General features: G+C 59.8%; 57 protein-coding genes and 1 pseudogene (1 of these 58 running past the window's edge). 10 read left to right on the top strand and 48 right to left on the bottom strand.

The annotated features are described in order from the left end of the window. A protein-coding gene (gene mltG / locus G442_RS0100300) for an endolytic transglycosylase MltG (protein WP_084440268.1) crosses the window boundary here: on the top strand, positions 1–903 show its 3' portion. 114 nt of this gene lie to the left of the window's left edge; the window shows 903 of its 1,017 coding nt (coding positions 115–1,017); its start codon lies off the left edge, out of view; its stop codon occupies positions 901–903. 29 nt (positions 904–932) lie between these two features. Here the strand turns inward: mltG and G442_RS0100295 are convergent, their stop codons facing one another. Both G442_RS0100295 and G442_RS0100290 read right to left on the bottom strand, forming a co-directional pair. Continuing rightward, complete coding sequence (locus G442_RS0100295; RefSeq protein WP_026396368.1) at positions 933–1,775, bottom strand: lipid-binding SYLF domain-containing protein; 843 nt, start codon at positions 1,773–1,775, stop codon at positions 933–935. A 126-nt stretch (positions 1,776–1,901) separates the two neighbouring features. Next, complete coding sequence (locus tag G442_RS0100290) at positions 1,902–2,813, bottom strand: hypothetical protein (protein ID WP_026396367.1); 912 nt, start codon at positions 2,811–2,813, stop codon at positions 1,902–1,904. Between the two features lie 178 nt (positions 2,814–2,991). Here G442_RS0100290 and G442_RS0100285 point away from each other — a divergent pair, with 178 nt between their 5' ends. Then, positions 2,992–3,969 carry a bile acid:sodium symporter family protein gene (locus tag G442_RS0100285; RefSeq protein WP_026396366.1) on the top strand — a complete coding sequence of 326 codons (978 nt, stop codon included), beginning with the start codon at positions 2,992–2,994 and terminating at the stop codon, positions 3,967–3,969. Between the two features lie 161 nt (positions 3,970–4,130). Here the strand turns inward: G442_RS0100285 and G442_RS20145 are convergent, their stop codons facing one another. From G442_RS20145 to G442_RS0100270, 3 genes are all read right to left on the bottom strand, one after another. Next, positions 4,131–4,850: a DsbA family oxidoreductase gene (locus G442_RS20145; RefSeq protein ID WP_051291758.1), complete on the bottom strand. Its 720-nt coding sequence runs from the start codon at positions 4,848–4,850 to the stop codon at positions 4,131–4,133. A gap of 84 nt (positions 4,851–4,934) precedes the next feature. After that, complete coding sequence (locus G442_RS0100275) at positions 4,935–5,981, bottom strand: alpha-E domain-containing protein (RefSeq protein WP_246789270.1); 1,047 nt, start codon at positions 5,979–5,981, stop codon at positions 4,935–4,937. Continuing rightward, the gene (locus G442_RS0100270; RefSeq protein ID WP_026396364.1) at positions 5,978–7,486 is read right to left on the bottom strand and encodes a circularly permuted type 2 ATP-grasp protein; all 1,509 of its coding nucleotides are present in this window, start codon (positions 7,484–7,486) and stop codon (positions 5,978–5,980) included. Before G442_RS0100270 ends, G442_RS0100275 begins: the two co-directional genes overlap by 4 nt. A 304-nt stretch (positions 7,487–7,790) precedes the next feature. Between G442_RS0100270 and G442_RS0100265 the strand changes: the two genes are divergently transcribed. After that, positions 7,791–8,648 (top strand): DUF1217 domain-containing protein, encoded by an 858-nt coding sequence (locus tag G442_RS0100265; protein WP_026396363.1) that lies wholly within the window; start codon positions 7,791–7,793, stop codon positions 8,646–8,648. 119 nt (positions 8,649–8,767) lie between these two features. Here the strand turns inward: G442_RS0100265 and G442_RS0100260 are convergent, their stop codons facing one another. Next, positions 8,768–9,553 carry an alpha/beta fold hydrolase gene (locus G442_RS0100260; RefSeq protein ID WP_026396362.1) on the bottom strand — a complete coding sequence of 262 codons (786 nt, stop codon included), beginning with the start codon at positions 9,551–9,553 and terminating at the stop codon, positions 8,768–8,770. 292 nt (positions 9,554–9,845) lie between these two features. On the opposite strand from G442_RS0100260, the gene G442_RS0100255 reads away from it, so the two are divergent. Continuing rightward, positions 9,846–11,327 (top strand): pyridoxal phosphate-dependent decarboxylase family protein, encoded by a 1,482-nt coding sequence (locus G442_RS0100255; protein WP_051291757.1) that lies wholly within the window; start codon positions 9,846–9,848, stop codon positions 11,325–11,327. On the opposite strand, the gene cobT is transcribed toward G442_RS0100255, so the two are convergent. From cobT to G442_RS0100240, 3 genes are all read right to left on the bottom strand, one after another. Continuing rightward, entirely contained in the window at positions 11,313–13,205 is a 1,893-nt protein-coding gene (gene cobT, locus G442_RS0100250) for a cobaltochelatase subunit CobT (RefSeq protein ID WP_026396360.1), read from the bottom strand. The two genes, G442_RS0100255 and cobT, sit on opposite strands and share 15 nt — an antisense overlap. A gap of 377 nt (positions 13,206–13,582) precedes the next feature. Then, positions 13,583–14,575, bottom strand: a complete 993-nt coding sequence (cobS, locus tag G442_RS0100245; protein ID WP_026396359.1) for a cobaltochelatase subunit CobS — start codon at positions 14,573–14,575, stop codon at positions 13,583–13,585. Positions 14,576–14,615: 40 nt separating this feature from the next. Then, positions 14,616–15,221, bottom strand: a complete 606-nt coding sequence (locus tag G442_RS0100240; protein ID WP_026396358.1) for a J domain-containing protein — start codon at positions 15,219–15,221, stop codon at positions 14,616–14,618. A 129-nt stretch (positions 15,222–15,350) separates the two neighbouring features. Here G442_RS0100240 and G442_RS0100235 point away from each other — a divergent pair, with 129 nt between their 5' ends. From G442_RS0100235 to G442_RS0100220, 4 genes are read left to right on the top strand one after another with little or no spacing between them, the layout of a single operon-like run. Then, positions 15,351–15,686 carry a BolA family protein gene (locus tag G442_RS0100235; RefSeq protein WP_026396357.1) on the top strand — a complete coding sequence of 112 codons (336 nt, stop codon included), beginning with the start codon at positions 15,351–15,353 and terminating at the stop codon, positions 15,684–15,686. Next, on the top strand, positions 15,683–16,261 hold the full coding sequence (locus G442_RS0100230; protein WP_026396356.1) for a LolA family protein: 579 nt from the start codon (positions 15,683–15,685) through the stop codon (positions 16,259–16,261). Before G442_RS0100235 ends, G442_RS0100230 begins: the two co-directional genes overlap by 4 nt. Before the next feature lie 27 nt (positions 16,262–16,288). Then, positions 16,289–17,437, top strand: a complete 1,149-nt coding sequence (locus G442_RS0100225) for a DNA cytosine methyltransferase (RefSeq protein WP_026396355.1) — start codon at positions 16,289–16,291, stop codon at positions 17,435–17,437. Next, positions 17,434–17,835 carry a very short patch repair endonuclease gene (locus G442_RS0100220; protein ID WP_026396354.1) on the top strand — a complete coding sequence of 134 codons (402 nt, stop codon included), beginning with the start codon at positions 17,434–17,436 and terminating at the stop codon, positions 17,833–17,835. Before G442_RS0100225 ends, G442_RS0100220 begins: the two co-directional genes overlap by 4 nt. Before the next feature lie 113 nt (positions 17,836–17,948). Here the strand turns inward: G442_RS0100220 and G442_RS20140 are convergent, their stop codons facing one another. After that, positions 17,949–19,421 (bottom strand): Hint domain-containing protein, encoded by a 1,473-nt coding sequence (locus G442_RS20140; protein WP_154660329.1) that lies wholly within the window; start codon positions 19,419–19,421, stop codon positions 17,949–17,951. Between the two features lie 1,855 nt (positions 19,422–21,276). Here G442_RS20140 and G442_RS24195 point away from each other — a divergent pair. After that, the gene (locus G442_RS24195; RefSeq protein ID WP_084440267.1) at positions 21,277–22,902 is read left to right on the top strand and encodes a Hint domain-containing protein; all 1,626 of its coding nucleotides are present in this window, start codon (positions 21,277–21,279) and stop codon (positions 22,900–22,902) included. Between the two features lie 823 nt (positions 22,903–23,725). Here the strand turns inward: G442_RS24195 and G442_RS0100200 are convergent. From G442_RS0100200 to G442_RS0100180, 4 genes are all read right to left on the bottom strand, one after another. Further along, complete coding sequence (locus G442_RS0100200) at positions 23,726–24,481, bottom strand: C1 family peptidase (RefSeq protein ID WP_026396352.1); 756 nt, start codon at positions 24,479–24,481, stop codon at positions 23,726–23,728. 687 nt (positions 24,482–25,168) lie between these two features. Beyond that, complete coding sequence (locus G442_RS0100195) at positions 25,169–25,657, bottom strand: hypothetical protein (RefSeq protein WP_146882048.1); 489 nt, start codon at positions 25,655–25,657, stop codon at positions 25,169–25,171. A 69-nt stretch (positions 25,658–25,726) separates the two neighbouring features. Further along, the gene (locus G442_RS0100185) at positions 25,727–26,278 is read right to left on the bottom strand and encodes a hypothetical protein (protein WP_026396350.1); all 552 of its coding nucleotides are present in this window, start codon (positions 26,276–26,278) and stop codon (positions 25,727–25,729) included. Then, complete coding sequence (locus tag G442_RS0100180) at positions 26,271–26,534, bottom strand: hypothetical protein (RefSeq protein ID WP_026396349.1); 264 nt, start codon at positions 26,532–26,534, stop codon at positions 26,271–26,273. Before G442_RS0100180 ends, G442_RS0100185 begins: the two co-directional genes overlap by 8 nt. A gap of 144 nt (positions 26,535–26,678) precedes the next feature. Between G442_RS0100180 and G442_RS24775 the strand changes: the two genes are divergently transcribed. Further along, positions 26,679–27,041, top strand: a complete 363-nt coding sequence (locus G442_RS24775; RefSeq protein WP_146882046.1) for a hypothetical protein — start codon at positions 26,679–26,681, stop codon at positions 27,039–27,041. 104 nt (positions 27,042–27,145) lie between these two features. Here the strand turns inward: G442_RS24775 and G442_RS20130 are convergent, their stop codons facing one another. From G442_RS20130 to G442_RS25495, 34 genes and pseudogenes are all read right to left on the bottom strand, one after another. Further along, positions 27,146–27,364: a hypothetical protein gene (locus G442_RS20130; protein ID WP_051291754.1), complete on the bottom strand. Its 219-nt coding sequence runs from the start codon at positions 27,362–27,364 to the stop codon at positions 27,146–27,148. 46 nt (positions 27,365–27,410) lie between these two features. Continuing rightward, a complete protein-coding gene (locus tag G442_RS0100165) occupies positions 27,411–29,438 on the bottom strand; it encodes a hypothetical protein (protein WP_146882044.1) in 2,028 nt (675 codons plus the stop codon). A 336-nt stretch (positions 29,439–29,774) separates the two neighbouring features. Then, complete coding sequence (locus G442_RS25680; protein ID WP_035375984.1) at positions 29,775–32,588, bottom strand: hypothetical protein; 2,814 nt, start codon at positions 32,586–32,588, stop codon at positions 29,775–29,777. A 2-nt stretch (positions 32,589–32,590) separates the two neighbouring features. Beyond that, a complete protein-coding gene (locus G442_RS0100155) occupies positions 32,591–32,992 on the bottom strand; it encodes a hypothetical protein (protein WP_026396345.1) in 402 nt (133 codons plus the stop codon). Between the two features lies 1 nt (position 32,993). Continuing rightward, positions 32,994–33,449 (bottom strand): hypothetical protein, encoded by a 456-nt coding sequence (locus G442_RS0100150; protein ID WP_026396344.1) that lies wholly within the window; start codon positions 33,447–33,449, stop codon positions 32,994–32,996. After that, positions 33,446–33,886 carry a cell wall hydrolase gene (locus G442_RS0100145; protein ID WP_026396343.1) on the bottom strand — a complete coding sequence of 147 codons (441 nt, stop codon included), beginning with the start codon at positions 33,884–33,886 and terminating at the stop codon, positions 33,446–33,448. The genes G442_RS0100150 and G442_RS0100145 overlap by 4 nt, the downstream gene beginning before the upstream one ends. Further along, complete coding sequence (locus G442_RS0100140) at positions 33,883–34,200, bottom strand: hypothetical protein (protein WP_026396342.1); 318 nt, start codon at positions 34,198–34,200, stop codon at positions 33,883–33,885. The genes G442_RS0100145 and G442_RS0100140 overlap by 4 nt, the downstream gene beginning before the upstream one ends. 1 nt (position 34,201) lies before the next feature. After that, positions 34,202–34,618 (bottom strand): hypothetical protein, encoded by a 417-nt coding sequence (locus G442_RS0100135; RefSeq protein WP_026396341.1) that lies wholly within the window; start codon positions 34,616–34,618, stop codon positions 34,202–34,204. A 60-nt stretch (positions 34,619–34,678) separates the two neighbouring features. Continuing rightward, positions 34,679–34,861: a hypothetical protein gene (locus tag G442_RS20125; RefSeq protein WP_146882042.1), complete on the bottom strand. Its 183-nt coding sequence runs from the start codon at positions 34,859–34,861 to the stop codon at positions 34,679–34,681. Then, on the bottom strand, positions 34,858–35,832 hold the full coding sequence (locus tag G442_RS25840) for a glycine-rich domain-containing protein (RefSeq protein ID WP_051291753.1): 975 nt from the start codon (positions 35,830–35,832) through the stop codon (positions 34,858–34,860). Before G442_RS25840 ends, G442_RS20125 begins: the two co-directional genes overlap by 4 nt. Positions 35,833–35,835: 3 nt before the next feature. Next, entirely contained in the window at positions 35,836–36,429 is a 594-nt protein-coding gene (locus G442_RS0100120; RefSeq protein WP_026396340.1) for a YmfQ family protein, read from the bottom strand. Further along, positions 36,426–37,538: a baseplate J/gp47 family protein gene (locus G442_RS0100115; RefSeq protein ID WP_026396339.1), complete on the bottom strand. Its 1,113-nt coding sequence runs from the start codon at positions 37,536–37,538 to the stop codon at positions 36,426–36,428. The genes G442_RS0100120 and G442_RS0100115 overlap by 4 nt, the downstream gene beginning before the upstream one ends. Continuing rightward, positions 37,538–38,041, bottom strand: a complete 504-nt coding sequence (locus G442_RS0100110; protein ID WP_026396338.1) for a phage GP46 family protein — start codon at positions 38,039–38,041, stop codon at positions 37,538–37,540. The genes G442_RS0100115 and G442_RS0100110 overlap by 1 nt, the downstream gene beginning before the upstream one ends. A 5-nt stretch (positions 38,042–38,046) precedes the next feature. Next, complete coding sequence (locus G442_RS0100105; protein WP_026396337.1) at positions 38,047–38,556, bottom strand: phage baseplate assembly protein V; 510 nt, start codon at positions 38,554–38,556, stop codon at positions 38,047–38,049. Between the two features lies 1 nt (position 38,557). Further along, complete coding sequence (locus G442_RS0100100) at positions 38,558–39,706, bottom strand: phage baseplate assembly protein (protein WP_026396336.1); 1,149 nt, start codon at positions 39,704–39,706, stop codon at positions 38,558–38,560. Then, on the bottom strand, positions 39,703–41,001 hold the full coding sequence (locus G442_RS0100095) for a DNA circularization protein (protein WP_026396335.1): 1,299 nt from the start codon (positions 40,999–41,001) through the stop codon (positions 39,703–39,705). Before G442_RS0100095 ends, G442_RS0100100 begins: the two co-directional genes overlap by 4 nt. Before the next feature lies 1 nt (position 41,002). Further along, positions 41,003–43,015, bottom strand: a complete 2,013-nt coding sequence (locus G442_RS23730; protein ID WP_026396334.1) for a phage tail tip lysozyme — start codon at positions 43,013–43,015, stop codon at positions 41,003–41,005. 120 nt (positions 43,016–43,135) lie between these two features. Continuing rightward, positions 43,136–43,801, bottom strand: coding sequence for a phage tail assembly protein (locus G442_RS0100085; RefSeq protein WP_026396333.1), 666 nt, complete (start codon positions 43,799–43,801; stop codon positions 43,136–43,138). Then, positions 43,801–44,187, bottom strand: a complete 387-nt coding sequence (locus G442_RS0100080) for a phage tail tube protein (RefSeq protein WP_026396332.1) — start codon at positions 44,185–44,187, stop codon at positions 43,801–43,803. The genes G442_RS0100085 and G442_RS0100080 overlap by 1 nt, the downstream gene beginning before the upstream one ends. 9 nt (positions 44,188–44,196) lie before the next feature. Then, the gene (locus G442_RS0100075; protein ID WP_026396331.1) at positions 44,197–45,681 is read right to left on the bottom strand and encodes a phage tail sheath subtilisin-like domain-containing protein; all 1,485 of its coding nucleotides are present in this window, start codon (positions 45,679–45,681) and stop codon (positions 44,197–44,199) included. Next, positions 45,678–45,893 carry a DUF2635 domain-containing protein gene (locus G442_RS20110; RefSeq protein WP_035375982.1) on the bottom strand — a complete coding sequence of 72 codons (216 nt, stop codon included), beginning with the start codon at positions 45,891–45,893 and terminating at the stop codon, positions 45,678–45,680. The genes G442_RS0100075 and G442_RS20110 overlap by 4 nt, the downstream gene beginning before the upstream one ends. Positions 45,894–45,908: 15 nt before the next feature. Further along, the gene (locus tag G442_RS0100065) at positions 45,909–46,427 is read right to left on the bottom strand and encodes a hypothetical protein (protein ID WP_026396330.1); all 519 of its coding nucleotides are present in this window, start codon (positions 46,425–46,427) and stop codon (positions 45,909–45,911) included. Continuing rightward, the gene (locus G442_RS20105; protein WP_051291752.1) at positions 46,408–46,767 is read right to left on the bottom strand and encodes a head-tail joining protein; all 360 of its coding nucleotides are present in this window, start codon (positions 46,765–46,767) and stop codon (positions 46,408–46,410) included. The genes G442_RS0100065 and G442_RS20105 overlap by 20 nt, the downstream gene beginning before the upstream one ends. Beyond that, positions 46,767–47,801, bottom strand: a complete 1,035-nt coding sequence (locus G442_RS0100055) for a major capsid protein (RefSeq protein WP_026396329.1) — start codon at positions 47,799–47,801, stop codon at positions 46,767–46,769. The genes G442_RS20105 and G442_RS0100055 overlap by 1 nt, the downstream gene beginning before the upstream one ends. 98 nt (positions 47,802–47,899) lie before the next feature. Further along, positions 47,900–48,559 (bottom strand): head decoration protein, encoded by a 660-nt coding sequence (locus G442_RS20100; RefSeq protein WP_051291751.1) that lies wholly within the window; start codon positions 48,557–48,559, stop codon positions 47,900–47,902. Positions 48,560–48,569: 10 nt separating this feature from the next. Further along, entirely contained in the window at positions 48,570–49,187 is a 618-nt protein-coding gene (locus G442_RS20095) for a hypothetical protein (RefSeq protein WP_051291750.1), read from the bottom strand. Positions 49,188–49,210: 23 nt separating this feature from the next. Continuing rightward, positions 49,211–50,077, bottom strand: a complete 867-nt coding sequence (locus G442_RS0100040; protein WP_026396328.1) for a S49 family peptidase — start codon at positions 50,075–50,077, stop codon at positions 49,211–49,213. After that, the gene (locus tag G442_RS20090; protein WP_211229105.1) at positions 50,074–51,717 is read right to left on the bottom strand and encodes a phage portal protein; all 1,644 of its coding nucleotides are present in this window, start codon (positions 51,715–51,717) and stop codon (positions 50,074–50,076) included. The genes G442_RS0100040 and G442_RS20090 overlap by 4 nt, the downstream gene beginning before the upstream one ends. Continuing rightward, a complete protein-coding gene (gpW, locus tag G442_RS0100030) occupies positions 51,714–51,986 on the bottom strand; it encodes a gpW family head-tail joining protein (RefSeq protein WP_035375981.1) in 273 nt (90 codons plus the stop codon). Before gpW ends, G442_RS20090 begins: the two co-directional genes overlap by 4 nt. A gap of 36 nt (positions 51,987–52,022) precedes the next feature. Beyond that, positions 52,023–52,736, bottom strand: coding sequence for a hypothetical protein (locus G442_RS0100025; RefSeq protein ID WP_246789267.1), 714 nt, complete (start codon positions 52,734–52,736; stop codon positions 52,023–52,025). Between the two features lie 81 nt (positions 52,737–52,817). Continuing rightward, positions 52,818–54,947, bottom strand: a complete 2,130-nt coding sequence (locus G442_RS20085) for a phage terminase large subunit family protein (RefSeq protein ID WP_084440266.1) — start codon at positions 54,945–54,947, stop codon at positions 52,818–52,820. After that, entirely contained in the window at positions 54,922–55,515 is a 594-nt protein-coding gene (locus G442_RS0100015) for a DNA packaging protein (RefSeq protein WP_154660328.1), read from the bottom strand. The genes G442_RS20085 and G442_RS0100015 overlap by 26 nt, the downstream gene beginning before the upstream one ends. A gap of 320 nt (positions 55,516–55,835) precedes the next feature. Then, entirely contained in the window at positions 55,836–56,345 is a 510-nt protein-coding gene (locus G442_RS0100010; protein WP_026396324.1) for a DUF6362 family protein, read from the bottom strand. Beyond that, positions 56,342–56,849 (bottom strand): annotated as a pseudogene (locus G442_RS25495) (hypothetical protein); the annotation flags it as partial. The gene G442_RS0100010 and the pseudogene G442_RS25495, both read right to left, overlap by 4 nt.

The following is a 56,849-nucleotide window of genomic DNA, read 5'->3' as shown; positions in this document are numbered from 1 at the left end:
GGCCCTTTGCCTGCGCAGGTCGCGATCGTCATTCCGCATGGCGGTTACGCCAGCACGATCCGCGCGTTGCAGGACCAGAGCGCATTGCCCGTCGGGTGGCTCGATACGCAGTTGTTCCGACTGGCGATCATCGCGACGCGGCATGATGGCCAGTTGCATGCGGCCGAACTGGAGTTTCCAGCCGCCGCTTCGATGGAGCAGATCTTGCAGGTGCTCCGTCACGGTCTGCCCGTTCGACATTGGTTGACGATACCCGAGGGACTGACCGCCCGGCAGATTGCAGCGCTTGTGAACGGCGCGCCGTTTCTCCTGGGGACGGTCCCCGTTCCGGTGGAAGGCGATACTGCTCCGCAGACTTACGATTATCCAAGGGGCGTTGAGCGGTCGGCGCTTGTCGGCCGTATGCGAGCGGCGATGCGCCGGGACGTCGCGGAGGTCTGGGCGGCACGCGCCCCGGAGCTTCCTCTGAAGACGCCGGAAGAACTGGTAACGCTGGCGTCCATCGTCGAAAAGGAGACGGGTGTGCCGGATGAGAGGCCGCACATCGCGCGCATCTTCCTGAATCGCTTGCGTCTCGGGATGAAGTTGCAATCGGATCCGACGACAATATACGCCATTAACGACGGCGCCGGGCCTCTGAGGCGCCCGTTGACTCATGCCGATATGGCGTTTCCGAGTCCCTACAATACCTATGTGTCCTCAGGTCTGCCGCCAGGTCCGATCTGTTCGCCGGGGTTGGCCTCTCTGCAGGCGGTCGCTCACCCCGCGTCCGGGGACGATCTGTATTTCGTTGCGTCGGGTAAGGGCGGGCATCGTTTCGCGGCGTCTTTGGAAGAGCACAACCGCAATATCGCAATCTTGCGTGGAAATACGGCCGAGATGAGGGCCACTCCCCAACCCTGAGAACATCAGGGTTGGGGGTATGGATTTTCTCAGTGATGCGTCGGCGCCGCCAGAGACTCGCTCGTCACGCCGCCAGTCGCAGGCGGTGTATAAGGCGTCAACGCAGTGGGTTGCGTGTTGTCGACGGCGCTGGCCGCTGCTCCTGCTGATGGCGCGGGAAGTGGAGCCGCGGCTGTCTGCGCGCCGTAGCGTGTCAGAATTTCGCGCAAGGGATCGGCGCCGGGATTGTTGACCCGCATGGCGATCACGATGTCTTCCGGCCCGACGGGCTGGTTGTAATAGGACCGATTGGCGCCGCTGTTGGTCGTGAGTTTCGAACCGCCCAACGCGGCGCCAGCGAACAGCCCTTTGGATTTCTGGACGGCCATGATGTCGGTGTTGGAACGCCCCGTGGTGCCGCTTTCGATACCGCTTCCCATCGTGGCGAAGGAGGCTGAGGCGTCGGCGCCGAACTTGAACTGGCTGTCGAGCAATGCCTGCAGACCACGATCGGTCATGACGAAAAACATCGCTTCGGAATCCTGCACGCCGAGCTGGATGCCTACGGACCCTGAACTGAGCGTATAGAACGCCGGATCGGACCATGAACCACGTGCGTCGCGGGCCAGCAGAAGGCAACCGCCGCCAGACCCGCCAATGCCGATCGACATGCGGAAGATCGACGGACAGACGAGAACTGCGCGCGCCTGCGTCAGGTAACGCTGGATCTTGCTGGTGGGCGTGGCGCCCACGAACATGTCCTGAACGGCCAGAGTGGCTTTATCGACCAGAGTTTGCTGCGACGCCGCAGCGCTGGCGACGCCGGGGGCGCTGGCGAGGCTGAGCGTGGCCGTCACCGATAAAAGTAGCCGGGAGGCGAGGCTAAGCCGCATGCGATGTCTCCTGTGGACGGCAGATAGAACGTTTATCCTCAGGCGAATCGCCTGAGTTTGTGGCGCGAGCATGGCTGAGACCGGGCGAGCGGGCAATTTCCGGCGAAACGACGGCAGAGCGCCCGATTATTTCAGCGGAAGGGGCACGCCGTTGACGGTGAGCACGCCGCCTTCCCAGGTCGTGTCCCACGCGCTGACGTCTCCGTCGCGATGGCTGACCAGTCGCGCCAGCACGAGCGCCGCGGCGACCCGCATCTGAGAGTCCTGTCGCGCGAGGTCTATGAGATCCTTGATATGTCGCACCTCGAGATGGCCGGACGCCGACGTGTGGTTGACGTCGCCCGTCAGAGTCGCGACGCCATGTCCGGTGAACTGAATCTGGTCACGACGTGCGGTCAGCGAATTGATCGTGACATGCACTGCGGGCATGGACGACGGCTTGCCGCCCGTCGCCGCCATCAACGTCGCGACGTCCTTGAGCGGCAACGAGAAGGCGGCGGCAGCGGATTGCGGCGCGAGGGAGGGAGCGGAGACGCCCGTTATGGTCACACCGGACATACTCAGATTCGCGTTGGCCTGCGTTCCGTCGATGCTCACCGAAAGCCGCGCGTCGCCTAGTCCAAGTTGCAACTCATGGCGCTTGATATGCGCGCCGCTCCAGCCCACGCTCAGCTTCTGTTTGTCGGCCAAATCCGCTTCGGCCTGCTTGCCCTCGGCTTCAAGCCACGCCGAGCACGCCGATTTATGCAGCCCGATGAACGCGGAAAGAAGCAGAACTGACGCCGCGTCTGCGACGCCATCGTCGGATCCTGTATAAGTTTCGCGCGTGGCGTCGAGCGTTGCGGCTCCGTCGTCCATGGATACATGGACGTGGGTCATCGCGCCGCCTGAGCCACCGTCGTGGCTGATGCGCGCGCATCCGGCTGGCGGCGGCGCAGCCAGGGCGGGAGCGAACGTTCCGCACAGCAGAACAAGCGCGAACGCGCTGCGCGCGCGGAATCCGGTTTTCCCGGCGGAGGTGTGGCTCAACATGGTCATGTGACGCCGACCCTGACCGAAAGCCGCGCGGTTCGCAATGGCGTCATGGCACGCCACGGCACCTGTAATCTGGACGAGCCAGCGTGGGTGTGGTCTTGAAGTTTGAGAGGCATGACGTCCATTCTTGCCTTCAACAACAAAAATAACACGCGCTTCGTCGCGCAGACTGGATGTTGCGATGCTGTTTAAACCGGACCCGTTCCTGCTGTGCCTGATTGCGACGCTGATCGTCGCAACGTTTATCCCCTGTCATGGCGCTGCTGTGCCCGTGTTCAACGGGCTGGCTGTCGCAGTTATCGCCATTATGTTTTTTCTGCAGGGCGCACGCCTCTCGCGAGAAGCCGTGGTGCAGGGACTGACTCACTGGCGGCTGCATCTGACGATCCTGTGCGCGACCTTCGTCCTGTTCCCCGCTCTGGGCCTGCTGCTGCACGCAGTGGCGCCGGGGCTACTGCTCGGCGACGTTTGGATGGGCATGCTGTTCCTGTGCTGTCTGCCGTCGACAGTGCAGTCGTCCATCGCTTTCACGTCGATCGGCCGCGGCAATGTGCCTGCGGCGGTGTGCGCGGCGACCGCGTCCAATATCGTTGGCATATTCATCACGCCGCTTCTGGTGGGTCTGGTGCTGGCCCGTCACGGGGCGCAATCCGGCGGCGTGCTGAATATCGTGCTGCAACTGCTGCTGCCGTTCGTGCTGGGGCAATTGCTGCAGCCGTGGATCGGCGGCTGGGCGCACCGGAACAAAAAACTTCTGTCGATGACTGATCGCGGTTCTATCCTGATCGTCGTCTACACGGCGTTCAGCGAAGCCGTGACGCAAGGGCTGTGGACGCGCCTTCCGCTTGAGCAGATTGGCATGATCGCGGCTCTCGACACCGTTTTGCTGTTCCTCGTTCTCTTCGTGACCGGCTTTGGCAGCAGGTTGGCCGGATTTTCGCGCGAAGATGAAGTCGCCATCGTGTTTTGCGGTTCGAAAAAGACCTTGGCGTCCGGGGTGCCTATGGCGAACGTACTGTTCGCTCCGGCCACAGTTGGCCTCGTGGTGCTGCCTCTAATGATTTACCATCAGATTCAGCTTTTCGTTTGCGCAGTGCTGGCGCGTCGTTTCGCCAAACGGGCGGAGCAGGAGGACGCCAGAATCGTTCAGGCGGGCTGAGCCGCAACGCGCGTGCAACTCCCGCGATCGCCGGGAGACTGTGTCCCGTCTTCGTCCGTTATTTGAGTTTGCGCACGGACGAAACGGCGGCGCCCAGCGCAATAGCGAAATTACGATTGTAGTCTGGCAAAGCAGTCACCTGTCCAACACGCAGGTCTTCGTCACGCGCCGCCCGACCATTCGAACAACGTGTGGGAGAACGCGTCGCCGGTCTTCTGGTCCATGTTCCGCTGTGGGCACGCCGCGTCGAAAATCTTGTCGAACACCCGGGCGTCATGAACGCCGGTCAGCCCGAGGCCGCCGATTACTACTGACGGAACGCCGTTGATCCCGGATTTTTGCGCTGCGACGTGGTCTGCGATGACTGTTCCGGTCAGGGTCTGTCCGGCGAGGAACTGCAAGGCGATTTCCCGGTCGAACCCTTGCGCTGCGGCAAGGTCCGCGAGCGTCAAGTGGTCGGCGATATCGGCGCCGTCCCGGAAATACGCCGCAAAAATCGCACGAGCGAGATTGAGGCAATCGCCTCTGGCTCCGGCCCATACGAGCAGTCGATGCGCGTCGATGGTTGGCCTGACGCGTGCGATCCTTTCGAAGCGTATGTCCAGCCCGGCCTCGTGCGCCTGAACAGCTATCAGGCTACAAATGCGTGCAGCACGCTCGTCGGATCCGTGACGAGACCGGAGGTAATCGACGAAGCTCACTCCAACGCCGGGAAGAGAGGGGTTCAGCAGGAATGGCCGCCACCGCAGGCTGCAGTCCACGTCGTCGCGTTGCGCAAGCGCCGAAACGAGTTGCTCGATCCCGATGTAACACCAGGCGCAAACGAAATCGAAGACGATTTCGACCTCTACCTTGGCGTTAACGGGGGCGAGCATGTTCATGGCGCGATCATAGGGAGATCGCGCCCCTTTTGCCCACCAAAAAAGCCTCTTTGACGCAGTCTGAAAAACGCGCGGCGTGTGCGGTCAGGACTGCGACTGGGTTTGCCCCGACATTTCGATCGTAACAGGATCAGGAGCGGAGACAGGCCGGGGAGGCGGCCAGAAAGCCTGCGCCACCTCGGTCTGCACATCCTGCAACTGTCGCTGCACCCAATCGAGGAATTCGTGGAGACCGCGCGTGATGATCTGGCCCACAGTTTGGTCATCCAGCCCGGCTCTGAGGAACTCGATCCTCTCGACGATGCCGCCTGCGTCTCTCAGGCGGTAATCGCTGCGTAACCGGCTGACGTTATTGTGCAAGTGCCGAAGGCTGCACACGAGAGAGCGGGGAAAGGCCTCGCTCTTCAGCAGGAAGCCGACGACGCTCGATGGCCGGAGGTCGCCCGCCATCACACGGCGATAGGCGTGATAGCCCGCCGCTGAACGCAGGACGGAGGTCCACTGGCTGATGTCGACTTCCGATCCGACACCAGCGGCGACAGGCAGCAGTGTGTGGTACTTAATGTCGATCAGGCGGGTGATCTGGTCGGCACGCTCCAGCTGGCGTCCCGCGTTGTAGAACAGGCTCGCCTGATCGCGGTAAAACGTGCCTTCGGTGATGCCCGTATGAGTCTGGCACTCCTGCTTGATGCGTGCGCAAAGCTGCGAAATCTCGCTTGGGCGGATGTCCTCGGCGCGCAGGCCGCGCAGGAACTGCGTGAAGATGTTGAGCTGGCTCCACATCTCGGTCGAAATCAGCGGACGCAGCGCGCGCGCGTTTTCACGGGCGGCGAGGGCGAGCGACGTGATCGAGGTCGGATTTTCCGCGTCGATCACGTAAAAGGCGATGACCCGGTCGGCTGTCGCTTTCGAATGCGAGGCGTAAAATCGCTCCTCGTCGGCGTTGATTTGTACGATCGCCCGCCAGCCGTCGGATGCGCCTGAGCGGACGAACGTTTCGGTTACGTCGATGATGCGCGCCAAATTTTCGATACGCTCCATATACCGCGCCAGCCACATTGAGCATTCGGCGTATCGGGAGAGGAGTGGGTGGGGCGATAGCGTTGCTACAGGATCGAGTGACATGCTCATGACGCCAGCACCCACGTATCTTTAGAGCCGCCGCCCTGCGACGAATTGACAACCAGAGACCCGCGTTTGAGCGCGACCCGCGACAAGCCGCCGGGAAGAACCCATGTGGACCGTCCAGTCACGGCGAACGGACGAAGATCCACATGGCGCGGCTCAAGGCCCGTTTCACAAAGCGTCGGAGAGACAGAGAGCCTGACGACTGGCTGACTGATGTAATTGGCGGGATCCGCTCGAAGTTTTGTACGGAATTCCGCCAGCTCCTCGCGCGTGGCGTGGGGACCGATGATCAGGCCATAGCCGCCGGATTCGCCGACCGGTTTGGCCACCAGATTTTCCAGATTGGCGAGCGTGTAGGCGAGCCCTTCAGGCTCCGCGCAGATATGCGTCTCCACGTTCTTCAGGATCGGTTCTTCCGACAGGTAATATCGGATGATGCGCGGCAAATAGGCGTACACCGCCTTATCGTCTGCGACGCCGGTTCCAAGAGCGTTGGCTATCGTGATGTTGCCTTTCCGGTAGGCGGAGACCAGCCCGGGGACGCCAAGCATGCTCGAGGGATTGAAGGCGTCGGGATCAAGGAATTCATCATTCAGGCGGCGATAGATGGAGTGCACTGGCCGAAGGCCAGCGGTGGTGCGCATGTAGACCTTGTCGTTCTCGATGGTCAGGTCCTGCCCCTCGACCAGCGGCACGCCCATTTCACGGGCAAGAAATACATGCTCGAAATATGCTGAGTTATAGATGCCGGGGGAGAGCAGAACCACCTGCGGGTCGTCCACGCCCTCCGGCGCGACTTCCGCCAGCGCTTTCTGCAGTTGCACCCCGTAATCGTCGACTGGCAAAAGGTCTATGCCAGCAGCGACGTCCGGCATCACACGAAGCATCGTGTGTCGGTTCTCGATTACGTAGGAGACGCCCGAAGGCGTCCGCGCGTTGTCCTCAAGCACCAGAAACGTCCCGTCGTCATCGCGCACCAGATCGGTGCCGCTGACGTGGACATAGGTTTTGCCGGGCACGTCGAGGCCGATCATCTGCGGGCAGTAATTCGCGTTCCCGACGACGAGTTCCCGCGGCACGACGTCATCCTTCAGGATCGCCTGATCGTGGTAGATGTCCCACAGGAACATGTTCAGGGCCGTCACGCGCTGGCGCACGCCCGCTTCGACATGACGCCATTCGGGGTTTGTCAGCACGCGCGGCACCAGATCGAACGGAAGGATGCGGTCGATCGAGTTGCGCTCGGAATAGACGGTGAAGGTGATTCCGAGATTGTAGAGCTCGCGCTCGGCGTTGGCTGCGCGGTTGCGAAGATCTCCAAGCTCCAGAGCGCCGAGCCGTTCGCGGAGTTGCAAGATACGGGGATCCGGTGGACCGCCGCTGTTAGTCAATTCGCAGAAGAAAGCGTCGTTGAGATAGCCCGAGAAAAGACCTTCCCGATGTTGAGGCGGTGACGCCGCGTTCTGCGTCCCGTGGTGTGTGACGGATTCGTCTGCGCTATCGCCCATTCGCGTCCCTTGTGCCTGACCGCCGATGGCGTTCTTGCCAAGGCGGATTGTTGCAGCCAAGCAAGAATTGAGACGTTCGCCAAGTGATTTCGCCGCCTCACGCCTTCCATGACTTTAAGTCGGCGTTAACGATTGGGTTTCATCTTGCCTTCGGAGTTTTTGGTTCGCGCGCGTCCTGTCAGCCGACCTGTCGTCAATCGGGTTGCGCAACGAAGTGATTGAACATCAGCGTCTACTATCTCGCGGGCCACAGTGTGACATCCCTCAGGCGCGGGAGAGGTGTCGTGGCGAAGGAGCGGAGAGCATGAGCGGAACGGTCTCGGGGCTGTCGCCTGTAGCGACATATCTTCAGGCGATGACTGACGAGTCCGAGTCAGCGGCGACATACGCGAAGACCGACGGCGTCGAGCAGAACTATATCTCGACCTTCGAAAAGGACGCGGTCAACATTACGTCCGCTTCCAGCTTGATGAGCAATTACAAAGCGTTGGCGGTCGTTCTTGGCGCATACGGCTTGAGCTCGATCCAGAACGAAACAGCGCTGGTGAAAGACCTGCTCACGCAGGATCCAAGCTCCACGAGTTCCGTCGCCGCAAAGTCGGCCAATCCGGCATGGCAAAAATTCGCAGCCGCGTTTTCAGTCTGGAATCAGGCCAGTTCGTCGTCGAGCGCCTCGTCGTCCTCACCCTTCAGTGACGCCTCATCAATTTCGTCCATCGTCACAAGTTACGAGGAGTCGAAATACGAGTCTCACCTGAACGACGCCAGTAACGGGTCCGGGATCGGGAACGCGCTTTATTTTACGCGCGCCATGACGACCGATATGACCCTGTCGCAGATCATGTCAGATTCGACGCTACTCAAAGTCGTTGAGACGGTGTCCGGCTACGACCCGACTGAATTTGGCGCACTGGATTACGATCAGCAGGTCCAGATGCTCAAGAAAAGCGTTAACCTTTCAGATTTTTCGAGCACAGAAAAAATTCAGAAATACGCTGAACGTTATCTCGCAATGTTACAGATCACCCCCCAGACGTCCTCGCAACCTGCGACGCTTCTTTCCCTCTACGGATCGGACGGAAGCAACACGAATGTCGCGCTCAGTGTGTTTGGAATTTCTTCCGCCAGCACATCATCACTGATCACAGCGCTGTTCGGGTGAAACGCCTGAGTGCTGGAGCGTTCATGTTGCGTGAGTCGGTCATGATCTGGCCGCCTGTTTCACGCGAAGCCATGACCGCTCCACCATCCGCGCGTGCTCGAAGGGTGCTCTGGTCGCCTTTAAGGCAGTGTAGAGAGGAACCCTTCGAAAGCTTTACAGACTTCGCCCGGCGCTTCTTCCGTAAGGAAAAAACTGGCGTCGAGCGCGTGGCCAGACACATGTCCGTGGGCGATTTCCCGCCATAGGGTCGGCGGATCATACCACCCGCCAATACGCCCCGACTTACCCCAGAGAACCAATAGAGGGCATTGAAGCGAGAGCTCGCCCTGAGGCCAGTAACTCGACGTCGATTGGGGCCACAGCGCCATATGGGTGTAATCTGCGACGGCCTCTGGCGCGAATATACCAGCCTGCTCGTCAGGCGCGCGTTGCCATTCCGGCGGGGTCTGAACCGCGCCCGCTTCCGGCTTTGGATGCAACTGACCGAACCAACAACTCTCATACTGGGCGAGAGAATACGCCATATCGTCTCGACCGGTATGGTTCATGCCGGGCAGAGCTTCCAGAGCGATTACGCCAGCGACCCGTTCCGGCGCCAGGGCGGCAATCTGGCAGGCGATCTGCGCTCCGGCGTCCTGTCCCGCCAGAATAAGCCGATCATGTCCCATGGCGGTCGCCAGCGCGAGAAGGTCCTCGGCCTGCCGTTGCGGTGGGAGTTCAGGATGGAGATCAGGACAGATAACGGAGTATCTATTCGTAAATGCGGGCGCGACCGCGTGCCAGGCGACATGCGTTTCCGGACGACCATGAAGCAGCATGAGCGCGGGTCCTGCGCCGCCGGAGCGTAGGCGCCACGGGATGTCGTTCACCTTCAGCGTCGTGAGAGTGAATCCACTGAAGAACATGACTATTGGCTCATCCTCGAGGCTGCTGACGCGCCACAATCGCGGAACGTCGATACCGTACTGACTCTACAGCGCTTGCGACGCCTTTTCAAAACGCCGTCTCGCATGCCGTTGCGGCGAGTGGCCTTGTCGCCCTGTTTTCGCACGTCGGTTGAATACATCTGGCTATCTTGAAGATGGCGCCGGGCGCCTATCGAAGGCGCACTTGCCTCGGCATGGTTGCGCGGGCAGGGCGAGAGGTTCACATCGGCGTGGGCCGATACACAGACCGCCATTGTGGAGATAGAGACGCATGAACGAGCCGCCGACCTCGACGCCCGGGCATTCGCTGGATCCGCAGAGCGAGCAGGAATGGACCGAGTTCCGCTCTCAGGCGCATCTCATGCTGGATGACATGATCAACGACCTGGCGGCGCTTCGCGACGGGCCGGTCTGGCGGCCTCTTCCTGATGAGCGTCGCTCTGCTTTCCGTGCAGCGCAGGTTCCAAGCGGGGCCGGTTCGCTTGAAGCATGGCGGCGCTCCTTCCGGGAGGATGTGCTTCCTTACGCCACGGGCAACCGGCATCCCGGTTTCATGGGGTGGGTTCACGGCGGCGGCACGCCGGTCGGCATGGCGGCGGATATGCTGGCGGCGGGACTGAACGCCAATCTCGGGGGACGCGACCACGCGCCGGTGGAGGTCGAGCGTATGGTCATCCGCTGGGCCGCAACGCTGATGGGCCTGCCGGAGGACGCGAGCGGGCTGCTGGTGACAGGCTCTTCCATGGCGAATTTCATCGCCGTGATCGTGGCGAGCCGTGCCGCGCCGGGTGGTCTGTCGCTCCGGACTGCTGGCCTGCAGAGCAGACGCCTCGTGGGATACGCGGGCAAGACCGTGCATGGTTGCGTCAGTCGCGCGTTCGATATGGCCGGACTTGGGTCAGAGGCGTTGCGGCTTGTCGACGTCGACCAGGAGTTCAGAATGGACGTGGCGGCGCTGCGGCGAATGATCGAGGCGGACCGTGCCGCCGGACTGGAGCCCTTTCTCGTCGTCGGCACAGCTGGATCCGTCGATACGGGAGCGATCGATCCTCTCGATGGGATTGCGGGCGTCGCTAAAGGCGAAGGGCTGTGGTTCCACGTCGACGGCGCGTTCGGGGCGACGGCTGTTCTGTCCGAGACGATCCGCCCCCGTCTGGTCGGGCTGGAGCGGGCTGACAGCGTCGCCTTCGACTTTCACAAATGGGCGCAGGCTCCCTATGACGCCGGATGCGTTCTGGTACGTGATCCAGAGCGCCACGCGACGGCTTTCGCGCAAAGTCTGTCCTATCTGTCGCGCGAAGACCGGGGGCTTGCGGCCGGCGCGCCGTGGTTCTGTGACCTTGGCCCCGATCTGTCGCGCGGCTTTCGGGCGCTCAAGGTTTGGGCGACGCTTTCGGTGTACGGCACGCGCCGCCTGGGAGAGATGGTTGATCGGTGCTGTGCTGTGGCGCGCCGTCTGGGGCAGCTGGTGGAGGCGGAGCCTATGCTCGAACTCATGGCGCCGATTTCGCTCAATATTGTCTGTTTCAGGGTTTGCGCGCGGGAATGCGACGACGTCGAGAACGACATCCTGAATGGTGAAATCGTCAAGGACTTGCAGGAAAGCGGTATAGCTGCGCCGTCAACTACGGTGATCAACGGACGCAAGGTCATTCGCGCCGCCATCGTGAACCATCGAACGGAGTACGCCGACGTCGAGCGTCTTGTTGACGCAGTTCTGGCTTGTGCCTCCTCCCGCTCAGGCGGCGCGTGAGCGGGAAGGGCCTCGGTCCTCGTCGAACAATTCCGACAACTTCTTCATCATCGTGCCGCCGAGCTGCTCGGCGTCCGTAATGGTGACGGCGCGACGGTAATAGCGCGTCACGTCATGGCCGATGCCGATGGCGATCAGTTCGACCCCGCTGCGTCCTTCGATCATGGCGATCGTCTCGCGCAGGTGGTCTTCAAGATAGGAGCCCGCGTTCACCGACAGCGTGCTGTCGTCGACCGGGGCGCCGTCAGAGATCACCATCAGGATTTTCCGCTGCTCGGGCCGCACCTTCAACCGGCGCCAGGCCCAGAACAGCGCTTCTCCGTCGATGTTTTCCTTCAGCAGCCCCTCGCGCAGCATAAGCCCGAGATTACGACGCGCACGGCGCCATGGCATGTCGGCGGCCTTATAGATGATGTGCCGCAGATCGTTCAGGCGTCCGGGATTTTTCGGTTTTCCTTCGGCGGTCCATTTCTCTCGGCTCTGTCCGCCTTTCCAGGCGCGGGTGGTGAAGCCGAGAATCTCGACCTTCACGCCGCACCGCTCCAGCGTTCTGGCCATAATGTCGCCGCACATGGCTGCGACCGAAATCGGGCGGCCGCGCATGGATCCGGAGTTGTCGATCAGAAGCGTTACCGTGGTGTCGCGAAATTCGGTTTCCCGCTCGCGCTTGTAGGAGAGGGAAAGCATCGGGTTGACCACGATGCGCGAGAGGCGGCCCGCATCGAGGATTCCTTCCTCCAGATCGAACTCCCACGCACGGGTCTGCTGGGCCATCAGCTTGCGTTGCAATTTGTTGGCCAGACGCGAAATAACGCCATGAAGGCTGGCAAGCTGAAGGTCGAGTTGCTGGCGCAGGCGTCCTAACTCTTCGCCGTCACAGAGGTCTTCCGCTGCGATTTCCTCATCGAATTGGGTCGTGAAGGCGTGGTAGCCGCGCGCAGTGTCGCCGGGGGGCGTGTTCGTCGGCTCGCTGGGGCCCGCAGGATCTCCGGCGCCGTCTGCGTCGCCGGCTTCTCCTTCGGAAGTCTCGTCGGGCTCTCCGGCTTCCCCCGTGCCCTCCATGAGCTGGGGCTCCAGACCGCCTTGCTCTTCGATATCGGAAGGGGTGGGCTCGTCCTCGGGCGCAGGAGGCGGCTCTTCGGCCTCGTCCTGCGTTCCGCTCTCGTCGCCGTCCGGGTCGTTGCTGATTTCCGGAGTTTCGGCGTCAGCCTCAATCAGGGAGCAGGCTGCCATCAACTGCCGTGACGCCCTGGCGTAAGCCTCCTGATCCTCCTGCACAGCCGCCAATCCATCGAGCGCCTGTCGCGCGACGTCGGGCAGGGATTCACGCCAGGCGTCGACCAGATCGCGCGCTGACGCCGGGACGGGCTGGCCGCTCAATTTCTCGCGGGCGAGCAGGCCGAGCGCCAGAGAGGGAGGCATATCGTCTTTCGACGCCATCCGCTCCACGCCCGCGTCGCGCAGTTCCTGATCCATGCGAACGGCGAGGTTCGCCGCTACGCCGAGCATGTGCCGTGAACCCAGCGTCTCCACGCGGGCCTGTTCAAGCGCGTCATAGACAGAGCGGGCGGATTGTTCCTGCGGCTGCCGGGAAAGGTGCAATTCGGCGTCATGATGACGCAGGCGCAGAGCCTGCGCGTCCGCCATCCCGCGAATGCGCGCGGCTTCGTCCCGGTCGAAGTGCCGTGAGGGCATGGGCAGCCGTACTGGCGCTTCCTGATCCAGGCCGCCAATGGGGATCGCGCCGCTGTGGAAGCTCACTTCGGTGTTGGCGCGCCCGCCGATGGCGCGCAACGCGCCGACCGTAGCGCGACGGAACGTCTCGACGTGATCGTTGGCGTCGGGCGTCGAATTTCGCGGCGGGCGCTGCTCGGCCATTGTGATCTCCGTCCTGCGCTAGAGCATAGTCCCTTTAAGCATAGCCGACGAAAAGGGATATGTGTCTGAAGCGCGCCGCAGATTCGACCTGTCGCAACGCGTTTCAACGAGTTGTTTCAAAAACGTGTTCGGATGTGGAGGAATGCCCCCCTCTTCACACGTACACGTTGCCATAGGCGCTCAAAAAATGGCGGCTAGCGCTTCGCGGAAAGCAGCTTTTCGGAGGAACGGCATTTTTCATCCGGCGCCTTCAATATCTGCTTCTAAACGAACGCGTGGTCACGCTATCAAAAATGTGGCGCGCGCCGCTCCAGGAGGGGATCAGTTGTCCGCCTCGCCGAAGCGACAAGACTGACTGATCGGCAAACGTGCGCACTTTAGCGCGGCCGCTTGCCCATAGGATCCGCATTGAAGCATCGCTGGTAGTATTCGGAGACGATGTCGCGTTCGGCCTCGTCGCATTTGTTGAGAAACGTCAGGCGGAAGGCAAAGGCGAGATCCTTGAAGATGCGCTCATTCTCAGCCCAGGCGATGACGGTGCGCGGCGACATGACGGTGGAAAGATCACCGGCCATGAAGCCCGACCGGGTCAGCCCGGCGAGCGCCACCATGTTGTCGATCGTCTGGCGTTCTTTCTTGTCGTCAGGGGAGATGCCGAGCTTGGATGTCACGATCGCAACTTCCTGCTCATGCGGCAGGTAGTTGAGCGAGGTTACGATGTTCCAGCGATCCATCTGCCCCTGATTGATCTGCTGCGTTCCGTGATACAGGCCGGTCGTGTCGCCAAGCCCCACCGTGTTTGACGTGGCGAACAGACGGAAAAAAGGGTTTGGGCGGATCACGCGATTCTGATCCAGCAGGGTCAGGTTGCCGTCGACCTCAAGCACGCGCTGAATCACGAACATCACGTCCGGGCGTCCGGCGTCATATTCGTCGAATACCAGCGCACAGGGGTGCTGGAGGCACCACGGCAGCAATCCTTCGCGGAATTCCGTGATCTGCTTACCATCTTTCAGGACGATCGCGTCCTTGCCCACCAGATCGATGCGCGAGATATGGCTGTCGAGGTTGATGCGCACGCACGGCCAGTTGAGGCGCGCCGAGACCTGCTCCACATGCGACGACTTGCCTGTGCCGTGGAAACCCTGAACCAGCACACGTCGGTTGAACGCAAATCCTGCGAGAATCGCGAGCGTGGTGTCGTGGTCGAAACGATAGGACGAATCGATTGGCGGCACGTGCTCGGTACGATTCGAGAACGCCGGAACCATCAGGTCGCTGTCGATGCCGAAAACTTCGCGGGCGGAAACCTGAATGTCAGGCACGGCGAAGGCGGAAGTAGGGGCGAGTTCGGCAGTCGTTGCGGTCATTTCGTTTCCGTCCATCAGTATCCGGGAAAGTGTGGCACGGTCAGGCGGTCTTTTCGAGACCGCTATCCACATTAGAAGCAAGATGCGTGCGCAGGGTGGAATACGCCACGTTGATCGTCTTGAGGCGTTCTTCCGCGCCCCGATCGCCGTTGTTGGCGTCCGGGTGGTGCTTCTTGGCTAGCGCCTTGTAACGGGCTTTCACCTCGTCGAGTGAAACCGGCCATCTGAGACCCATCGTATCCAGTGGTTCTCGCAACGGATCCGGGACCCGTGGCGCGGCGCTCTCCCGACGACGGCGAGCCCGCTCGGCCCGCGACGCGCCCAGCACGTCCAGAGGATCGAGGACATCTTCCTCGTTAAACGGTTGCCTGCCGATGGAGCCCAGCTTCCAGGACGGTCGATCCCAGGAGACGTCGGCTTTGAGTTGCGCCTCGATTTGCGCAGCGCTCATGCCCTTATAGTAATCCCACCGTGCGTTATACTCGCGCACGTGCTCGAGGCAGAACCAGAAATATTCATTCAGGCTGGTTCGCGACCGTGGAGCCCTGTACCCCGCCGACTGCGTACAGCCTGGCGCGTCGCAACACCGCCCCGGCGCGTCCGGGTCGGGATCGAAAGCCCGGTGGCGTGTGTTCCGTTTGATCATGGGCCCTGTTATGTGTGTCTGCGGTCCCAAGGCGCAAGAGGCATCTTGGCCCGGGCGGATATGAATGCGGTGCGTCAGAAGCCTGCCTTGGCGCGACGCCGATGGCGGAAACCGGGAGGAAACTTGATCATGGCCAAAGAAGCGACAGGTCCCCGGGCGCAGCGGATCTCGGAGTTGCTGGAGAAGGAACTCGCTCCGGTTCGCTTTGAACTGATCGACGACAGTCATCGCCACGCCGGACATATCGGACGGCCCCGTGGTCCGGGAGAAGGTGTTGAAGAGACCCATTTTCGCCTTCTGATCGTCAGCGAGGCGTTTCGCGGCGTCAATCGCGTCGCAAGATCGCGTCTCGTGCATACCCTGCTTCAGAGCGAGTTCGATGCTGGATTGCACGCTCTGTCATTGACCCTCGACACGCCGGTGGACGCTTCGGTCGGTAAGGTGGCGGTGGAGCCGTCGGCGTGAGCGCATCGCAGTTTTTGGGACGTCGCGCAGCCCTGTTACTCTCCCTGTCTACCGCTGCTGCGGTCGCCGCCTGCGCCGGAAGCGGTTCGACGGCGCTGTCTCCTGCTGACCAGACCGATGTCGCGAGGGTGGAAGCCTACCTTAACGGGTTATCCAAATTTTCGGTCGGTTTCTCGCAGGTGTGGCCCGACGGCGGGGTGGGCGAGGGGATTCTGACCTACTCACCAGGCGACCTGAAGCTCGACTACACCTATCCGCACGGCCTCAGCATGAAGGCTGCGAACGGTCATCTGGTCCTGCGCGATGATCGCAACGGTTCCGTGACACGTATGGGCCTGTCGCATAACCCGCTCGGTCTGCTCCTTGCGACGCCGATCCGGCTGAGCGGTCCGATCACCGTCACATCCGTTCTGAGAGGACCGGAGTTCCTTCAGGTGTCGCTGGCCCGAACGGCGATGCCATCGGACGGTCTGCTGACGTTGCAGTTTCGCGATCATGGCGGCTCGCTGGTGCTACAGGGATTGAGGCTGGTCGATGATCGGCGTCGAACGACGACGTTTCGTATTCAGGGGTAGTGACGTTCGTCTGAAGAGATTTTCATAATGCCATGTTTTTATGAATTTTTCGCAGGCGGCGGCATGGTCCGGGCGGGACTTGGGGCCAACTGGTCATGCCTGTTCGCCAATGATTTCGACGCTCGAAAGGCCGCTTCCTACACCAGAAACTGGGGCGACACGGGAGAATTCAGACTCGGCGACGTTGCGGAACTGGTCGCCGACGATCTGCCGGGCATGGCGGACCTCGCATGGGGGTCGTTCCCGTGTCAGGATCTCTCCCTGGCTGGCGCGGGCGCCGGGCTTGGCGGATCGCGGTCGGGCACGTTTTACCCGTTCTGGGACGTCATTTCCGGACTGATCGCACAGGGGCGCGCTCCGCGACTTGTCGCGGTCGAGAATGTCTGTGGCGCGCTGACCTCGCATGCGGGACGTGATTTTCAGGCCATCTGTCAGATGTTCGCCAAAAACGGATACCGCTTCGGGGCCGTAGTCGTGGACGCCGCGCTGTTCCTGCCTCAATCGCGACCCAGACTTTTCGTGATCGGCATCCGTAAGGGCATGCCGACGCCCGCGGCTTTGCTGTCGGACGGCCCGCAGGCGCCATTTCACACTGAAGGGCTTCGCTCCGCCGTAGCGAAACTGCCGGATACGTTGAAAACTGACTGGATCTGGTGGCGGCTGCCTGAACCGCCCCGGCGGCGAAGTGGTTTCAGCGACCTGATCGAGGCGGAGCCTGAGAGTGTCAGATGGCGCACGGCTGCTGAAACGGAGGCGCTGATTCGATTGATGTCCCCGTTGCATCTGGGCAGGCTGCAGGACGCCAAACGCTCAGGCAGGACGGTCGTCGGATGCGTTTATCGCCGTACGCGCAATGACGCGCAGGGGGCGAAAGTCCAACGTGCGGAAGTCAGGTTCGACGATATGGCGGGGTGTCTGCGTACGCCGTCCGGCGGCTCCAGCAGGCAGACGGTTCTGATCGTGGAGGGCGAGCATGTTCGCTCCCGCCTGATCTCTTCACGCGAAGCGGCCCGGCTGATGGGGCTGCCAGATAATTATGTCCTGCCTTCTGTCTATAACGAGGCTTACCATCTTCTCGGGGACGGGGTCGCGGCGCCCGTCGCACGACATCTGGCGGAGCACTTGTTCGAGCCGATCCTTGCCGGCGCCATGGGCGAGGGCAGGCGGGCGGCGTGATCACGCCCGACGCGAACCGTTCGCGCATCATGCGTGCCGTGAAGTCCGCCAATACAGCGCCGGAGCTTGCCGTCAGAAGACTGCTTTTCTCGTTGGGTTATCGATATCGGTTACACCGCAAGGACCTGCCCGGTTCTCCAGACATCGTCTTCGCGGGACGCCGGAAAGTAATTTTTGTGCATGGATGTTTTTGGCATGGCCACGACTGCAAGCGTGGCGCGCGGGCGCCCAAAACCAACGCCGAATATTGGCGGAGCAAGATTACACGAAATATCGAACGGGATCGACGCAATGCCGCGGCGTTACGCGATCAGGGATGGCGCAGCCTGACCCTATGGGAGTGTGAAATCGGGGACCGAGAGAAGCTGGTGACTATGCTTCGCGATTTTCTTGAGTAAATAGCGCGCTTCTGGCTCGCCTCTAACGGAGCGACGACCAGTATCATTGGCCCGCCAGGTGGGCGGGCCAACACTATATGTACAGCGCATGCCAATCAGAATGCGCCCGAAAATCAAGCAGCTTGATTGGCTCGCGTTCCCTGTAGATCTTTCAGAATATACTGCGCCGTGGTCAGCACCTGCACGCTCAGCATTGCGGGACCTTTTACCTTGCGCTCCGGCAGCGTGATGAGGCCTTCACCCGAAGTCCAGCGAGCTTCAGAAGATTCCAGACCGTTCCACCCGTTCAGTTCCACCTGCGTCAGGTGCTCGGTCATTTCTGCTTCGACGGAGCCTTCAAAGAAGCTGATTTTCCCGACCAGTACGCCAAATTTCCGGCGGTCGTCGACAAACGGTCCCACCATGTCGCTCGGCCGACTGAAACGGGACACGAGTTGCACGCTTTCCAGACCCGAAGGGAGGATGAAGACGACGCGGTCTCCCTCTTCACGGATCGGGCGGATGATCTGGCCATTGCCGGTAAGCAGGCGCACGTCCGCATCGGTGGTCACAACACGTTTTGACGTGACGGGCTCGACGAGATTCATCTGCGCGGCGCGGGCATTGAGACTGTGGAAAATCGGTTCGACGAAGCTCCGCTCAGTGCAAAGAGGCGCTCCGCCATGGTCTTCCCAATTCAAGGCCCGGGCGGCGCCGAATTGCACGACCTGACCATGCTGGACGAAGGAGCCGCGGTTTCCAGTGTCGAGGTAACTTTCGGTGTAGACACCGTCAGCCACGATGACCGAATGGTCCGCCGTCTCGATATGGTAGTAATCGTACGACGTGAAGGATTTATCGTAAGAAATCGAACGCCCGTTTACAAGCATGCGCGCGGGCACGAACTTCCCTTCGAAAAACAGGCAATGCTCCGCCGTGATCAACATGTCCTTGTGGGGAACGCCCGCCGCGATCGCGTCCTTGGCGATACGGACGGGATATCCTGCCTCATCATCCGGCAGGCCCGGCTTGACCACAGCGCGAGCCTTTCCAACCCAGACTACGTTGCGCATGACGTTCTCGCCGCGACGCCAGTCAAAAGCGACAAGGCTGTCGCCAATCCGAACATCCTGAACAGCGACCTCGCCGTTGGCTGTCGCGATCATGCTGTCTGCGAGAAAGCAGATAACAGCTTCGCCGTTCACCGCCTTCACCGTCTGGGTCCCTGTGGGCACGTCAGACGCAAATTTGATGCCTGAATAAGTAACGCTCGAACCGTCGCTTGTGTTTAGGGTTATTGTGCCAGAGCCGTTCGTGTTTGTGTACGTTGCGCTTGTCACAGTCTTGCCAGCGACGCCGATCTTGTCCGTCAGCTCCACGCCGGAAATATTCAGATTATTGTTCGCGGCGCTCCCTGAGAGAATAAGCGTATTTCCCGAACCGGTCCCCATGACGACAGAAGCGCCGCCGTTGTAATTGCCGGTCAATGTGAGCGTTGAACCGCCGTTGACAGTGACGGTCGCCGACAGATTGCTTACACTAATGCTTGAATTGTTATTTAATACTATAGAGCTTCCATTGTTGAAGTTTCCGCTGAAGCTGGACATTGTCGTATTGTCCAGCTCAAGCACTGCGCCGTTGTTGAAATTCGCGTTTGACAGGGAATAGTTAGATAAACCGCTCAACTCAATGGTGCTACCCGTTCCCGCGGCGCTAATATTCGTAAATGTATCACGTGTGCTCTCGATAACCGCTTTACCTGACGATGTTACCGACAGGCTTACGTTGGATGACAATGATCCGGGTCCAAATGTAATGGTTCCGCCATAAGCGTGAACATTCTGCAAGCCAGTGACCGACCCGACTATAGTCGCGGAAGAACCTGAATCGACTTCTATTGTGTTAGCGGAAGCGCCGTTGGGCACCGAGACGGTGGCGTTTGCAGTGCCGCTCGCCGAACCGATTACTGCCTGAGAATTCCCGTCAGGAACGTTCCCGGCGCTCCAATTGCCAGCAGTGCTCCACGCGCCACCAGTAGCTGCGCCAATCCATGAGTCTGTCGACACTTTAACTTCCTAATTTCGCTTCGCGTTTTGAAATGTTTGTGTTTTTTTAACACGATGGCGCTTTTAGATGTTGCAGCAACAATTGGCCAGAAGTTTCACGAATTATTATAGAATTTATAATATTCGCAACGCGAATAAATTGCGCCATTTAGAAGCGTCAATTTTGTTCATATGTATTTGAAATTTTTGAAAGCTGGGCCGAGTTTTTCGGCTTGAATTGGCGCGCCCTACTGGATTCGAACCAGTGACCCACAGCTTAGAAGGATTGTGGTTTTTATTATAAATCAGTTGTGTGTTTTGACGCATCATGGGGGCGTAGAGACGGGGTAGCATTCCCTTCTCCACGCCCCGTCATGGACGTTAGCTACACCGATAATAAGGATGTCGGGACTTAAAGCGGACATTGCTCTGACTTGACGACTTATTCCATTTATCGCTCGCACCAGTTTGGTTTCCACATTCTGCTGTTTCTGGAAACTGGCTCAAGATTCTGAGGGCGGATTGTAGTGCAGGAAGTTTCCTGACCGATCGCTATCGCCAGACGAGTGGGTGCGAGTGTTCGGAGACGGGGCGAAACAGATCCCGCTCTGGAGAATTTCACGCCAACAAAGGCTATGACTATAGGGTATGCTGTCTCGCATACTCCTGGCGTGACATCAGAGGCCGCATTGAAACAAAAGAGGCCGCTGGGTCATTGAGAGCACATTCGTGTCTACCTCATGTTTCCGACGGCTCACCTTCGAAGGGCCAACAGTTACCTCAAATGCCCACCCAATCTGCCCGAGGTAATCAAGACGTGGATTTGAAAGGCGCTCTGAATTGTCTCCAAGCCGCCCCATATCCCGTTCTATTGGCCTGTAGAATATCCTGCGTGTAGTCGCGTCCATATCGAACGGCAGATTGTCGCATCATTAATGATAATTTAACATCAAAACGCTATAATCGAAACTCTGCTTTGTTTTAATCGCATCCAGTTGATATTTGTATAGATCTACAAATAAAAACAAACCGAAACAATTTATTTTCTAAATTTAACTACTAATGCTGTTGTTTGTTCTTGTTATATCACCAAGAATTCGCAAAATTCTATGAATTTATTTCTGATATATTCAAGATAAAAGCAAAGTATTGTTCTTATTTTTTTATTCCAAAAATTACACAAAAAATTAAATATATAATATTATATAGTTCAATATAGATATATATCTATCCAGATAAAAATCCGAAACTGATATTTGTCTAATAATAGATGATTGTCGAAATATCAAAGCATCGCATTGATTCTAAAAAATATTTTCTATGGGCAGGGGCTGTTGACGCGACGTCTCACCTGCCGCATGGTCCGGTCTCGCAAGTTAAAGATTTCCAAACATAAACTTTCGTGAGTTTTTCGATTATGACGACCTACGCAAAAACTGAATACTGGTCCTCTAATATGAACTATCAGGCGGTAACGCTGGATGGCTCTGATGGTTCACTGCTCTTAAATGTTGCTTCTCAGGCAAGCGACGAAAATTCCCCGAGTTCGATCTACTATGCTAGCAGCATCACCTCATCTGGCGATGTAACTGTGGCTGGCGGGACGTCGTTGACTGTCTATGGCGACGTAAAGGTAACAGGGTCTCTTAATATCGATGATGAGAATGTAACCGTTGGCGGAACGGTCAGCGGTGGCGCGGTCACGATTAGCGGTGGGGCCACTTTGAAGACGGGCTACGTCACATCAACTATTATCTTTGGGACATCTCCAACGAATTCGTCGGCCAGCAACACATTAATTGTTACCAATTACAGCGAAATTATTAATATAGAAAATCTGTCTCCTAGAGATGTTATAGAATTCGATAATGGGGAAACAACATCGCTGAGCGTTAAGGGCAATACGCTCGTCGATCAAACTGGCGCTGTTGTTGCGAATGTTACTTTCGCTTCCGGTTACAGCGCCAGCGATTTTAGCTTTTCTGGGGACACAGCTACCGTCACATGTTACTTGCGTGACACTGCGATAAATACCACTCGCGGGAATGTAGCCGTCCAAGATATCGCGCTGGGAGATCACGTTCTCGCCTATGCAGGTGACGCCACAAGTTCACGGCGTGTGGTCTGGGCAGGGCGGGCGAGTTGCATTGTTGATTCGTCATTGCCTGACGATCTTGCCGGATATCCGGTTCGGATTTTAAAGGACGCAATATCAGCGGGCGCTCCTTTTAAAGATATGCTTGTCACCGCAGAACACTGCCTGCTTCTGGAAGGGAAATTTATCCCGGTACGTATGCTGGTGAATGGGCGTTCAATTTTCTATGACAAAACCATCGCTTCGTACGACTACTATCATATCGAAACGGAAGATCACTCGGTTATTATGGCCGACGGAGTTCTTACGGAGAGCTATCTCGATACAGGCAATCGGAGCAGCTTCCGTCAGACGGGAAAAGTCGTTTCGATCGGTGGTAGCCGTAAGCTGTCCTGGAATGACGCCGCTGCTCCGCTTGATGTGACGCGCGCCTTCGTTGAGCCGCTGTTCCGCGAGATTCTTGATCGCAGTGAGTCTCTTGGATGCCCGGTTGTAAACGAAGGCAGTCCCCTTTCCTACGATACAGACCTTCATCTGATTACAGAGTCCGGCGCCATTATCCGGAAGATTAGCGAGACAGACGGCCGATCGGTCTTCGTTATTCCCAACGGGGTGAATGAACTCAGGATCGTTTCCAACGCCTCTCGTCCGTCTGATGTGATTGGCCCTTACGTTGATGATCGACGCTATTTCGGCGTCGCGGTAGGTGAGGTCATGCTACATGAAGGAAGGCGCTCTCGCTCTGTCGTTGAGCATCTCTCTCTAGTTGATCTAGACGGTTGGAACGCCTTAGAGGCTGAAACTGCACGTTGGACGACTGGCGATGCCCTGCTCCCTCTGGGGGAACGCAACTGGCCCTACGCAGCCCTCCTGTCAGTTCAAATTATCGCCGCAGGTCCTTATGCGCTCGATACGCAGGGCTTTATGAAAGACCAGCGCCGGGCCTGATAGCACTCACACGTATTTTGCGTTATGAAAGACACGGCTGCCCTCGACAATCGAGTTGGGGGCGGTTGCGTTTAGGCTTAACCCGGCGGGTGGAGAATTTTAAACACTAAAACAACATTTTATGTAATTAAGTAGTATTTATAATATACTTACAAGTATATATATCGAGATCTGTTGTTTTTGATATTTTTTGAGTTTTTTAAGGCATCCACACGCCAAAATTCGAAGGAAATCACTTTCAATATGGCCAAATCATTTGAGCCGCGACGAATCGCCACAAAGTCGATGCACTTGTTTGGGGATCAGGCAGGGGAGGTGGCGGCTAGCAGAGCGGCCGCTTTGCTAGCCGCAGATGATCTCGATAATGCGCATCGATGGATGGAGGCTCGCAGGTGGGTCCAGAAAATTATGATGGCGGCCGAAAAGGCGCGTAATCGGCGACAGCGCTCCACATCAGCTCGTACCACCCCAGGCTGATGCCCTAGTGTGCGATTAGGTGATCACCCTACACAGTGATCGCCGAGAAAGTCGCACTCAGACGTGGTAGTAACCGGTCTCCTCTGGATGGAGCGTGTTGAGCGCATGCGCTAGATCACGCAGCAAACTTGCTCGGGCATATGCTGTGGCTGACGAGCAAGCTCACTCCATTGCGCAGAAGGCCTGATCTGTAGGGATTATTTTTCTCGAAGGTAACGCGAAAAGATGATCTCTGTTCCTCGAAATCTGCCCATTATCGAGAGGTGATAACAGCTACTATCACCTCGTATTGGACGACTGTCGGGACCGAATATAGCGCCCGCCGCGAATCCTGCTTGAAACTCGCTCATGCCGCGCTCGCCCGCATCTCAGCCACCAGCGCGTCGAGCGCCTCGCCGTTGGGTGAGAGGCCCGGAATGTTGGTCCAGTTCTCTTTCGAGACCAGCCCGTAGGCTTCATCCACGATCTTGTCCCACAAGCGCCATTCCATGCGCCGCGTGCCGCCCCAGGTGAAGATGCGGGGGCCGAAGTCATCGAACCCGACTGCCGCAATGCAATGGCCCCCGGCCAGAGACCAGTCCGCATTCGGTTGGTAGGTCCAGTCACCGGCCAACGTCATGAGGTAGTTCGGAACCTGAATGCCCAGATACACGCCACCAAGAGCATAGATCGCTCGCCTGACGCTATCGTGGTCGGTCGGCGTCAGCGCGCCGTATGCCGTGAGATAGTCCGCCGTTTGTCCCGGTCTCGACAGTCCGTCTCTGCACCAATGGTTGAGAAGGTCGAGCAGCACCGTCCCGTTGTCGTTGGCTCCCGTCTTCGGATCGAACGGCGGCCTCGTTGTCGCGGCGTAATCAGCAAGCACCTGAGCCAACGTCAGCCGCATCGGCGCTTGGGCTCGACTTGTCCATGTCAGCACCATCGCAGCGCGGGCAGCGTCGGCGCAGTCTCCATATTGATCGTTGCCGTTCATATCGTAGCTGATCCCCTTGGACCAGTCGCACGACGCGGGAATGGGAATCAGTCGGCCATTCAGGATTGGCGTCAGACGATAGGTGCGCGCGTCATGGCGCGGAGCAAGTTTGCCCAGCTTTCTTTGCATTTCGGTTCCTGATTTATCTATGGTTTCGTGCCAAAAGCACAAGGAGATCGCGCCAGTTATGGAGCCGCTACAAAAAGTTTTAATCATCGGGTTGAACGAGATTATTTCGCGAGGCGTTTTGGCAATAAACGGGACAACGCCGCCTGGATATTTATTCTTCAGCGCGGGCAGTGTTCGATGTGTTGGAAATTGGCACGACGTAGGATACGGCGACACGCGAGTGTCAATTTGGTGGAATTACGATAAATCAAAGAATCCAAACGAAATTAACGAAAAATATACGACAAGTGAGCCACTGTGTCTTGAGAGGCATTACAAGGATTTTGTCGGTGCGTTGGTTTCTACATTCGTAAGTAACGAAAGTGGGTTCTTTATCAGGAAGAATACGCGGCCAAACCATAGGCACGAGCTAAAAATTCATGACACTTACTTACGAGCAGGAGAAGGCGACGTAATAAACACTGTCGATGAACAAATGCCCAAGGGTTTCAATATAATTCGCGATATGATTAGCGCCCAGCGCACATATACACCATAATGCTCGCGTGACTGCGAGCGGCGTGGATGGACACGCATTGAATTCAATCTCAGAGCTTCTGGTTGCGCAGCCAGAGTCATGCCCACCCTACGAGCTACGATAGCCCCGGACTGAGCGGCAGCCGGTATCAAGCCCGGCCCGCAGTCACGTCATTTTGCCCCAAGATACCGCCCGGCGTCGTAATCCGCTGGCAGCGTCGTATGGTCAGGATGCAGCAAGCAGTCGCGGACCAGCGCGGCGCAGGCAGCATGCGCGCCGAAGATCAGCGACGACGTGCCGACGTAGTGGATGGAGTAGACGCGCCCGCCACGGACGCGCGCCGTCATGCGACAGGACATCGCAGCGCTGGCGGAGACGGTCGGCTTGACCAGATCAGCGAACAGCGGAACTGAGCCAGATACGGATGGCGTCGAGACAGAACCGCCCCATTCGCCATCCCAATCGTCTGCGTCCGTCTGCACACGCACCGATGGCGGCCCGGCGCACGCAACGAGATCCGGATACGGCATGCCGATCAGTTCGGTGCGCGCCTGCTCCGTGCGATCGGTGCAGGCCGCAAGGATCAATACCAGCGCCAGAGCAGCCACAGGACGACGGCAGCAGCCGCCATCCCGCCGAGGATCACCGGGCGCGGGCACGGCACAAGCCCCAGACGAACAGCCAAATGCCGAACACCGGAGCCGCGACAATGAGAGCCGCGCCCCAGATCATCGCGATACGCCCAGCGTCTTGAGCGCCTGCGCCTCGGTCATGCCCAGACGCGCTGCCGAAGTGGATCCGAGCAGCGCCTCGAACAGCGAGACGACAGTCGCCAGCGCGTTCGCCGCTGTGGTCGCATCACTCTTGACGGTGGACGACAGAGCAGACCCGGCGCCGGAAATCGCAGCCGCAATCGTCGAGCTTACGGACTCGATATCCGACAGAAGGCTATCGACGCGCGTTTTCCAGTTGGTGTCGTCGTAGCTGATCGTCACGCTCGAGCCGGCCGCAGTCGAGAACGCCGTCAGCGCCGTCGAAAGCGCGGTCTCGGCAGCCTCGATCGCGGCGAGATAAGGCGTCAGCGCCGAGATGCCGGACGCCAGGCTGATGATCGTCGCCGCAGCATTCACGCCCGCCTGACCATACGCCGTGATCTTGGCGACGTTGAGCGTGATCGTGGTGACGTTGCCCGACGTGGTGACGGTGCAGGCGGCGAGCGCGGTTCCGGCGGCAATCATACCGATTCCACGCAGGGCGGCGCGACGGGATAGGTTACGCATTGGTGACGGTCTCCGTGCTGGCGGCGCCCTCGACGGCACTGATGACGGCAGTGATCCCGTCGAACGCTTTCGACAGTCCCGCATCGATGCCGGACAGATCAACGCCGGGCGCGAGGTTCGGCACGAGCGCGTTGACGAGCAGCGACAGGGCGTTGCCCGCGAGCGCGATGTCCGCTTTGACGGCAGACGATTCATGCTTGCCCGCAACGGTCGATATCAGGTTTTCGAGCGAGGTAATCGAGGCCAGATCGGCCATGGGCTTTCTCCATAAAAAAAGCCGCCCGGGTTGGGGCGGCTGTGTGTGGGGCGTGGGCGGTGTCTATCCGCCAACGTGCGGTGGTCTTGCTGGAATCGGGATGCGCGTGACACTCTTGGATATATTCCAAGCGGGAAGACGGCATTGAAATCTAAGCAAGTAAAAATCAGCAGAGACAAAGACGGGAAAATTACTCTTGCCCTTGGGAGGGAGCAGACAACTCTAACCGCCGACAATCTTGTTGAGATATCTGAACTCTGCATTCAGATGCGGTCACACATTAAACCTTCAATGGTGGAAGATATTGTCGCGACCGGCCATGGATTGTCCGACAATACTGGCATGAAATGGCGCCTCGTGAGAAATGAATCGAAAGACGGCATTGAAATGCAGATCGGGCATCCCGGCTTCGGATGGTTCGCTATGCATCTTTCTCCTGAACAATCTGACAACTTTCTCCAACAATATATGAAACTACTGAATGACCCTCGCCAGAAAGCGAACTGATCAAGGGGGAATGGCTTCCGGCAGAACCGCAGCCTCCCGCGATTACATGCCGTCCGTCGCCACAGCCCCCTGAACCGGCTGCGATCACCACACCTTCGCTCATCCTACTTCCCCGCCCCAACATCATCCGCGTTCGCCGCGTGCTTGCCGTTCATGCCGATCGCGTTGACGATCTGGTAAAGCGGCAGCCACTTCGAGCCGGCGGCAGGGCGCGGCCAGAACCGGGCGATCAGCGCGCATGTCGAGACTACGAACGACACGATGATCGTCGCATCGCCCGCATACTGCGCCGGGAGCAGCGCGAGGATTGTCGAGAGGTCCATTGCTGGCTCCAATAAAAAAGCCGCCTTAAGGGGCGGCTGTGTCCGATCACCACGTCGCGCCGTTCGATACGCGATGCCAGGTATTGGTCGCGACGCACGAATAGATGTAGGTGGCGTCAGTCTCTATCTGACCTGCTGTGCAGGTTGCGGATGACGACGCAGGCGTCCCAAACGGGAGAACTGCCGAGGTCGTGACGTTGAGCGTATCCGTCTTCGTGCCGCCGGAAACGGCTATACCATCCTGTCCAAACTTGGCGTCGCGAGCCACACCGCTATCCGGGTCGGTGAAGGAGGAATAGGCGAAAGTCTGCTGCCGGAGGAAGGCATTCGCCGCTCCCGACAACGCGACGTAGTAGCCTTGGCTGGTTATTGTGCCGTTCGCCACCACATTCGCTGCTGCCGTTAATGTCCCTGTCGATGTGATAGTCTGTCCTTGTATCGCGCCGGTGCTCGTCAGAGATGTTGCTGTAATTGCGGCAGCGGTCGTCGCGCCTTTCAGGTCCGTCGCGCCGTACACCTGGAACTCCTTCGTAGCGTCCTCGAGAATGAAGTTCGCCCCATTAAAGAGCAGGTTTCCGTATGCATCGGTCGTAAATGCGCCCTGCGCCGTGCCTGAACGTTGGAACGTCAGGCTGTTCGGTATGTAGGAGGCCCCGTTACTGTCGACGTAGAGTCCGTAGTTAACGGTCCCGCCTATACCAGCGCCGAGACCGATCCCGTAGTGATAGCCCGATGGGTTCAAAACAATCTGTCCGCCCGACGTGCATCCAGAAGCTCCGATAGAGGTGCCGCTCATAACTGCAGCGTTCTGGCATTCCTGCATGCCAAGGTGAAATTCCGCATTATCACCCCAGCCGCTTGTTGTGTTGGAGTTCTTCCAGCCATACATCAGCAGAGACGCGAATGTTCCATTGTAGTTGATGGCGCCGAGTTGGGATATCAGTAGAGCACTTCCAGCGGATGCGGAATTAAGATCGCCCAGCGAGTAATACTGATACCCTGCATCGGTGTGGATGACCTGACCACCATGCTCGATCCCATCGACGTCAAGACCCTCTGGCATCAGGCTACTGCCCGCCAGCCGCATCAGGTATGAATCGTCAGCGGCCAAATCCTTGCCCGTGACCACGATGGTTTTACCGTGAACCGTGAAGAACTTGTCATTCGCATGGTACCCTGTCGGGTCGAGTAACTGCAGATCTGACTCCTCGCCCTCGCCAGCGCGGGTGACGCTATCTTTGACCGTAGGATCAAGCTGGATCATCGTATTGAACACGAAGCGCTTTCCCGACGCTCCGATGAATACCGCAGGGTGCGTGTAAGAACTCATATAGGTGTCGGTGACGTCACCGGAGTTTGAACCGGGCGCTGTTGTTGTCGTCGTGCCTGTATCCAGCATCCATCCGCCCGTGCTGCTATCCGGGTCGATGGTTACGTTGATAGTCGTCGCCGTGCTCGTGGACGTTATCGTACTGACGTAGCCATACCAAATCGCAGGGGTGTTGGTTGATCCGTCCGCCGCTGTGTTGAGCATCCCGTTTCGGACGTTGGTGTAGATGCGCGTGTGCGGGTAGATGCGATTCTGATCAGCGGCAGAGATCGCGGGCGTGATCGTGACAGACGCTCCATTCAGAACAACCGTGTAAACCGTGTCGCTTGGTTTGCTGGTGATGTCAGCGCCAGCCTCAAACAGCGGTGAGTTATTGACGGTCTTGAACATGCCCACGACGGCCTCATCGAGACCCGCGCCGCAACGCGCAAACTGTTCAAAGAGCGCATCCTGAACGTTGAGGACGCAACCGCCGTAGTCTCCGTGGCCGATAAGGGGTGACGTCATCTTGGTCGGGGCTGCGTCGTATTCGCCGATGCCCCCGATTAGAAACGTGGACGGGAGGAGCGCGCCGTCCACTGATGCCGAGAGCCCCTGCGCGATATAGTGTCGCCCGCTCGGAGCGGTCCCAGCCCCCAGATTTCCCGACGCCGCGATGTTGGACGTGCTGATCGGCGCTGTCACATTACCGCTGGCGTCGAGGCCCGCGACGCCATTGGGTTGATTAATTTGAGATTGTAGCACCGGCGAATCGTCTGCTCTCGCGGCAGAAGAGGCTCCGTAGAAAATCAGAGTAAATGGAAAAAATGCTAAAATATATTTGATGGAATTTTTAGATATTTGCATTTCCAGTCACCTCCACCATTTCTTGGCTCGCGAAATTATCAAGTGGTCCGAACAGCCGAGCCGCAAACTGTCGTGCACAGCGATTTTCATTGTCTTCACGATCGAAAACGATCGATTACATTAAATTTTCTTCACGAATATTTATCGGTGCGCTTTGGCATTCCCACGTCGAGGTTTGGCGAAGGGTCCATTGCTGGCTCCATTAAAAGGCCGCCCGATTAGGGGGCGGCTGTGTCAGAACGAACTTAAGGCGACGCGCTTCCATGTGTTCGCCGCGACGCATACGTAGTGATAATTCGCGTCATCTTCGAATTGCCCAGCCGTACATGCGGCAGATGAGGATGCAGGAGTCCCTAATGTAAGGACCGCAGTCCCAAGCGTCGCGGTCGTCGCGTTAACGCCATATGGATTCAGGACGATACCGTCACCTTCGGAGTTCGAAAACGCGATATCTGCCTTGTCTGTGGCATAGGCGAACGGAGCAATAGTGCCGCTGGACGGCATAAGAGATAGTTGTGCGCCTGCTGTTGAGAGTTTGAGATTTCCTACGACGCCGCCCGTCAATGTAGACGCACCCGCCGCAGAAAATGGCCCTGCGACGGTAGTTGCTCCAGCCACATTAAGGCCGCCGCCGCCACTCTGCTGCGTCCCGATGTTAAAATTACCACTGGAGTCCGCAGTCAGGTAAACGGCGGAAGTGCTTGTGGCATTCGGAAAAAACAGCGCCTTGCCACTTGTCATATGCACATCGCCATCCGCAGTGACCGCACCAGACGAATTGACGTGCAGGCCCGCGCCAGACGATCCGCCGAATAACCCGAGTCCGCCCGCGCCGTCCGCGTTAAACACGACGTCCCCCATGGCCGTGCTGGTCGTCACCTTGTCTCCGCCGGTCAATGTCGAGACCAGCGTCGTCGTGCCGCCAACCAGCTCGGACCAGTGGAGGGCAACATTGCTTGCGGCGTTCGCGCCCATGTTCGTGGACGCGGCGATAAGGCTTTCGTAGGCGACGAGCGAAATCTTGTCGCCAGAACCTGACCCGTCCGGCTGCACAGCGCTTGCGCCGATGAACTCAGCAAGCTCGTGGGTATCGCCTGCCGTGCCCACAACGACCGTCCCGTCTGTGCTGAGCCCCGAATTTACGCCGTTGTTTCCGTGGGCGTAGAACCCGTCCGATATGAAATTGTTAGCCTTGGTGCCGTTCCACGCGACGAATCCATTAGGGGTGCTGCCACCGGCCATAAAGTCATAGCTATCGAGCGACGGTTTATTAGGGCCGTTCATCGTCACCAAAATACCTTTAGCGCGCCCCATATAATCCGGAAGCCCTTGATGGAGGTCCATCTCGGCGATCTCGCAATCCGTAACCGGCTCGGGATACAGTCCGACTTCAGGCGAATTGGCGTCACCGGATGTCTTGATCGATCTGGCCTCAAGAAAGCACATCGAATTGTTCGCGATCGCGTGGGTGTAGACGCCCATGAACAGGTCCGCATGAGTGTATGTCGGCCACATGGTCGTGTCGTAAGTCGTCCCCGGAACCTGCGCCGCGTCGGTATCCCCGGCGCCGAGAACGCGCCACCCGCCGACCGTGATGGACGATCCGTCTGACGCAATCGCCGTGATCTCGCCCGCGTAGTCGTTATTTGGCTGCCAATAGTCCGTTGTGTTGGTGCGCGTCGACCCGACCGAGTTTGTCATGACGTGCATACCAACACGCAACAGGGCGACGTCTTGCGCAGCCAAAGACGGGCTGAAATAGGCGTGCGTGCTGTCGTATGTGACCGTCCTTACAGTGCCATCGCCGGATGTTATGTCTCCACCGACCGAGACCCACGGGTATGACGAGTCTGCAAAAAACCATGTCGCAGCCGCGTCCATTTCAGGATATCCGGAGATTCCGCCCGATCCATCCGTTCCAGATGGGGCGAGAGCCGGTTGTGCACCGCCGATACCAGACTTGGTGAGCCCCACGCCGAATGTCGCGCCTAGTCCGGACCCGCCGTAGGGAGACGCATAGACGAACGTCGGAGACGACCCGCCGTAGCGACGTCCGCCGAACAGGACGGAGCGGTTGTCGAGGATGCCATATCCGAGATTGTCACCGACAGACACGCGCTGGGCAGCCGCGATGCTTATCTTGCCTGCGTTGTAGGTCGTGGCGGTATCGCTGCCCGCGTGGATCTGCCCCGTCGTGCTGACCGGAGCCGTCACGTTGCCGCTGGTATCAAGACCCGCAACGCCGGACGCCACGCCCTTTTGCGCCAGCGGGATCGCGGCGCTCGCCGTGGTCTGGGCGGCGGCCGCAGCGGTGGTTGCGCTGTTGGCCGTGCTTTGCGCGGCTGCGGCGGCGTCAGACCCCTGCGCGATGGACTGCCCAAGGTTGACCAGGCCGGTCCCGATCGTGGTCGAGATCGATGCAAGAGCAGCGTCCGTCGCCGTGGACGCGCTGCCAGTGCCGGTTGGAGCCGTCGTGTAGCCCCAGCCCTGCCGGGTCAGGCTGATCGCGCCAACGCCCCATGAGAGGTTGAACTGAGGCGGTGTGCAGCCCGTGGTCGAGCTTGTGACCGTGACCGGGTTTGCCGGGACGCTGGACGCGCTTGCCGATCCGCCGACAGATACAGTGATGACTGACCCGGACAGGCCGTCGCCATCGCTGACGATGATTTTGGTGCCGGTGCTGGCGATCGTATAGACGCTCGACGTCGGGCATGCGTTGCCCGCCGCGACCACGCGCGCCGATACGGCGGTGTAGGACGAGACGTCAGCCGTCGTGACGGGGCCGGAGTTGTTCTGCGTGAACGTCAGCGTGACCGGCAGATCGGTCGGAGCATACGCGCCCGCGCTGGCGATCGTCGCGGTAGCGACTTGTCCGGCGTAGATCGTCGGGTTGGAGAGCGGCGCCACTATGCGGTTTTGGGAGTTGAACATCGGCTGGCCATTGCTGCCACCGATGGTCGTTCCAGAGGAGAGGCCGCCGGGAGGCACGAATTGGGCATGAGCCGCGTGTGTCACAAGAAACGCTGTAACAAAGAGCGCTTTTTTCATGATCAAGACGCCTCGCTTTCCGTGACGATGCCGTTATTGCTCCAGAAGGTGCCCGTGCCAGTTCCCGGATCGCTGGTCGGAAGACTGGCGACCCAGCGGGCATAACTCGCGAATTGCGCCGCCACAGACAGGGACACGCCAGACTGAGAGCCGCCGGTCGTCGTTCGTGTGATGACGCCGTTGTTTAGCCATATCGGGCTGGTCGTGCCGTCCTCAGTCGGTATGGCAGCCATAACCGCCGCCAAAGCTGTTGGCAGGAATGAGGAAAACAGGGCCGTCAGGGTGATGTTGAGCGGTGAATACGACAGCACATCACCGCTTGATGCTACGCGAAGGATCGCCAGCAGATCGGTCGTGTCCGCAGTGTCAGTATTCAGGCTGGGGTCAGACCAAGCAGTCGCCATATCACACCATCAACAAAGGAGCGTCGCCGCTCGGATTGGGGAAAAAGACGTCGCCGTAGACAAACGAATTATCTGCATACGACGGCAATGCGCCGGTGATTCCAGACGCATTTGATAAAATGGGCACATAAATCTGCGCTGTTCGCACGTCGCCGTCGGCACTGCGAGCAGATATAGTGACGACGCCACTCTGCGAAGATCCCAAAGGCGCGGTCAGGGCGAACCGGACTTCATCGGTGGCTATCGTAGGAGGTCCAATATCAAGATTTTCCGACGTCACCGCAGCCTCTACGATCCGCGCTGAAAAGATTCCAACGAATGCGATTCGTGCGTAGAGCAGATCACCTGTTGATATCGGGGGAAGACGGTAATTTGGAACGAAAGTGAGGCCCCTATACTGGTTGTCGGAGATCTCGATGCGTGCGCCGCGATGCGGCGCCGTAGAGCATCTGCTCATGCGGATGCTTCCAATGCGCGCCCGTAAGGCCCGAGCCGATAAAACAGTTGATGGCCGATGTGTGCTGTTGGTTTGCGGCCAATCGTCCAGCCGGGCGCTGCGATGAACGCGCTGTAATAGTGATCGGCGCCGCCCGTTATGTCCGCGAGCGTCCCAGCAACGAGGCTCTCCGCAAGAGACGAGGCCGTGACGAACTCCGGATCCGCTTCAGTGACGGCCAGCAGCTTCTCGCGGTTCGGATCGTTCTCGTTCCAGCAAGAAAACTGCTCGGCCTTCAGACAAACACTCAGGATCGACCGACCCCACCAACACGGCTGGGCGGCGCGGTTGGCGACGACGTTGAGGACGGCTTGCATGCCAGGCGCGCCTTCTCCCCGAGCTTCGCCCCAGGCGGTGCGCGCGGCGATGTCAGGCGCGCTCTTATAGTTGATTGTCATTTGATTTCTTCTCGCCTGAGATGGTCACGAAGCGCCGCCTCGGCGCGCTCGGCGCGTGTTCTGGTGGCTGCGTGCGCGGTACGCTCGATCGTAAGATCTCGCATCGCCGCGTCCCTTTGGTCCTGCAGTGCGTGAACAAGATCCGCCTGTTGCGTTTGATCCAGTTCCTGCGAGCGCTGGTATCGGCCCCAGACGACAGACAGACCCCGTAAAATGTAAGAAACTACAAGCAGGCCTGCGAACACTGGCGCAAGCCATGGATGCTGCGCAATGCAAGGCTGCAGCGCCGCCCACAAATCGGGGAGGAGGGGCATATCATCGCAGCCCTCCAATGGCGCGGCTCAGGGCGTAGAGGTTGATGCCCACCCACGCAAAAACGAATGTCACAATCGGATTGTATCCGAACGCGTATATGACCTGGCTGAAAGCAATCCACAGCGACCAGAACGCTGCGTTTGCGGCGGCGCTGCCGCGCCAGACGCGCCAGTTGCGGAACCCCGCGACAAGCACGGCGAGCTGATATGACCCGGACAAGACAAGGAGGGACTGCCAAAGGCCGTTCGGGAGGAGGATGAAGAAATTATGCGTGCTGGGCGTCGCGTGTAGAGCTTCGCGCGTTTGCAGCATGGAGGCCATGCCGAATGCGATGAGTGCGATGCCAGACCATGCTTCGGCCCACCAGTGTTCTCTCCGCAAAATCGTGCGGATGTATTCGTGCGCGCGCCTGATCATGCGTCGCTCCGTATTGTGGCTGATTTCTGCCGAGGGCGGTGAGACGGCGCCCGAACGTTGCTAACTTGCGCTATACGTGCTGCCGATCGGATACTTGCTGTCCGGGTCGGCGACTGCCGCGCTGCCGGCCGGGGGCGACCATGCGGACGTTCCGTCCCACATAGAGCGGTCGAAAACGTATCCAGCCGCGTATTCGCCTGTCGCCGACGTGTAATAGACGGCGTATGCCTGTGATGTGCTCAAAATATCCACCTGTAAAAAATAGCGCCCTGATAGCCCGCGCCACCATAATAACGGTTGCCTGTGAACGAGCTGTCGTAAGCGCCGCCACCAGCCGCTCCGTACGATGTTCCTGGCCTACCGCCCTGGGAACCGGCACGACCAGCACCCATACCGAGGAAGCCCGGGGCGCCGTTGCCGGGTGACCGCATGGTATTGCCTGCTTGGCCGTCATAGCCATCGCTGCCGTCGTATGCCGCTACTAGTTGGCCCGAGTAGAGAGTGGGCGCGCCGCCCGCGCCGCCGGACGTGCCGCCGGTATAGGAGAGTCCGCCCGCGCCGCCCGCAGCCCTGACAACCACAGACCCGTCGATAGTGACGTATGTGTCGCCGCCCGCGCTGCTCTCTGCACCGCCCGCCCCTATGGTGAGAGCGATAGACGACGTCGATGTTACAGCATGGCGAGAAATGATAGCGCTGCCAGCGCCACCGCCGGAACCGAAGGAAATCAAGCTTGTCGACGTCGATGAGTTTGACTGGCAGCCGCCACCGCCGCCGCCGGCTGCTATGCATGTGAGTTCCAGGTAACGAGCACCCGCGGGAACTGTCAGGCCGCCTGAGGACGTCACTGGTTGTGCGAGCGACGCGAACAGCATGTTCGATACGCTCTCCGCATTGACTACCTGCTTCGTCTGCCACGAGCCGGAGATGTCGGGTGTGGTTGGGGTGCCGGAGATGGCGGGAGAGGCAAGCGGCGCCAGTTTCGCGAGCACCTGCGAAAGCTGCGTCCAGTCATTTCCGTTGAGCGTAAGTCCACCCGCAGTGATTGCTGTCGTTATCTCCGACAATATCGCATTGAAGATGTATGCCGGAAAATCAGTGGCGGGGACGCTGGTAGTGGGATCTCCATCCGTCGCCCATTGGGGAGTTCCTGACGCGGGGGCTACGTCGCGATCGGCAAGAGGGACCGAGTTTGCTGCAATCAAAAAATCCATAGCTCAACTCGTATAGTTGAAGATCAACACCGTATTTGCGGGCTTGATCCGTTTCAGTTCGCAAAAAAGAACGGTACTGTCCCAAGATGAGAAAGCGGCACCGAACTGATCGCCAAATTTAAGGTATGTTCGTGTGATTTGCGGAACATTGACCTGCCATGCGTAGGCCCATGCGTCGCCGCCGAACGGCGTTCCGAATTTGCGCCCGAAGCGGGAAGGAGCAAACTCGGTGATGCTGATCGTGTAGCCAAGCGTGGCCGCGAACGCGACATAGTAGGCAATTGAGCTGCCGCCGGTGTCGGTAAGGCGCGCAACTACCTGGGCGCGTCTCGTCGTGACGGTTGGGTTCGTGCCTGCGCAGGGGTCAGGTAGTCCGAGACTATCTTCCCACTCCGTTAGCAATTCCTCTGTAGTCGTCGGGAATGCGTCTGTCAGAAGATTTGAGGCCCGCGCTGCACTGCGCTGAAATGACGCGGCCCAGCACGCTACAAGCAGCGATTGGAGCCCGTCGCTGTCGCGAGACCAGATCCGACCGCGGGGGAGCAGCGCCAGCAACGCCTTGCGAAACTGGTCGACGGTAAAGACAGGGGCGCTCATGTCGCAAAGGTCACGGCGCCGAGGGTCGGCATGTAACCGCTTCCTGTGGCGGTGATCGCGGCAGTAGGTGACGCCACGACGAAGCTGGTCAGGCCGATCGCATTGATCGCCTCGTACCACTGGTTCGGCGCAATCGTGCCGCCCGGCTCAGAAAGGCGTGTAAACATGTCGGACAGGGCGCTGGTTATTGCGTCCTGATTGTCGCTGGTGTTGTCGTCGCCAAGGCCAGTGATCGAGAAATCTGTAGCCTGAGCCACTGGCGCGCAGGCGATGACGAGGGCTGTAACGGGACGCTTCGGATAAATTGCGTCGGCGACCGTCAACTGATCGCCTGTCGCTGTCGTGTAGCGGCTTTCGCTTGTAGCAGCGCCATTTGTGCCCTGAGGGAACCCTGCATCGCTGCTGCGTGCGTCATCCATCATGAAAAAGATGACAACCGTGCCGGCGCCCATGCCGATGGGATCGCACCAAGCGCGCGTTACTCCAGCGACGTCCAGCGCCCAGTTTATATAATCCTGCTCGTTTCCGTTTTCGCCTCCCGCTGCGTAAGCATCGAGGACCCTGACCCTGTATTCATCGTCTGTTTCCTCGTCCGCCCCGCCCGAGAAGGCGGTGGTGACGGTTCCAGAGGTCTGCACACCCTCAACCGGGCTGCCGAGCGTCGCCAGGGCGTTCAATGCGACATTGCTGGCGGCCCCGGCTGTCTGGGCCAGACATGGCGCGACGGTGACGCCGTTCGTCGTCACGCTGACATCCGTCGTCAGGCACGTCACGCCGCCTGCGATTACCGTCGTGCCCGTTGGTATCGTTTCTGCGGAACTAACCGGGAAGCTGACTGATCCAGAACCTGCCGAGGCGGCCTTCTTGTAGACGGTCTTCAGCGCTCCCCATGATTCCAGAAATTCGTCCGTAGCGGTCGCCGGGATGGCCTGTTTGGAAATCCAGTCGATAAACCCGAAATGCAGGTTCGAAAGCCCTGCGAGCACCATCGCCAGCACATAAAGCACGGAGAACCGCAGGAGGGCCGTTACGCCGGTGATCCCTCCACTTTGCACGTCCTGCACCGCCTGCTGACGCAACTGGGTAAGGGTAGGGCGACTGTACGGCATCAGAGGCCCTCCCAAGCCCACGAAAAGAAAAACGTCTGAGGTCCGGCTGAGCCGGGCTCCGTAAGCGTGACGGAAAATTCGACGACGTTGGCGCTGGTGGCGCTCCAGGCCGTGTCCACGGCGATTGTTGTTACGACGCCGTCGTTCTTCATCCAGACGAGCGCCTCGATGACCATTTGCTTCAGGTCTCGTAGTATCGCGGTGTCGCCAGCCTTGACGGCGCGCTGCAGCTGCCAGAGCCGCGATCCGATCGGGATCTGATCAGGTTCGTAAGCGTCGCCCCACCACCCGCGCCGATCGTTCTTCCCGCTGTTCGCCGCATTACCCGGCGGGGTGATCCCGACAGCCTGATCGGTCTGTGAGGGTTGGTCAGGCGCCACGCGGTCGCTGAAGAGGCTCACCATGACGGCGGAGCGCAGGGGGTTGTCGAGAGCCAGATCTCCGGACGAGATCGTCCAGTCGCCGCGAGCCTTCGCGACGTTCCAAATGACCGCAATGTCCATGGGGATTATTCCGAAACGGGAGGACCCGACTTTGCCGAGCCTGCGGTGACGCCTGAGGTTAGATGCTTCTGAAGCGAGATATTGCCGGCAACGATATCGCCGCTCGCCGTCAGGGACGTGACGGTGACATCGGCATCTATCGTGACTTTCTTCGCAGCCGGAGCGATCGAGATAGAGCCGTCAGCAAGCAACGTGATCCGCGAGCCGCTCGAATGGTAGACACAGACTTCGCCGGGTTGCAGATCAGTCGGGCGATAGCGCTGATCGTTGCTCGCGATCACGACGCCACGGGACCGGTCGCCAGTCACGAACATAACCCCGAGATCTGCTCCCGGCAGACTTCTGCCATAGAAGCCGTAATTCTGGAGCACTGGGACATCCGATCGGACTTCACCCCCGGGCAAAACAAGCTGAACCGTAGAGGTGCCTGAGGCTTCATTCGTGGCAGCTGTCTGCCTTGATGTAGACAGGGCCATGGAAATGCGTCGCGCAAGACGCGTGAATACGTCGGCCATCTCAGCTATTCGCAGCCCGTACAGCCTCATTGGACGCCATAGGCAACAATAGAGGTTCTGGGATGAACGCCTGACGGGGCATCAACGTGACATCGGCACGCGTCCCTCCCGGATTTTGCGTGAGAGTAATTTCGCCCATCACGTAATTGGTCGAAACACCGTTGCCGTCCGTATAGGGAGCCAGCTTATTGGGGCGCCACAAAGCGCCGGCGCTATCCCGCCAACTGTCGCATGTCACGGTAATTTGCCTTGATCGCCCAGCTCGGCGGGCCACTTCCCAGAGCACGCGCGTACGCGCCATTTTGTAATCGGCATCGCCATTCTCTACTGGAATCAGAAGAGGCCGCCAGCGAGTGATATCCAGATCTGTCACGACCGCGTTTCCGGGCGCGGTGATTGCCTTCATCTGGTCGACCTGCTTTCCGTCAGAGGACGGAGGATCAAACAACATAATGTTGCTAGCCAGAATGGCGGTGATCGTCGAATATCGGCCTGCCATGGAGCGGACGTGCTGCCGTTGTTCAACGTTTTCTCCCATGGTGAATCCGCTTGCCATAAGATCGGAACCAACCGGCGCGAGCACGATGTTGCCGTCTGGTAAATCGTAGAAGAGACAGCCAGCGAGGCGACAAAGCCGCTCAATAACTTCGTACGCCGTTTCTGTGAGGATCACGCTGAACTGCTGGATATTGACGTCGCCGGCACCACCAATCGAAGAGACGGATATTCCGAAAGGCTCCGCCACCTTTTGCGCGATCGCGAGAGCGTTCGTGCTTGTCATCTGGTAAGTCGAAAACTCGGCCGCGCAATCCACGAGATCCATCGACTTGCTGGCGATCTGGACGTGGATATCGTGGCTTTCCGCGCTCTCTGTATCGATCACCGCCACAACATATCCGGTGATCAGTTGATCAAGGCCGATATAAAGTTCCGCCGCATCGCCGGGCGACACGTTCTGGAGCGTCCCCGTTACCGGGCTGGTCTCGGTGATCGTAAGATCCGCTGTGGAGGGCATGAGTTCAAGCCCCAGGCGGATAGCGACGCTCGTCCAGCCGTAAATGAGCTGATCGCCAATTCGCACAACCACAGTCTGGCTGCTTGAGGCTGAATACCCCAGCAGTGCCGAAATCTGTGAGAGAACGCCGCTCATGCTGACAGGGCCTCAAACTCGTTCGGCATGAATGCCGGATGGATCGGATCGGCGCGCTGGACCAGATCGTCGGATCTGGTTCCGTCGCCGTAGAGCTGCTGCGCCAGCAAGAGGGCAGGCAGGTTTGCGTTGCGCTGGATCGTCACGATGTCGGCGAGCTGGACCGCCCGCTTCTGCAGGTCCTCAGCGACCTGAGCCCGTAACTCATGGAGCGCCTCATAATCCGCGTCATCGCCCGCATCGCCTGCTGTCGTTTCTTCGGCCTCGATAAGAGATGTGACCCGTGACGCCATGTCCTGCGCCTCATTGGACGACGACGGCGACCATGACGCGCATGCCGATCCGATAGCGGCCAGCGCAGCGCGGCGACAATGGGCCGCTGTCTCCGTTTGGACGGTTGCTATGGCGCCCCCGATTGGCGCCGAGCTGGCGGTGATCGAGGGAGCGCACGACGTCAGAGGCCAGAGGAGGGAGATCAGGACGCCCGGATCGTCGGTTGCGTCTGCAAGGGCGGTGATGACGGCCTGGACGGCGGTCGCCAGAGTGGCCGCGCTGTCGGACGTCGCCACGGATGCGATTGCGGACGATACGCTCGCCCGGTCTGTCGCGAGGGCCGCCAACTGGCTCGCGACAGTCGCTGTGGTGTCGACATCCGAACTGGACCCTGACGCGTAGCGCCCGTAGTTGCCATCGAGGACCGACATCGCCGATTGCTGCATCATCGGTGATTCAACGGCGAACAGCGCGCCAGCAGCCCAGCTGGACGCGACAGTCTGCGCGGCGCTCAGGACCGACGCCCCATAGTCAAGAGCGGAACTTGTCCGCGACGCGTAGCTGGAGGCCGAGGACGTATTGAGGGCCGTGACCAACGCTCCGACGCTGGCGGACAGCGCCGCCGTAACCAGAGTCGGTAGAAGGCTGGATTCTTCGATAAACTCGAATTCGAGTTCAACGACGCGCGTACGCTCTTCCGGCTCACGCCACTCGAAGCGTGAGCACCACACCTGCATGATCCCGCGCGTCGCATGGACGAGCAGGCCTGTCCCGGCGGTCTCCGTCGCCTGTATCAGCAGATCACGCTGCGCGTAGGCGAACGCCCCCACGACGAAACCGGAGATGCGTATTCGGCGCGCCTGGCGCCCGAGATCCTCGATCATGATTCCGTCGCGCCCGGGGTAATCGTGCGGCGCCTGCTTGCGGCCGTGGGTTCCGCCCGATCCGCGGACAACGAACGGAACGCCGCGGAACGAGCACTGGAGAAACTCCCCTGCGATCGTCCCCAGCGTTCCGCTCATCTCAGTTTCCTACGGCTGTGTTCTGCGGGTCCATGGCCCGCACCTGTTTCACGACATGCGCGTCCACGCGCGGGTCGGTCGATTTGACTTTCACCGATGAACCGGGCGGGGCGTTCTTGTGGTCGACGGATATCTCGAGCCTGACGGGCGATGAATCGCCTTGCTCTTCCCGAACAGCATTATCGTGTAGCCAGGCCGGCCACGCGTTGCCGCCGTAACCCTCTCGATCCTGCAAGCGGTTAAGCCACGATGACGCGAGGCGCGCGCGGTCATCCATTTCGCCAAATTGATCTTGGGGCTTCTCGTAGAGCGCCGAGACAGTGGCGCCCGCAGTGCCTGCAGTTCGCGCCTGACGCAGCGCGTCGCCAGCACTCCGGTAATCACCGTTGGTCAACTCATATTGAACGAACTGCAGCTGCTCATCGAATGTGGAGCGCTGGAGGCTGTGGCCAAAGCGCTTCGCGAACTGAGCCTGTCGATCAGCATGCCACTGACCCAACCCGTAAGCCCGGCCGCTGTCACCAGCGACATCGGGGCGAAACGTGCTTTCCTTGTCGAGATTGGCGACAATTCCCGATGCCTGCGCCGGACTCCACCCCTGACCGCGAAAATACTGCCACGCCTTGTATGCAGGCTCGAGATCTCTTCCGGTGATGCGATCCACGGCGCCGGAGACCCGATCATAAGTCTTTCCCAGCCAAGAGACGCCCGGAAGAGACATAAAGCTGCGATTATTCGCATCCTGCTGATCCGGCGTGGTGCCATTCTTCGCATATTGGTAGAGAGACCAGGCATTGTAACCAGCGAGAGCAATTCCTCCCAAGCCCGCTACAGGCATATTGCGAGCGCCAAAGGCGGCGGCGGCGGCCTGAGCAGCGACCGCTTCTCGCCTCACAGACGTAAACGCGCCCGCGACGGCAGAGATGTTTGCTATGAGCCCTACAAATCCAGCCAAAACCGGAGCAGCGTAGATCGCGGCGACGGCGATCAGAGCGTCTCTCCCCGCAGACTTCCACCCACCGAGGGACGTCACAACATTCGTCACCGCGTCATAGACGCCTGTGATGTCTCCCTTGATTTTGTCCCAGCCGCCAGTTCGCAACCAGGTAATGAACTTCCCGACATACCCAGCGATATCCTGAGCTATCCACGTTCGGTTGGCTGCGATCCATTCCGACATTTGCTCGACGACGGGCCTGATAACCGGCTCAAGAGATTCGGCGATCGAATACCCGAAGCCCTCGACGGCCTCACTCAGCCCCTCCTGCGCGCGACGCAGCCGATCCGCAGCAGCGACGCCCTTCGTATTCATCAAGCCATAGCGTTCTGCCTGCCGAACGTTTCGCTCAAACGCGTCGCCGGTCTGCTGCAGGATCGGCAAGATCCCGGCGGCGTCGCCACCGAATATCTTCTGGGCGGCGATCGTGCGCGCAACCGGGTCCTTGATCGCGCGAAGACGTTTGGCCAGACGCTCGAACATCTGGTCCGGCGACATCTTTCTCAACTCTTCGAAGCTGATGCCAAGGGCCTGAAACTGGGCTGTTGCTTCCGGGGCAAACCCGTTCACGGCTTCCCAGCGTGTTTGCGCCAGCCCTTCCAGCGCGCCTGTCATCCCCTCGGCGGTTCCGCCGGAGAGACGCGCAGCGTTCTGCAGCGCCATAAGCTTTTCCGGCGCCATCCCGATGGACCGGGAGGCAGTCTGCAGGCGCGTCCCGGCCTGACCCCATGCGCTCGCCAGCCTGTATATGCCGGCGACGCTTGCAGCCCCCGTGATCGTCCCAAGCACCGGGACGATCTGCCCCAGCGTCCTAAATGCGCCGAGAGCAGATCGCCCGACCCCCTCGAGGCCGTTTTGCACGGTGCGCAAGCCGGTGACGCTCGCGAAACGGTCCATTGCCGCCCGGGCGCGACGCACCGGCGCCTGAATCGCCGCGATACGCGTGTTAATTTTTTCGAGCGTCGCCGAGGCGCGATCGGTCGCGCTGATGACGACCCTAGCGCCCTGATTTGCCATTACGCTTCGCTGCCTTTTCTCGCATCTCGGCGATCCGCCTGACGTCAGCGGCGGCCTGCCAGAGCTGCGCCCCGTTCAGGCCTTCGCATTCGCTTCGCGTCCAGCCCGTGAAAAACTGGCTTAGATCCGCCGGGAGGCTTTCCCAGTCGCCGGGCCAACGATAAAAAAACCCGTGAGATAATCCGCCGCACGGGCAAAGAGGCTGATCGGGGCGTTCAGCACGGCCGCCGTGTGCCACCCGCTCACATCCTGCACGAGAGAAATTTCTGCGCGCAGGATGTCGGCGGCAGAACCGCCACTTTCGCGCGCCTTGAACTTTCTCCTTTCGGCGACGGTGGGCTCTCGCAGCCGCATGACGGAAAAACTCCGGCCGCCCCCTGTCAGTGCATTCGGAAAGTTCACAACGAATTCGGGCGACCAGTCAGGCTCGGCCTCTGGCGAACGGCGCGCATCCTCTTCGAACGCTGAGACCCATGCGACCGCCTCATCAAGAATTCTGCTGGGCAGGGCGTCTATAATCTTTTGCGCAAGCCCGCACGATTTCGCGATGAGGATGATCTGAGAGTCGTAGACCGTCTCTAAGGTCGGGCGCTTGCCGATCACATCAGCAGCGCCAAGAACCTGAGCAACGGTCGGCTGACGAAGCGTCAGCCGATCAACCGTATTGTCTCCATCTTTGATGGCCGGTTTGAGAAGAATTATGCCGTCGTCGGACTCTTCAAGTGAGCCATCGGTCCCGGCGAAAACCGCAAGAACGTCGTCGTCGCTTGGCTGAAGATGCAGCATTATCCCACCACGTCCACGACGACGCTTGCGCTATCGATGCGCAGCTCGAACGTACCTTCCTGAGTGTTGACGGCAATTTCCTCGACCTGCCAGCCGTCGTCTACGGTGATGATCTTGCCGTTAGCCATCTGGCAAATAACGGTGAGGCCGCTGGCGCCCTGGTATGTGGACGGCCCATCGATATCGCGCCGATCACGAAGGGTCGCCGACCAGTAACCCTGCTTGGGCATCTGCGAAAAACCCTCAACCGCCGACTGGCCCTTGAGAGTTTCGTTCTGAGACCCGGCGACGGAATACTGGCATTCGCCCACGACATTCCAGGTCGTGCCATTAATTTCGACGCTTGAGGTGCCCGCCAGAGGCCCACGGAAAACTGTTCCTGACATAGTGGCCCCTTAGGATTTCGTGAACTGCAGGGAGCCGGCGACGATGCGAAGCTGGTTCGCAAAATCATACGGCAGGAGAAGATCGACAACGCCGCCACCGACGTTCGTCGCGGTCAGTGCGCTGGCGAAGGTATCCGCGTTCTGGACCCAGAGCTGCGTCGCCTGGTAGCGGTACCGCGAAGCAGCAGCCTTTCCGATCAGAGCGGCCGTGGTGGCTTTCTGTCCGGCGGCGATCTTCGACCCATCGGCGACGAGAATGTATCCAGAGTATTGAGACGCCAGAAACGTCCGGAGATCCTGCATGCAGATCTCGGCCGTCAGCAACGTCTCCATGTCGAGATAGCTGTCGTCGGCGACGCCGGCGGAGTTGGTCTGATAGGTCGTGACCATCCGCTCGATCTCGACCGTTCCGCTGTCGTTCACCGTGAACGTCGCAAGGCCGTCGTAAAGCAGCGAGTTGCGTTGTGAGGTGGTGTAACGACCGGCGTCCGTGGGCGGCATGACCGTCAGCGCGATGCCTGTGACGGGCAGCGCCGGGTTTGTCCGCATACTCTGGGCCGTCGCGGCTCCGAGCTGGGCTGCCCAGATCAGGGGTGACGAGGGGCTGTCGCCGATCGGCGTGATCGTCGCATGCTGGTCGTTCCGCGTGATCCCAAACGCCGTCGCTGCGCCGTAGGTGCCGCGATAGGCTGTGATCGCATGCCCGTAGAGCTGCAGCATCGCCGACCAGCGACCAGCCGTGTCGTTCAGCCACTCCTGCAAAGCGTTCAGGGAACCGCTGTCTGTGTAGGGGTGGATGATCAGATCGTAGACACGCTCTCCAGCCGTGGCGAGCGCTGTCGCCAACGTCGTCGGGTTGGTCGTGCCCTCGGCCATGGTCCCGGCGGCGACGGTCAGTCCGGACGGCACGGACTGGCCGCCCGTGGTCCCAAGCAACGACACGCCAAGCAGGATGTCATTGCCGCAGGCGCCCTTGTTGAGCGCGGTCGCCGTCAATGTTCCCGCCGTGCTGGACTCGACGATGGACACCGGCAGCCCCGCAACCTGGTTCGCCGCAGTGACGGCGGATGCGATAACCGTTGCGGCGGTATCGCCGGACGAAACGCCGACCGAGATCAGCTGATCGCCCACGTAGAGCGAGAGCGTTCCGGCTGCGGTCGCGGTTCCCGAGATTGTCCATGAGCCGGTCGCTGCAGCTGCTGACGCATCGTCAGCCAGAGGCAGAACCCAGATCTCGCCCTGCGTGTCGATTTTACGATACGCGCTCACCATCTGGGCGCACTGCGAAGCCGCGCCATACTTGGCGACGGAATCACTATAACCGGCGGACAAGGTCGCGACGTTTGCGACTCCGGTTCCCGTAATCATCTGGCCGACGATCAGCACGCGCCTCTGGACGCTCGCAGTGTTGGCCTTCGAATTGTCGAGAGCGAAGTAGAAGCCGGGAACGCGGTTCGTCGCGTTGTATCCGGCGATCGAAACACTGCCGCTCATGCTTCAATTCCTTCATGGGGCGCCGTGACGTCTGCCGCCTGCTCAGCAGGAATGGCTGCGGCCTCGACTGGAGGCTTGATCACGACGACATCCTTGTGATGCAGCGCGAGCAGCCAGAATGGGGAAGACGGAACGTTCTCGCCCGCCTCGTTGAGCAGGCGCATGGAAACAGGCCAGCGCACTGCGCGGCCCGGGGCGGGCTTAACAAACATTATCGCCTCGATTGTTCAGATGGTTTGGGCGGAGAAACCCGCGAAATCGTCGTGCCCAGTGGCCTCAATCTGGCCAGTGATGCCGGTCAGCGGGGTTCCGGGCAGCGGATAGGTCTCGGTATATTCAAGACCCAGCAGCATCCGGAGCTCGCCTTTGTGCTGGCCGGTGTCGCTTGAAACCAGCATCTGCGTGCGCAGGAATGAGACCTGCTGCACGGCCGCCATCAACGGCACGGACGTCATCAGCGCCAGTTCGATCTGCTCGGCCAGATGCTCCAGCACGAGTTCGCTCTTTTCCGGAGTTCCTGCCGCCACATAGCCACGGATCGCCAGGGTGGCTGTCCGCGTGAAGGACGGCGCCGAGCGACCATCGCTTACGCCGTCGTCATCGGGCACCTGAAGATACAGGGCAGGGAGCGCCTCATCCGTCACTGGAAGACTTCGCGCCGAAAATACGTTCGGTCCCGCAATGGTGTTCGCGGCCTTCAGCGCGTCCACAGCCATTTCGCGGAGTTCAGCGCGGTAAAGGGTCATTTTCTCTTTCCGCGTTGTTCAGCAACAGCTTGGCCGCACCGTGGCTGTCCGGCTGGACTTCCCTGATGCGGTAGAGCCTGTTTCGAATGGTCAGAAGGTCGCCCTGTCTGACCTGACCGGGCCAGTCGATCAGGCGAATGCCCAGGACAGGCGTTGCCGACGAGACATGCTGCGAGGCCACGCCGTCATCACCGCCGATCCCGTCGAACGGGCTGTATCCTTCGTCGAAGATCCCCTGAACCTGCACCGGCGCTGCGAGGAGCGCCGACTGCCAGGTGACGGTCTCGCCGAACGCGTCCTGACAGGCACCGAGGACGAGATCGACGAAGTCCATGGCCATCAGCTGCCAAGGCGTCCGGAGCGCAGGATTTCCGGACGGGTGCAGATATGCAGCGGATAGGAATAGGCCTCCATCCGCCACCAGAAATTGCGATCGCGATCATAGATCGGGATGATGTAGATCGGCTTTCCGAGGGTATTGACCCATTCAGCCGCTTCGCCCGGCGCCAGTGCGCGCTGGAAAACGCCGGGTGCTCCAGCAGGGAAAAACTTCACCTTGTCCGTGCCAACGGCGACGGTCGTGTTGTCATTCGATCCGCGATAGTTGAACCACGAGATTCCCCCGAAATCCATCGCCTCGAAGGCGGTGCCCTTGCGCAGTTCGCGCGCGGCTTCCCAGTTGAAGTAGGTGGTCAACACGTCCTTGTGCGTGATCAGCTTGTCCCAGAAATCGTCGCCGCACATCGCCATGACGCGCGTGGAAGGAAGCCACGCGCCCTGTGCTGCACGCATCATGGCGCGCACGATCTGGTTACACTGGATGCGCAGGGAACCGAGGGCAGGGTCGGCGGCGTCGAGCGCGAAGCCGATCTCCGCAGGTTGCGAAATCTCGAATTCGTCAAACCAGTTGCGAATAACCGACCCGTCTGAATCCAGCAGCATGCCCTGAATGGCGCCAAGCCGGTGCAGTTCCCAGGTGTATTCCATGTTCGCCGTGAGGCCCGTCGGGCCTGCAAGGCGGCGATTTACTTCGTCCTGGACCTGCATGAGGTCGGTCTGGGTTCCGAAGGCCCGAACGTTCTGCAGTTCCGAGGCGTAAACCGTATCGCCGTGCGAGAGGCGAGGGATTTCGAAATAGCGCGCCTTGCGCTTTTCTGTCTGGCGTTCGGTCGCGGGAGCGCCACGGTCTGAGGTCGGAATGACAACAAGACGCTGGTCGCGTTCTTCGACCATGAGGAATGTTGTGCGGACAGGCAGATCTTCGAAGAGATCAAGATCGCCGATGCCGGTTGGCTGGAAGGGGACCTTATCGACATAGGAGGTGAGCTCCATCGTCGTGAAGGCGTCCTGATTAAAAACGTCAAGTGATACCATGATGTGATCCCATCGGGCATACGACGACAGCCCGAATCCATACGGATCCGGGTGGCCTTCGCGTCAGTTTTTGGGGGCGCGTCGGGAGCGCGGAAAGCTTAGCGGGCGACGATGCCTGCGGCTGCGAGGCTGGTGAGAGCGGCCTGCTGAAGCGTCGCGGCGTTGGTTGCGCCTGTCACCGAAGCATCCCACTGCAATTCAGCTTCATTGACCTCGCACATGCGCTTGATGACAGTGGCCCGATGGCTTGACTGAGGACCAAGGCGCAGGAGGTTGAACAGGATGCCTACCGCCGTGTTGGTTCCGTTGAAGGGAACGTACTGGCCGTAGTTCGTGTTGATGACCGTGATGAGGAAGGAATCCCCTTCCACAAATGCGGTAGTTCCAGCCGTGATGGTGAAGCCAAGCCCGTTCGTGCCCGTGAACGCGGTTCCGACTACCCCCGTCCCGATCACGTTTTCCTTGGCGTCGGTTACGGAGAAGGCGGTATCTGACGTCATGAGCACCGAATAATTGCTCGGCGACGTGCTCGACGTCGTGGCGACGCTTCCCAGCGTGCCATTGCCGGTGTTGGTCTCGGTGACGATCAGATCCGCAGTGGCGGCTGTAGCAGACGCCACCACCAGGCCACCCTGAAACGTGACGTTTTCGTCGGTCGCGTTCACGACCTCGCCTTGATCACGCGACAGAAATCCGTTCGCCTCACGAACGATAAAAGCGCCGGAGTAAAAATTCTCATTCAGGACAGGGCTGACCATTCTGGCCTCCTCACTTCTTCAACTGGATGCCGACACGCCTGGCCGACGCTTCCCAACTCGCCGAAACCTGCTGCCCGCGAGATTTCGGTGCTGTGTCCATTCCGGTTCGACTGGATGGAAACGCAGACATGCGTCGGCTCAGGCTTGGACCGGATGACCGGGCTCCGTTTGCTGAAGCCTGCAACGTGCGCACCGCTTCGTTCGCGCTGAGCGACGTGTTGAACGCGAGGTGCGCCGCCATGTCCGGACGATGCGCCGCAGCACGACTACCGAAAATGGCGGCGCAGCGTGCTCGCTCGCGACGCCTTGCGGCGCGGGCGGACGGATCGGCGTCGTCGGCTTCGTCATCTTCTTCGTCCGGCGCGTCATCGTCCGCACGCCGGCTGCCGCGCGCCTGTCCGTCGCCGTCATCCGGGTCATCGACGTTGTCGGGATCGCTATCATCGTCAGCGCGCCGACGAGCGGCCGGAACGCCGTCGCCGGCAGGATCGTCATTTTCATCATCGTCGTCGGCGTCTGCCGGGTCCTGACGATTGTCGCTATCGTCGTCGGCGCGGCGGCCTGACGACATAGACGTGGAGGCGAGCAGATGCGCGAACGACAGCCGCGCCCGATTACGAGTTGCCATGGTTGTTCCTGATAAAAGTTCGGTTATTGCCCGCGCGAGAAATCCGCGAAGGATTGTGCTGGCGACATCACCGCGTCGGCGAGGCCTGCCCTGACGCCTTCAGCGCCAAGAAAGGTTCTCGCCTGGAAGCCGCGAACCGCGCTGGCGCGCAGGCCTCGGTTGCGGGCGACAGTCTCGACGAACAGCTCGCCCATGCTGTCGATATCCGCCTGAATACGCCCCAGGGCGTCCGGGCTGAGGGTTTCATAAGGCGACCCTTCCGCCTTGAGCGCGCCGTAACGGATGAGCGTGACCGTGACGCCTTCCTTGTCCATCGCCCGGGTCCAGTCGGCGTGCATGCAAATCACACCGACAGACCCGGTGCCGCCCGTTCGGGGAACAGTGATCGTCTCACAGGCCGAAGCGATGGCATAAGCAGCGCTGAAGGCATTTTCATCGAGCATCGCGCGTATCGGCTTTTGCTTGCGCACGTCATAGATGAAATCTGTGAGGTCAAAGCAGCCGGCGACTTCGCCGCCTGGACTGTCGATATCCAGAACGATCGACCTGACCGCGTCGTCATCGAGCGCCGTGAGCAGGTTGTGGCGGATGCCGTCATAACCGGTCATTCCGGAGTAAGGGCGGATCGATCCCAGTTTCTGCACCAAAGTGCCTGACACAGGGATGACTGCGACGCCGTTGACAGCTTCGTAGCCTTTGTCAGGGGCTGCGTCGCCAAATCCGTCAGCATCTTCCAAAATGTCCGCCGCCTGAACACGCCGGCCGCCGCTGACCATATGAGCGACGCCAAGACGCTCCCACAGGGCGGCGACAATGATTTCGGCCTTTTGTGGGTGAATGGCGACCGGGACGTTGAAGACCCGTTGCGCGAGAAAGGGCAGGCGGCTCATTGGGCGTCCGGCGCCTTCATCGCTCTTGGTACAGGAGCGCCTACCGCCCACTCAGGGAACGGGATGCCGCGTTCCTCCATCATTCGGCGTTCGGTGCTGCGCTGATCGAGAACCTCTTCATAATCCAGCCCCTGCTCGGCGCACTCGCGTTCGAGCGTGTTCAGGCCTGCATCCAGCCCCATAATGGCGCCCTGCCGCTCGGCGACCGGATCGACCCATCCGCGACCGGGGCCGATCCACCAACACCGCGAATAGGCCGCCCTCGCTTCAAGGAAGTCCGGTGCGTTGCGGGGCAGGGGAAGAAGCTTGCGGTCAAACTGCTCTTCCAGATGCGCGACATAAATTGGCCGCGCAGTATCGCGACCGAAATCTTCACGACGCCGATACATGGTTTTCGACGCCTCCAGAAACGATGAGCGAGACGAAGAGTAGTTCGTCTGGCTGTAATCCATGCTGATCTGCTCAGCCGATGTTCCGGACGCTGCGCTGAAATTGCGCAGGAACGCCCGGTGGAACTCTGCAAATCCGCTGTATGGGCGGCTGGCGGATACGGTCGACACCTTCTCACCGGGAAAGAGGGAAGGGATACGAACCCCGTTTATCGCCATGGGGTTCTGCTCGTGAAAATCCCTGCGATTTTCCTGATACTGCGATCCTTCGCCACCTTCTCCGTCTGTCATCGCGTCTTCCGCGTCATAGGGACTTTCGAAGAACGTCGCGAAACATGTCTGGATCAGGGCCTGCTGCAACTCGGCCTGGTCATATCGCGACAGCATGCGGAACCGGTTCATGATGGGGGCAAAGACCGACAGTCCCCGGTGCTGCCCCGCGTCGTCGCGATCGTAGGAGTGGATCAGGACAGGCCTGCCCCAGGGCGTGTAACGGGGGATACGCTCCCATTCGACGCTTTCAACGGCGTCGAAATAATCGAACTGGTGAGCCCGGCGGAGATGATAGGCGATGTGAGCCCCATCATCGTTCAGTTCGACCCCGCCACGCAGAAAATGCGTGTCCTGTTGCTGGTAGGGGTTCGAGAGCCGGTCCGGATGCACGACCTGCATGGTCATCGCGTAAAGCGCGCCCATTGCGATCCGGTCTTCATCGAAAAACAGGCGGATCAGAGATTCTCCGTCCTTTATGCGGTGCATAAAGGCCAGACGCAGCATCTGCTGCACGCTCATCGCCTGTTCCTGATCGCATAGGAACAGAGGATCGTCTGACCATGTGCGCCATTCGGCTTCCACAACCCGCCGAAACTCGTCGGCCCAAACGGAATCGAACCCCTTGCCGTAGCGCTGGTTCAGCGCTCGATAGTCCGGCTTCGCGACAAGTCTCCACTGCGCGCCGACAACATTGTCGGAAATCCGCGTGATGGCGCCACGCGCCCAGCCATCATTGTGATAGAGATCTCGCGCACGTGCGACCATGCGGTCGCGGTGCATATTGATTTCATTATCCGGCGACCGTAGCAGCGGATTCCAGTCTGATCCTTCCTGACTGAAAATATTGGCGGCGTCATAGGCAAACGGGCCACCCATTCCCCCCATGAAACCGGGAAGCGCGGTCGGAGGCAGGGAAGGGGAATTGCCTGCGTCTGCGATCGCATTCCACATTTTCGCGATCAACCGGGGCGCTTTCATCGGAAATACGGCCTCATGGGTCTGCGGCGCGATTGAACGCCCAGTAAAATGTTAAACTCGCGAATGTTCATGCGCAGCTGCGATTGATCCGAATTGCTGAAGGATACGCTTCGGCTTCCGTCTCCCTGCGCGTAACTGACCGATGCCGGGCGCTTTCCTGAGAGCAACTGCTGAAGAGCAAGCTGCGCGCCATTTCTGGCGGCGATGACCTGCGCTTCCGTCATGCCCGCCCAGGTTCCGCATGGAACCGGGAAAATCGATTTACGCATGGCCGCCTCTATGCGTTCAGCAGAGACAGCGACGCTCTAGCGCAGCCCTCGTTTCTGAAACGCCTTGATGATTTCTTCCTGCGCGATGCGTCCAGCGCGACGCGCGATGGTGTCCTGAACAATCTGCTCGACGGGGAGGACCGCTTTGTAGGTTGGAGGCTTGGCCACAAACTTCAGAATTTGAGCGACCTTCCCGGGTCCGACGAGCTTGTAGACGCCGGTGGGTCTGCCATTTCCCCGCTCGCGCCCGATAAAGTATTCACTTTTTTGACCTTTGACGTTTTTCCCGGCCTTCGCCAGACGAGCTGCTGTTTTGCTGGATATGTTGGCGGTCGAATCGCGCATGACGCTGAGGCGGCTCATGATCTGCACGAGCACGCCGCGAGAAATGTTACCGTATTGATCGAGTGGGGCATCTTTGCCCGGCAGAATGAACTGCCCTCCCGAAAGAGGGGAGAGAGCACGCTCTATTCCCTTCATGTCGCGGCGGCCGCCGCGAATCTGTGGTCCAAGGTATCGGATCGCAGGACTGCCCTTGGGGGCGTAATCTCGTGTCGCCACCCACGCCTCGAGATCATTTGCGCGCGCGGGCTTCGCGTAAAATCCTTTCAAAGTAAACGGTGTTGGGCGGTCGAATACTTCTTCCATCCGATCGCGAACTTGTAATGATGCGCCTTTCGCGAGGCGGTTTAGCGCCGCTGCAGTTGCGTTCGGAACTTCCTTTTCAGAAAGCGCACGCAGGTCCTTCATGACCTGTCTGGCGTCAAATTTGATGTCTAACGATACAACCATCGGATTCCTCCTAAAGCCCCCCGCAGTCTGAGCACCCCTTCACACAGCCCAGCGCGTGCGCCGCCTGTTTTGAGGCGTTCGGGATGGCGCGGTTGTATTGCCGACGTGAGGACTGGCCACGCCGGTCGGATGCGTGCCGGCCGTGGCGTCCTCAATCACAGAAACCAGGCTGTTTTCATCCCATTCGGCCGCCCATGCGGGCGGCCTGTCCCAGTTGATGCGATGCGCCCCGAAAAGGAACGCCATCACTGAAGTCATGACCATGAGGTCGAGAGCCTCATTGCGAGAGACGCCTCGTTTCTTGACCCAACGGCCGCCAGGCCCTCTTTCCTCGGCGACGAGCTGCTCGAAGAACGGGTAGGGCGCTTCACCCTCCCGCAGCGCACCCGGAAAGTGAATCGCAAGCGGCCCCGGTTCAGCCTTCTGCAAGGCGACGTTCAGATCGTCCTTCGCGCGGTTGGGATTGAAAAGCCCGACCGGGATTTCACCACGCGCCGACGCCTTTCTATCCCGCCGCTGGCTGTCGGGGTGCGAGACGGAAAGGGGAGGCGCGTTGAGACTGGACGCGCCCTTGAGCGGCAACAGCGTCCACGCTTCCCGCCCGTCAATCCGGCCCGCCATTCTGGCGAGACCCGACTTTCGGGCGCGGCGCCAGGCGTTGTAGGCCTGAATAGTCACGCCTTCCTGACCGCCGCTATCGTAACCGATGGCGCGGATGCTCATACCGCGACCAGAACCGTCGTCGAGCTCGTATTTGCGCTGGCGCAGGTCCCGCAGCAACGCGTCCCAGGCATCCGGGCTTGTGGCAGGATCGGCTGGAACCTCCCACCGGTCTATGACCCAACTCTCGCTACCGCGCCCCCATCCACGCACGAGTGTTTCGAAACGGTTGGACTGAATGTCGATGCCGGCAGTCAGGAAACGCACGCCGACAGGCACGCGGCCAAGCTTGAGCGCTGGCTCGGCGCGGTCAGCGAGGGTCGCGGCGTCGAGAGAGCCTGCCTTGCGCTGCCCCCCATAGGGAATGCCGAAGCGCTTGACCGTGACTTCCTTCAGGTCCTTTTCGTCGCCAGTGATCTCGAAAGCCCGCTTTGCTTTCGCCATTTCCCGCGCGAGTGCGCCGATGCCGTCAATTACGAATGGCGACATAAGTCCGGTGATCCAGAACCCGGCTATGTCGCTCTTGATCAGTTCGCCAGAAACCTCCCCATCTTCCGATATCTCCTGGCCAGACCCGACCCACACGCCGTCGAGGTTCATGGCGCGCCGCCATTTGTCCTCGATCAGAGAGCCGCAGCAGGGGCAGACGAGCCGCGCTTCCTCCTTGATTTCGTCTAGGGGCGCATCTTCAGGCCAGTGGAGCACCATTTCGCGCGTGGCGCCTGGCGTCGGACTGGAAAACGCGTTGCAGTGCGGGCAGGGCCACCACCAGGTGCGTCGGTCGCTATCCGCGTAGAGCTTCATGATGCCGTCGGTCCATAGGGACGGATCGAGGCCTCGCGCGCGGTCAGGGTGGCTCTCGGCGAAAACCATGCTCTCCCTGCCGAATGTCTGACGACGGAAAGAGGCGAGATTGTAAGCGTCGCCCAGTTCGGGGGAGACGGCGTCGAGCTCCGTCATGATGACGCGCGGAGCGCCCTTGTTGATCAGGTTGTTCTTCGTGGCCGAGAGAAACTCTACACACATCCCCCGAAACTGTTTGAACTTCATGGAGCGGAGCTTCGGCGCCGCGCCAAGCCGTTCCGCCATCACCGGATGGCTGGCGATCATGGGCTCGATCTCGCGCTTTACATAGCTTTCGAGAACATCTTCCGTCTGCGCGTAGACCAGCATGTCAGCCGGATCATTTTCGACTGTCTGCCCGATCCAGTTCTGGCCACACGCGGTTTTCCCTGATCGGGCAGGCCCCACTACCGCCGTAGTCAGGTGCGACCAGCTTGTGAGCGCCTCCATCGGCCCGACGAGATAGGGCGCTTCGTCGTGCGACCAGCGTCCGACATAGCCACCGCCGCGATTGTCCAGATAGCGGCTCTGCGCCGCCCATTCGGCGACTGATATCTTCTCGGCGGGCAGATAGGCCTGCAGCGCCTTGCGGACGATTGTGCGAGGATCGGCGAACAGCACGTCGCCAGGCATCAGGTCATCAAGTGAGGTCGAGCTGGCGCTCATGATCGTCTGGCTCACTTTCAAGAGTGGCGAGCGCGTCGCTGACTGACTTACGCTGCATTTCTGCGAAGCGCGCCTCGACGGACCGTATCTGGGCGTCCGGCCAACGCTCCTGCTGCCCAAGGCGACGAATGAAGGTCCCCGCGTCCCGGCTGAGTTTGACCAGCGCGTTCTCGAACAGGCGCTCGACCTCGGCGACGATAACCAGAGCACGGCTCTCTTTAGCCGCCTTCTGTTTCAGGTCGCGCAGCTTCCAGAGGTCGATTTCTTCTTTAGTGCTGAGCTTGCGCCCCGCGCCCGGAGCCTGTGGCGGGTCTGGCAAGATTTCGGCGAACGTAAGCTGCAGCGCCATAAGCGCTTCATCGCGACCAGACCGCGAGAGCGCCTCTTCCTCGCGCCGCTCCGCCAGAAATTTGAACACCGCTTCCGGATCAAAGCTGTAGCTCGCGCCGTTTGTGCCGCGCTCAACAACCGGAAAGTCCGGCCAGCGCTCCAGCCACGCGGTCATGGTCGGGCTGGAGACGCCCAGACGGTTGCCCATCTGGCGCTTGTTGAGCATCGGCGTCGCCATCGGCGGCCCAGACGACGCGCTTTGGTCAGACGACAACAACAACAACAGAAACCCTTCTTTTATTTTCTCAAAAAGTCCGACCTACCGGGGTTCGAACTTCCCCCGGCAGGGGAACCCTCCAGGAGGGACCCAAGAAAATTGCATGGATGGGGCGGGGTGCATGCGAGAGGCGCATGAGTCGGGGGCGCGGGGCGAGATCACATGACACCCTCCCGCGTTCGGCGCGCCCAACGAAAAAGGGCCGTGCGCCCCAAAGGCTGCACGACCCCACATCATGACTTTGCAGATACTGCAATCTGGGGAATTTGGGGAGAGGAAAATTACGTTTGGTCGATTTTTTTTCCGATGACCTCGCAGGCGCGTCTGTGCCACGCCTGCGCGGTCTTATGGTCAATCCCGAGATGACGCGCCAAAGCGCGCCATTCCCAGCGGAACTTTCCGGAATAGGGGTTCACGATCAGGCGCTTGTTGACGACGGTTCGCTGGCCCATGTCTGCGAGAAGCCCCGGCCAGCCGAGAACGATATCCATGCGCGCCACGGCGTCGGCTGTAGGCGAGGGCAGAACGTCATCGCTTGCCCGAAACCAGTCGAGATCCGAACGATCAGCGACGATGTCCGGCCAATTGATCTTCACGCCGGCGGGACGAAGGTCTTTCACGTGCAACGTGGCCAGTGTGGTTGCGGCCTCATCCAGCCATTCCGCCACCTGATCCACAACCGGACGCAGCGTGCTGAACTCGGTCGGCTTGCGGCTGCGGAAGGCTAGGGCCGAGACATCCACGAATTCACCCGGATCGCAGGGCGCTGGAACCTTGCTGTCTCGCATCATGCGGCGCGCAAATTGCTGAATTCGACCAGCTGCGGCTGCGGCCCCTTGCCGCCCGAACGCATCCACTCGCCCATGGCCTTCTGCCACGCTTCCTGCGCCAGATGATCTTCCACCGTACGCGGCGCATGAACGTCAAACCGCTCGATCGCCTGCGCCACAGCAGGTTTGAAATATCCCATGTGCGGAAGCACTCGCCCGGCGCCACGCTCACGCGCAGTCACGGTTTCCACGGTCTCGACCACGACCTGCTCGATCTGATCCGCCGTCATGCCGCGCTGCAGCCCGTCCGCCGCCCACTGGCGCGCCACGCGGTAATCACCCCTGTCGCGGGCCAGATCGAACCCGGCGACTTCGAACGCCCTGGAACCGATGCGGTGATACGCCGCGTCAATCTCGGCCTTCGTCGGTTCCCGAGCTATAGCTACAGCTTTTATACTTTCAGTATGAGCTAGCTTAGCTGGGGAAACCGACGCGCCGGTTTGGGTTTCCGTTTTGGATTTCTCT

The organism is Acetobacter nitrogenifigens DSM 23921 = NBRC 105050, assembly GCF_000429165.1.
GTDB lineage: Bacteria > Pseudomonadota > Alphaproteobacteria > Acetobacterales > Acetobacteraceae > Acetobacter > Acetobacter nitrogenifigens.
The sequence above is the reverse complement of the archived record's forward strand: the minus strand, read 5'-3'. Positions and strand labels throughout refer to the sequence as shown.

Coding starts and splice junctions, on each gene's coding strand:
- G442_RS0100295 (WP_026396368.1), bottom strand. CDS start 1,775: ATGCGGCTTAGCCTCGCCTCCCGGCTACTTTTATCGGTGACGGCCACG.
- G442_RS0100290 (WP_026396367.1), bottom strand. CDS start 2,813: ATGACCATGTTGAGCCACACCTCCGCCGGGAAAACCGGATTCCGCGCG.
- G442_RS0100285 (WP_026396366.1), top strand. CDS start 2,992: ATGCTGTTTAAACCGGACCCGTTCCTGCTGTGCCTGATTGCGACGCTG.
- G442_RS20145 (WP_051291758.1), bottom strand. CDS start 4,850: ATGAACATGCTCGCCCCCGTTAACGCCAAGGTAGAGGTCGAAATCGTC.
- G442_RS0100275 (WP_246789270.1), bottom strand. CDS start 5,981: ATGAGCATGTCACTCGATCCTGTAGCAACGCTATCGCCCCACCCACTC.
- G442_RS0100270 (WP_026396364.1), bottom strand. CDS start 7,486: ATGGGCGATAGCGCAGACGAATCCGTCACACACCACGGGACGCAGAAC.
- G442_RS0100265 (WP_026396363.1), top strand. CDS start 7,791: ATGAGCGGAACGGTCTCGGGGCTGTCGCCTGTAGCGACATATCTTCAG.
- G442_RS0100260 (WP_026396362.1), bottom strand. CDS start 9,553: ATGTTCTTCAGTGGATTCACTCTCACGACGCTGAAGGTGAACGACATC.
- G442_RS0100255 (WP_051291757.1), top strand. CDS start 9,846: ATGAACGAGCCGCCGACCTCGACGCCCGGGCATTCGCTGGATCCGCAG.
- cobT (WP_026396360.1), bottom strand. CDS start 13,205: ATGGCCGAGCAGCGCCCGCCGCGAAATTCGACGCCCGACGCCAACGAT.
- cobS (WP_026396359.1), bottom strand. CDS start 14,575: ATGACCGCAACGACTGCCGAACTCGCCCCTACTTCCGCCTTCGCCGTG.
- G442_RS0100240 (WP_026396358.1), bottom strand. CDS start 15,221: ATGATCAAACGGAACACACGCCACCGGGCTTTCGATCCCGACCCGGAC.
- G442_RS0100235 (WP_026396357.1), top strand. CDS start 15,351: ATGGCCAAAGAAGCGACAGGTCCCCGGGCGCAGCGGATCTCGGAGTTG.
- G442_RS0100225 (WP_026396355.1), top strand. CDS start 16,289: ATGCCATGTTTTTATGAATTTTTCGCAGGCGGCGGCATGGTCCGGGCG.
- G442_RS20140 (WP_154660329.1), bottom strand. CDS start 19,421: ATGTCCAGCTTCAGCGGAAACTTCAACAATGGAAGCTCTATAGTATTA.
- G442_RS24195 (WP_084440267.1), top strand. CDS start 21,277: ATGACGACCTACGCAAAAACTGAATACTGGTCCTCTAATATGAACTAT.
- G442_RS0100200 (WP_026396352.1), bottom strand. CDS start 24,481: ATGCAAAGAAAGCTGGGCAAACTTGCTCCGCGCCATGACGCGCGCACC.
- G442_RS0100185 (WP_026396350.1), bottom strand. CDS start 26,278: ATGCGTAACCTATCCCGTCGCGCCGCCCTGCGTGGAATCGGTATGATT.
- G442_RS0100180 (WP_026396349.1), bottom strand. CDS start 26,534: ATGGCCGATCTGGCCTCGATTACCTCGCTCGAAAACCTGATATCGACC.
- G442_RS20130 (WP_051291754.1), bottom strand. CDS start 27,364: ATGGACCTCTCGACAATCCTCGCGCTGCTCCCGGCGCAGTATGCGGGC.
- G442_RS25680 (WP_035375984.1), bottom strand. CDS start 32,588: ATGAAAAAAGCGCTCTTTGTTACAGCGTTTCTTGTGACACACGCGGCT.
- G442_RS0100155 (WP_026396345.1), bottom strand. CDS start 32,992: ATGGCGACTGCTTGGTCTGACCCCAGCCTGAATACTGACACTGCGGAC.
- G442_RS0100150 (WP_026396344.1), bottom strand. CDS start 33,449: ATGAGCAGATGCTCTACGGCGCCGCATCGCGGCGCACGCATCGAGATC.
- G442_RS0100145 (WP_026396343.1), bottom strand. CDS start 33,886: ATGACAATCAACTATAAGAGCGCGCCTGACATCGCCGCGCGCACCGCC.
- G442_RS0100140 (WP_026396342.1), bottom strand. CDS start 34,200: ATGCCCCTCCTCCCCGATTTGTGGGCGGCGCTGCAGCCTTGCATTGCG.
- G442_RS0100135 (WP_026396341.1), bottom strand. CDS start 34,618: ATGATCAGGCGCGCGCACGAATACATCCGCACGATTTTGCGGAGAGAA.
- G442_RS25840 (WP_051291753.1), bottom strand. CDS start 35,832: ATGGATTTTTTGATTGCAGCAAACTCGGTCCCTCTTGCCGATCGCGAC.
- G442_RS0100120 (WP_026396340.1), bottom strand. CDS start 36,429: ATGAGCGCCCCTGTCTTTACCGTCGACCAGTTTCGCAAGGCGTTGCTG.
- G442_RS0100115 (WP_026396339.1), bottom strand. CDS start 37,538: ATGCCGTACAGTCGCCCTACCCTTACCCAGTTGCGTCAGCAGGCGGTG.
- G442_RS0100110 (WP_026396338.1), bottom strand. CDS start 38,041: ATGGACATTGCGGTCATTTGGAACGTCGCGAAGGCTCGCGGCGACTGG.
- G442_RS0100105 (WP_026396337.1), bottom strand. CDS start 38,556: ATGGCCGACGTATTCACGCGTCTTGCGCGACGCATTTCCATGGCCCTG.
- G442_RS0100100 (WP_026396336.1), bottom strand. CDS start 39,706: ATGAGCGGCGTTCTCTCACAGATTTCGGCACTGCTGGGGTATTCAGCC.
- G442_RS0100095 (WP_026396335.1), bottom strand. CDS start 41,001: ATGAGCGGAACGCTGGGGACGATCGCAGGGGAGTTTCTCCAGTGCTCG.
- G442_RS23730 (WP_026396334.1), bottom strand. CDS start 43,015: ATGGCAAATCAGGGCGCTAGGGTCGTCATCAGCGCGACCGATCGCGCC.
- G442_RS0100085 (WP_026396333.1), bottom strand. CDS start 43,801: ATGCTGCATCTTCAGCCAAGCGACGACGACGTTCTTGCGGTTTTCGCC.
- G442_RS0100080 (WP_026396332.1), bottom strand. CDS start 44,187: ATGTCAGGAACAGTTTTCCGTGGGCCTCTGGCGGGCACCTCAAGCGTC.
- G442_RS0100075 (WP_026396331.1), bottom strand. CDS start 45,681: ATGAGCGGCAGTGTTTCGATCGCCGGATACAACGCGACGAACCGCGTT.
- G442_RS20110 (WP_035375982.1), bottom strand. CDS start 45,893: ATGTTTGTTAAGCCCGCCCCGGGCCGCGCAGTGCGCTGGCCTGTTTCC.
- G442_RS0100065 (WP_026396330.1), bottom strand. CDS start 46,427: ATGACCCTTTACCGCGCTGAACTCCGCGAAATGGCTGTGGACGCGCTG.
- G442_RS20105 (WP_051291752.1), bottom strand. CDS start 46,767: ATGGCCATGGACTTCGTCGATCTCGTCCTCGGTGCCTGTCAGGACGCG.
- G442_RS0100055 (WP_026396329.1), bottom strand. CDS start 47,801: ATGGTATCACTTGACGTTTTTAATCAGGACGCCTTCACGACGATGGAG.
- G442_RS20100 (WP_051291751.1), bottom strand. CDS start 48,559: ATGGTCAGCCCTGTCCTGAATGAGAATTTTTACTCCGGCGCTTTTATC.
- G442_RS20095 (WP_051291750.1), bottom strand. CDS start 49,187: ATGGCAACTCGTAATCGGGCGCGGCTGTCGTTCGCGCATCTGCTCGCC.
- G442_RS0100040 (WP_026396328.1), bottom strand. CDS start 50,077: ATGAGCCGCCTGCCCTTTCTCGCGCAACGGGTCTTCAACGTCCCGGTC.
- G442_RS20090 (WP_211229105.1), bottom strand. CDS start 51,717: ATGAAAGCGCCCCGGTTGATCGCGAAAATGTGGAATGCGATCGCAGAC.
- gpW (WP_035375981.1), bottom strand. CDS start 51,986: ATGCGTAAATCGATTTTCCCGGTTCCATGCGGAACCTGGGCGGGCATG.
- G442_RS0100025 (WP_246789267.1), bottom strand. CDS start 52,736: ATGAAGGACCTGCGTGCGCTTTCTGAAAAGGAAGTTCCGAACGCAACT.
- G442_RS20085 (WP_084440266.1), bottom strand. CDS start 54,947: ATGAGCGCCAGCTCGACCTCACTTGATGACCTGATGCCTGGCGACGTG.
- G442_RS0100015 (WP_154660328.1), bottom strand. CDS start 55,515: ATGGCGACGCCGATGCTCAACAAGCGCCAGATGGGCAACCGTCTGGGC.
- G442_RS0100010 (WP_026396324.1), bottom strand. CDS start 56,345: ATGATGCGAGACAGCAAGGTTCCAGCGCCCTGCGATCCGGGTGAATTC.